This is a genomic window from Inquilinus sp. YAF38, assembly GCF_052113205.1.
In the GTDB taxonomy this organism is placed as follows: Bacteria; Pseudomonadota; Alphaproteobacteria; order DSM-16000; family Inquilinaceae; genus Inquilinus.
Map to the genome: position 1 here is coordinate 55,912 of NZ_JBFRCU010000005.1, position 54,988 is coordinate 110,899.

At 70.1% G+C, this 54,988-nt stretch carries 53 protein-coding genes (2 of these 53 running past the window's edge); 25 read left to right on the plus strand and 28 right to left on the minus strand.

The window, feature by feature from the left end; genetic code table 11:
• Positions 1–1,108 carry the 5' portion of a serine hydrolase gene (locus AB4Z01_RS03475; protein ID WP_441690620.1) on the minus strand. Its footprint begins 434 nt before the window's first position, so only the first 1,108 of its 1,542 coding nucleotides appear in the window; the start codon lies at positions 1,106–1,108; its stop codon lies off the left edge, out of view.
• Between the two features lie 204 nt (positions 1,109–1,312).
• Between AB4Z01_RS03475 and AB4Z01_RS03480 the strand changes: the two genes are divergently transcribed.
• Positions 1,313–2,242 carry a S1/P1 nuclease gene (locus AB4Z01_RS03480; RefSeq protein WP_441690621.1) on the plus strand — a complete coding sequence of 310 codons (930 nt, stop codon included), beginning with the start codon at positions 1,313–1,315 and terminating at the stop codon, positions 2,240–2,242.
• A gap of 16 nt (positions 2,243–2,258) precedes the next feature.
• On the opposite strand, the gene AB4Z01_RS03485 is transcribed toward AB4Z01_RS03480, so the two are convergent.
• Positions 2,259–2,858 carry an NAD(P)H-dependent oxidoreductase gene (locus AB4Z01_RS03485; RefSeq protein ID WP_441690622.1) on the minus strand — a complete coding sequence of 200 codons (600 nt, stop codon included), beginning with the start codon at positions 2,856–2,858 and terminating at the stop codon, positions 2,259–2,261.
• 153 nt (positions 2,859–3,011) lie between these two features.
• On the opposite strand from AB4Z01_RS03485, the gene AB4Z01_RS03490 reads away from it, so the two are divergent.
• Positions 3,012–3,548, plus strand: coding sequence for a TetR/AcrR family transcriptional regulator (locus AB4Z01_RS03490; RefSeq protein WP_441690624.1), 537 nt, complete (start codon positions 3,012–3,014; stop codon positions 3,546–3,548).
• A 486-nt stretch (positions 3,549–4,034) separates the two neighbouring features.
• Here AB4Z01_RS03490 and AB4Z01_RS03495 read toward each other — a convergent pair whose 3' ends face one another.
• Positions 4,035–4,922 carry a LysR family transcriptional regulator gene (locus AB4Z01_RS03495; RefSeq protein ID WP_441690626.1) on the minus strand — a complete coding sequence of 296 codons (888 nt, stop codon included), beginning with the start codon at positions 4,920–4,922 and terminating at the stop codon, positions 4,035–4,037.
• Between the two features lie 109 nt (positions 4,923–5,031).
• On the opposite strand from AB4Z01_RS03495, the gene AB4Z01_RS03500 reads away from it, so the two are divergent.
• Complete coding sequence (locus AB4Z01_RS03500; protein WP_441690627.1) at positions 5,032–6,195, plus strand: mandelate racemase/muconate lactonizing enzyme family protein; 1,164 nt, start codon at positions 5,032–5,034, stop codon at positions 6,193–6,195.
• Between the two features lie 278 nt (positions 6,196–6,473).
• Positions 6,474–7,091 (plus strand): hypothetical protein, encoded by a 618-nt coding sequence (locus AB4Z01_RS03505; protein ID WP_441690628.1) that lies wholly within the window; start codon positions 6,474–6,476, stop codon positions 7,089–7,091.
• Between the two features lie 350 nt (positions 7,092–7,441).
• Here the strand turns inward: AB4Z01_RS03505 and AB4Z01_RS03510 are convergent, their stop codons facing one another.
• The 12 genes from AB4Z01_RS03510 to AB4Z01_RS03565 all read right to left on the minus strand — a co-directional run bounded on the left by AB4Z01_RS03510 (position 7,442) and on the right by AB4Z01_RS03565 (position 21,908).
• A complete protein-coding gene (locus AB4Z01_RS03510; protein WP_441690629.1) occupies positions 7,442–9,247 on the minus strand; it encodes a gamma-glutamyltransferase family protein in 1,806 nt (601 codons plus the stop codon).
• 9 nt (positions 9,248–9,256) lie between these two features.
• Complete coding sequence (locus AB4Z01_RS03515) at positions 9,257–10,129, minus strand: ABC transporter permease (protein ID WP_441690631.1); 873 nt, start codon at positions 10,127–10,129, stop codon at positions 9,257–9,259.
• On the minus strand, positions 10,126–11,073 hold the full coding sequence (locus AB4Z01_RS03520) for an ABC transporter permease (RefSeq protein ID WP_441690632.1): 948 nt from the start codon (positions 11,071–11,073) through the stop codon (positions 10,126–10,128). Before AB4Z01_RS03520 ends, AB4Z01_RS03515 begins: the two co-directional genes overlap by 4 nt.
• 22 nt (positions 11,074–11,095) lie before the next feature.
• On the minus strand, positions 11,096–12,598 hold the full coding sequence (locus AB4Z01_RS03525; RefSeq protein WP_441690633.1) for an ABC transporter substrate-binding protein: 1,503 nt from the start codon (positions 12,596–12,598) through the stop codon (positions 11,096–11,098).
• A gap of 24 nt (positions 12,599–12,622) precedes the next feature.
• Positions 12,623–13,696 (minus strand): ABC transporter ATP-binding protein, encoded by a 1,074-nt coding sequence (locus tag AB4Z01_RS03530; protein WP_441690635.1) that lies wholly within the window; start codon positions 13,694–13,696, stop codon positions 12,623–12,625.
• Positions 13,693–14,733 (minus strand): ABC transporter ATP-binding protein, encoded by a 1,041-nt coding sequence (locus AB4Z01_RS03535; protein ID WP_441690636.1) that lies wholly within the window; start codon positions 14,731–14,733, stop codon positions 13,693–13,695. Before AB4Z01_RS03535 ends, AB4Z01_RS03530 begins: the two co-directional genes overlap by 4 nt.
• Positions 14,717–15,505: a FadR/GntR family transcriptional regulator gene (locus AB4Z01_RS03540; RefSeq protein ID WP_441690638.1), complete on the minus strand. Its 789-nt coding sequence runs from the start codon at positions 15,503–15,505 to the stop codon at positions 14,717–14,719. The genes AB4Z01_RS03535 and AB4Z01_RS03540 overlap by 17 nt, the downstream gene beginning before the upstream one ends.
• 347 nt (positions 15,506–15,852) lie before the next feature.
• A complete protein-coding gene (locus AB4Z01_RS03545) occupies positions 15,853–16,779 on the minus strand; it encodes an aldo/keto reductase (RefSeq protein WP_441690640.1) in 927 nt (308 codons plus the stop codon).
• A 12-nt stretch (positions 16,780–16,791) separates the two neighbouring features.
• Positions 16,792–18,732 carry a beta-galactosidase gene (locus AB4Z01_RS03550; protein WP_441690641.1) on the minus strand — a complete coding sequence of 647 codons (1,941 nt, stop codon included), beginning with the start codon at positions 18,730–18,732 and terminating at the stop codon, positions 16,792–16,794.
• A gap of 33 nt (positions 18,733–18,765) precedes the next feature.
• On the minus strand, positions 18,766–19,605 hold the full coding sequence (locus AB4Z01_RS03555) for a carbohydrate ABC transporter permease (RefSeq protein ID WP_441690642.1): 840 nt from the start codon (positions 19,603–19,605) through the stop codon (positions 18,766–18,768).
• A gap of 11 nt (positions 19,606–19,616) precedes the next feature.
• Positions 19,617–20,570 carry a carbohydrate ABC transporter permease gene (locus AB4Z01_RS03560; protein ID WP_441690644.1) on the minus strand — a complete coding sequence of 318 codons (954 nt, stop codon included), beginning with the start codon at positions 20,568–20,570 and terminating at the stop codon, positions 19,617–19,619.
• A gap of 27 nt (positions 20,571–20,597) precedes the next feature.
• Complete coding sequence (locus tag AB4Z01_RS03565) at positions 20,598–21,908, minus strand: ABC transporter substrate-binding protein (protein ID WP_441690646.1); 1,311 nt, start codon at positions 21,906–21,908, stop codon at positions 20,598–20,600.
• A 168-nt stretch (positions 21,909–22,076) separates the two neighbouring features.
• On the opposite strand from AB4Z01_RS03565, the gene AB4Z01_RS03570 reads away from it, so the two are divergent.
• On the plus strand, positions 22,077–22,937 hold the full coding sequence (locus AB4Z01_RS03570) for a helix-turn-helix domain-containing protein (protein WP_441690648.1): 861 nt from the start codon (positions 22,077–22,079) through the stop codon (positions 22,935–22,937).
• Between the two features lie 42 nt (positions 22,938–22,979).
• Here AB4Z01_RS03570 and AB4Z01_RS03575 read toward each other — a convergent pair whose 3' ends face one another.
• Positions 22,980–23,744 carry an SDR family oxidoreductase gene (locus AB4Z01_RS03575; RefSeq protein ID WP_441690650.1) on the minus strand — a complete coding sequence of 255 codons (765 nt, stop codon included), beginning with the start codon at positions 23,742–23,744 and terminating at the stop codon, positions 22,980–22,982.
• 136 nt (positions 23,745–23,880) lie between these two features.
• On the opposite strand from AB4Z01_RS03575, the gene AB4Z01_RS03580 reads away from it, so the two are divergent.
• Positions 23,881–24,792 carry a LysR family transcriptional regulator gene (locus AB4Z01_RS03580; RefSeq protein WP_441690652.1) on the plus strand — a complete coding sequence of 304 codons (912 nt, stop codon included), beginning with the start codon at positions 23,881–23,883 and terminating at the stop codon, positions 24,790–24,792.
• Here AB4Z01_RS03580 and AB4Z01_RS03585 read toward each other — a convergent pair whose 3' ends face one another.
• Complete coding sequence (locus tag AB4Z01_RS03585) at positions 24,793–25,692, minus strand: phytanoyl-CoA dioxygenase family protein (RefSeq protein ID WP_441690654.1); 900 nt, start codon at positions 25,690–25,692, stop codon at positions 24,793–24,795.
• 189 nt (positions 25,693–25,881) lie between these two features.
• Between AB4Z01_RS03585 and AB4Z01_RS03590 the strand changes: the two genes are divergently transcribed.
• Complete coding sequence (locus AB4Z01_RS03590) at positions 25,882–26,775, plus strand: cation diffusion facilitator family transporter (RefSeq protein ID WP_441690655.1); 894 nt, start codon at positions 25,882–25,884, stop codon at positions 26,773–26,775.
• 9 nt (positions 26,776–26,784) lie between these two features.
• On the opposite strand, the gene AB4Z01_RS03595 is transcribed toward AB4Z01_RS03590, so the two are convergent.
• Positions 26,785–27,579 (minus strand): 2-keto-4-pentenoate hydratase, encoded by a 795-nt coding sequence (locus AB4Z01_RS03595; protein ID WP_441690656.1) that lies wholly within the window; start codon positions 27,577–27,579, stop codon positions 26,785–26,787.
• Between the two features lie 84 nt (positions 27,580–27,663).
• Between AB4Z01_RS03595 and AB4Z01_RS03600 the strand changes: the two genes are divergently transcribed.
• The 5 genes from AB4Z01_RS03600 to AB4Z01_RS03620 all read left to right on the plus strand — a co-directional run bounded on the left by AB4Z01_RS03600 (position 27,664) and on the right by AB4Z01_RS03620 (position 31,098).
• On the plus strand, positions 27,664–28,365 hold the full coding sequence (locus AB4Z01_RS03600) for a GntR family transcriptional regulator (RefSeq protein WP_441690657.1): 702 nt from the start codon (positions 27,664–27,666) through the stop codon (positions 28,363–28,365).
• Positions 28,366–28,391: 26 nt separating this feature from the next.
• Positions 28,392–29,240: a 5-dehydro-4-deoxy-D-glucuronate isomerase gene (kduI, locus tag AB4Z01_RS03605; RefSeq protein ID WP_441690659.1), complete on the plus strand. Its 849-nt coding sequence runs from the start codon at positions 28,392–28,394 to the stop codon at positions 29,238–29,240.
• Positions 29,237–29,992, plus strand: coding sequence for a 2-dehydro-3-deoxy-D-gluconate 5-dehydrogenase KduD (gene kduD / locus AB4Z01_RS03610; protein WP_441690661.1), 756 nt, complete (start codon positions 29,237–29,239; stop codon positions 29,990–29,992). The genes kduI and kduD overlap by 4 nt, the downstream gene beginning before the upstream one ends.
• Positions 29,993–30,174: 182 nt before the next feature.
• On the plus strand, positions 30,175–30,765 hold the full coding sequence (locus AB4Z01_RS03615; RefSeq protein ID WP_441690663.1) for a phage tail protein: 591 nt from the start codon (positions 30,175–30,177) through the stop codon (positions 30,763–30,765).
• A gap of 12 nt (positions 30,766–30,777) precedes the next feature.
• Positions 30,778–31,098 carry a DUF6916 family protein gene (locus tag AB4Z01_RS03620; protein WP_441690665.1) on the plus strand — a complete coding sequence of 107 codons (321 nt, stop codon included), beginning with the start codon at positions 30,778–30,780 and terminating at the stop codon, positions 31,096–31,098.
• Here AB4Z01_RS03620 and AB4Z01_RS03625 read toward each other — a convergent pair.
• A complete protein-coding gene (locus AB4Z01_RS03625) occupies positions 31,091–31,594 on the minus strand; it encodes a hypothetical protein (protein WP_441690667.1) in 504 nt (167 codons plus the stop codon). The two genes, AB4Z01_RS03620 and AB4Z01_RS03625, sit on opposite strands and share 8 nt — an antisense overlap.
• A complete protein-coding gene (locus AB4Z01_RS03630) occupies positions 31,591–32,397 on the minus strand; it encodes a 6-phosphogluconolactonase (protein ID WP_441690669.1) in 807 nt (268 codons plus the stop codon). The genes AB4Z01_RS03625 and AB4Z01_RS03630 overlap by 4 nt, the downstream gene beginning before the upstream one ends.
• 171 nt (positions 32,398–32,568) lie before the next feature.
• Between AB4Z01_RS03630 and AB4Z01_RS03635 the strand changes: the two genes are divergently transcribed.
• The gene (locus AB4Z01_RS03635) at positions 32,569–33,621 is read left to right on the plus strand and encodes an aldo/keto reductase (RefSeq protein ID WP_441690670.1); all 1,053 of its coding nucleotides are present in this window, start codon (positions 32,569–32,571) and stop codon (positions 33,619–33,621) included.
• Positions 33,622–33,642: 21 nt separating this feature from the next.
• Here the strand turns inward: AB4Z01_RS03635 and AB4Z01_RS03640 are convergent, their stop codons facing one another.
• Complete coding sequence (locus tag AB4Z01_RS03640) at positions 33,643–34,842, minus strand: MFS transporter (protein WP_441690672.1); 1,200 nt, start codon at positions 34,840–34,842, stop codon at positions 33,643–33,645.
• A 95-nt stretch (positions 34,843–34,937) separates the two neighbouring features.
• On the opposite strand from AB4Z01_RS03640, the gene AB4Z01_RS03645 reads away from it, so the two are divergent.
• Entirely contained in the window at positions 34,938–35,540 is a 603-nt protein-coding gene (locus AB4Z01_RS03645; protein ID WP_441690674.1) for a TetR/AcrR family transcriptional regulator, read from the plus strand.
• Between the two features lie 66 nt (positions 35,541–35,606).
• Positions 35,607–36,038, plus strand: coding sequence for a GFA family protein (locus AB4Z01_RS03650; protein ID WP_441690675.1), 432 nt, complete (start codon positions 35,607–35,609; stop codon positions 36,036–36,038).
• 3 nt (positions 36,039–36,041) lie between these two features.
• Here the strand turns inward: AB4Z01_RS03650 and AB4Z01_RS03655 are convergent, their stop codons facing one another.
• The gene (locus AB4Z01_RS03655; RefSeq protein ID WP_441690677.1) at positions 36,042–36,395 is read right to left on the minus strand and encodes a DUF1428 domain-containing protein; all 354 of its coding nucleotides are present in this window, start codon (positions 36,393–36,395) and stop codon (positions 36,042–36,044) included.
• Between the two features lie 352 nt (positions 36,396–36,747).
• Between AB4Z01_RS03655 and AB4Z01_RS03660 the strand changes: the two genes are divergently transcribed.
• Positions 36,748–38,010: a VTT domain-containing protein gene (locus tag AB4Z01_RS03660; RefSeq protein WP_441690679.1), complete on the plus strand. Its 1,263-nt coding sequence runs from the start codon at positions 36,748–36,750 to the stop codon at positions 38,008–38,010.
• Here the strand turns inward: AB4Z01_RS03660 and AB4Z01_RS03665 are convergent.
• Positions 37,979–38,617, minus strand: coding sequence for a TetR/AcrR family transcriptional regulator (locus AB4Z01_RS03665; protein WP_441690681.1), 639 nt, complete (start codon positions 38,615–38,617; stop codon positions 37,979–37,981). The genes AB4Z01_RS03660 and AB4Z01_RS03665 overlap by 32 nt on opposite strands.
• Before the next feature lie 101 nt (positions 38,618–38,718).
• Here AB4Z01_RS03665 and AB4Z01_RS03670 point away from each other — a divergent pair, with 101 nt between their 5' ends.
• Positions 38,719–40,251, plus strand: a complete 1,533-nt coding sequence (locus AB4Z01_RS03670) for an MFS transporter (RefSeq protein WP_441690683.1) — start codon at positions 38,719–38,721, stop codon at positions 40,249–40,251.
• Between the two features lie 164 nt (positions 40,252–40,415).
• On the opposite strand, the gene AB4Z01_RS03675 is transcribed toward AB4Z01_RS03670, so the two are convergent.
• Positions 40,416–40,970, minus strand: coding sequence for a hypothetical protein (locus tag AB4Z01_RS03675; RefSeq protein WP_429231344.1), 555 nt, complete (start codon positions 40,968–40,970; stop codon positions 40,416–40,418).
• 303 nt (positions 40,971–41,273) lie between these two features.
• Here AB4Z01_RS03675 and AB4Z01_RS03680 point away from each other — a divergent pair, with 303 nt between their 5' ends.
• The 5 genes from AB4Z01_RS03680 to AB4Z01_RS03700 are packed head-to-tail and all read left to right on the plus strand — an operon-like array spanning position 41,274 to position 44,933.
• Positions 41,274–41,990, plus strand: coding sequence for a GntR family transcriptional regulator (locus tag AB4Z01_RS03680; protein WP_441690685.1), 717 nt, complete (start codon positions 41,274–41,276; stop codon positions 41,988–41,990).
• Between the two features lie 44 nt (positions 41,991–42,034).
• On the plus strand, positions 42,035–42,718 hold the full coding sequence (locus AB4Z01_RS03685; protein ID WP_441690687.1) for an amino acid ABC transporter permease: 684 nt from the start codon (positions 42,035–42,037) through the stop codon (positions 42,716–42,718).
• A 10-nt stretch (positions 42,719–42,728) separates the two neighbouring features.
• The gene (locus tag AB4Z01_RS03690) at positions 42,729–43,391 is read left to right on the plus strand and encodes an amino acid ABC transporter permease (protein ID WP_441690689.1); all 663 of its coding nucleotides are present in this window, start codon (positions 42,729–42,731) and stop codon (positions 43,389–43,391) included.
• Positions 43,366–44,094, plus strand: coding sequence for an amino acid ABC transporter ATP-binding protein (locus tag AB4Z01_RS03695; protein WP_441690691.1), 729 nt, complete (start codon positions 43,366–43,368; stop codon positions 44,092–44,094). The genes AB4Z01_RS03690 and AB4Z01_RS03695 overlap by 26 nt, the downstream gene beginning before the upstream one ends.
• A gap of 47 nt (positions 44,095–44,141) precedes the next feature.
• Entirely contained in the window at positions 44,142–44,933 is a 792-nt protein-coding gene (locus tag AB4Z01_RS03700) for a transporter substrate-binding domain-containing protein (protein ID WP_441690693.1), read from the plus strand.
• A 25-nt stretch (positions 44,934–44,958) separates the two neighbouring features.
• Here AB4Z01_RS03700 and AB4Z01_RS03705 read toward each other — a convergent pair whose 3' ends face one another.
• Complete coding sequence (locus AB4Z01_RS03705) at positions 44,959–45,840, minus strand: YihY/virulence factor BrkB family protein (protein ID WP_441690695.1); 882 nt, start codon at positions 45,838–45,840, stop codon at positions 44,959–44,961.
• A gap of 132 nt (positions 45,841–45,972) precedes the next feature.
• Between AB4Z01_RS03705 and AB4Z01_RS03710 the strand changes: the two genes are divergently transcribed.
• Positions 45,973–48,300 carry a molybdopterin guanine dinucleotide-containing S/N-oxide reductase gene (locus tag AB4Z01_RS03710; protein WP_441690697.1) on the plus strand — a complete coding sequence of 776 codons (2,328 nt, stop codon included), beginning with the start codon at positions 45,973–45,975 and terminating at the stop codon, positions 48,298–48,300.
• Between the two features lie 187 nt (positions 48,301–48,487).
• Positions 48,488–49,873 (plus strand): M20 family metallopeptidase, encoded by a 1,386-nt coding sequence (locus tag AB4Z01_RS03715; protein WP_441690699.1) that lies wholly within the window; start codon positions 48,488–48,490, stop codon positions 49,871–49,873.
• Between the two features lies 1 nt (position 49,874).
• Here AB4Z01_RS03715 and AB4Z01_RS03720 read toward each other — a convergent pair whose 3' ends face one another.
• From AB4Z01_RS03720 to gnd, 3 genes are read right to left on the minus strand one after another with little or no spacing between them, the layout of a single operon-like run.
• The gene (locus AB4Z01_RS03720; RefSeq protein ID WP_441690701.1) at positions 49,875–50,741 is read right to left on the minus strand and encodes an HAD family hydrolase; all 867 of its coding nucleotides are present in this window, start codon (positions 50,739–50,741) and stop codon (positions 49,875–49,877) included.
• Entirely contained in the window at positions 50,723–52,258 is a 1,536-nt protein-coding gene (gene zwf, locus AB4Z01_RS03725) for a glucose-6-phosphate dehydrogenase (protein WP_441690703.1), read from the minus strand. Before zwf ends, AB4Z01_RS03720 begins: the two co-directional genes overlap by 19 nt.
• A 3-nt stretch (positions 52,259–52,261) precedes the next feature.
• Positions 52,262–53,389: a phosphogluconate dehydrogenase (NAD(+)-dependent, decarboxylating) gene (gene gnd, locus AB4Z01_RS03730; RefSeq protein WP_441690705.1), complete on the minus strand. Its 1,128-nt coding sequence runs from the start codon at positions 53,387–53,389 to the stop codon at positions 52,262–52,264.
• Here gnd and AB4Z01_RS03735 point away from each other — a divergent pair.
• Positions 53,388–54,988, plus strand: the 5' portion of a protein-coding gene (locus tag AB4Z01_RS03735) for a glucan 1,4-alpha-glucosidase (RefSeq protein ID WP_441690707.1). It continues 850 nt past the right edge of the window; the window shows 1,601 of its 2,451 coding nt (coding positions 1–1,601); its start codon is at positions 53,388–53,390; the stop codon falls past the right edge of the window. The two genes, gnd and AB4Z01_RS03735, sit on opposite strands and share 2 nt — an antisense overlap.

The window sequence follows — 54,988 nt, forward strand, 5'->3', positions numbered from 1 at the left end:
CGGCGATCCCTTCCGGCAAGCCGGTCGGGAAGGCGTTGGTCAGCACCACGATGCCGATATCGTCGTCCGGAAACAGGCTGACCAGGGTTCGGGCGCCGACGCTGAAGGCGCCGGCATGGTCCCATTGCAGCCCGTGCCGGCCATATTGGACGTTCCAGCCGAGGCCGTAGAAGGCGGCGGCGCCGGTCACCGGATTGGCACCCCGCGCCATCAGCGGCTGATGCGTCTCGGCCAGCGCTTCCGGCTTGATCAGAACTTCGCCGGCGTAGCGGCCGCGGCCGAGTTGCAGCCGCAGCCATTGTGCCATGTCGCGCGCGGTCGAGCTGACGCCGCCGGCCGGCGCCTGCGGGTCCGGATCACGGGTCAGCTTCGCCGTCCAATCGCCACCGACCCGGATATGCAGCGCCGACCGGTTGGCCCGGGTCAGGAAATCGGCGTGGCGCGAGCTGGTCATGGTCATGCCCAGCGGGCCGTAGAGCAGCTGCTGCGCCGCATCTTCCCAGCTCATCCCGGCCGCTTTCGCCGCCGCCACCGCACCTTCGGTGAGGCCGAAATTGCTGTAGGAATAGGCCGATCGGAAGCTCGTGGCCGGCGCCACCTGGCGCAGCCGGTGCAGGATCTCGCCGCGGTCATAGCCCAGCGCCTCCAGCTCGTTGCCGGCAGCGCCGGGCAGGCCGCTGCGATGGGCGAACAGGTCGCGGATGGTCAATTGCTGGGTCGGATAGGCATCGGCCAGGGCGAAGCCCGGGTCGATCTCGGCGATCCGGCTGTCCCAGGTGACGACGCCTCTTCCGACCAGCGCCGCAACGACCGTGGCCGAGACCGGCTTCGAGCAGGAGGCCAGCTGGAACACGGTGTCGGCATCGACGGTGTCCGGTTTCCCCTCTTCGCGCAGGCCGAAGCCCTTCAGGAACACGACCCGGTCGCGATAGACCACGGCGATCGACAGGCCCGGCACGTCGCCATGGTCGACCGCCGCCTGGGCCATCTGCTCCAGCTTCGGCAGCGCCGCCTGCACCGCGTCCTCGGTCACGGCGGCAAGCGCGGCCGTGGCCGGCATCAGGGACAACGCGATCGCGATCGCGGCGGATAGGCGGCTGAGACGCACGGACGTAATCCCCCTTGGTCGCGACGGCGGCGCCATCGCACCTCATCATGCCTGCCGGACGCCGTGGGGAACAGCGTCGGCGACAGCCGTTTCCAGACCGGATGAGGGCTGCTTCGCCGGCAGCGATCCTCCGCCGCAGTGACGCCGCCCCCTGTTTTCCATCACCATGACGTGCCGGCGCGACCAAACTCCGGAGGTGCCCAGATGCGAACCCTCGTGGTCCACCTCAGATGCTGGAGGGCGGCCGGGCTTGGCGCGATGCTGATGCTGGCGCTGCTGATACCGCACCAGGCGTCGGCCTGGGTGCGCGAAGGCCACATGGCCACCGGCGCGCTGGCCTACGACATCCTGGAGCAGCGCGACCCGGAGGCGATCGCCGCCGTGCTCCGGTTGATGCAGGCGCATCCGGACCGGGCGCGCTTCGACTCCCAGCTCGGCGGCCTGACCGGCCGCGACGGCGAGCGCCGAATGTTCGAGTTGATGGCGATCTGGCCGGATGCCGTGCGGGGCACCGCCTATGCTTATCCGAGCTGGCATACCAGCCAGCGGATCGTGTCCTCGGCAGGCAGCGTGATCCCCTTCGCCTTCGGCGGCGCCCAGTTCGAGTTCGGGCGCAACCTCGCGGTCGCCCGCGACGCCGCGGCCTCGGATGCGGACCGGGCGGTCGCACTGTGCTGGGTGATGCATATCGTCGGCGACATGCACCAGCCGCTGCACACGGCGATGTGGATGTCGTGGCGCTTCCCGATCACCGATGCCGGCGGGCAATGGGCCTGGGTCCGCCCCTCGGCAGACGCGGCCCCCGAGCGCTTGCATTGGTTCTGGGATTCGGCGGGCCATCCGGCCGCGCTCGCCCTCGCGCCGCCGGAATCGCACGAGGCCAAGCTGGAGCAGGACCCGCCGGCCGACACGCTGTCGCCGGACCCGGAGACCGCCTTTGCCCATTGGGTGGCTCAGACCCGCGAGCTCGCCTATGAGGTCGCTTATGCGCGCGGGAGGCTGCGGGCGGGCAACTCGCCCGACTCCGCCCGCGTGCTCTCCAGCGACTATGTCGAACGGGTCCGGGCGGTCAGCCGGGTCCAGCTGACCGCCGCCGGCCGCCGGATCGGGGCGCTGCTGTCGGGCCTGCGCTGACGGATGGTGGGTGAGGTCAGGCGGCCTCGACCTGTTCGGTCGCCCGGAACAGTTTGCCGCCGATGGCGCGGGCGGCTTCCAGATGGGCGCCCGGATCCGGCGTGACCGGGGGCAGCAGCAGCTCGGAGGTGACCACGCGGGCGCCGCAGAAATCGAAGATGCCGTGGTCGATCTGCGTCTTCATGGCGGCGGAATAGCCGTGCCGGTCATAGGTCCGCTGGCCGGCACCGCCGAGGGCGACGAGATGGACCGGCAGGCGGCCCAGCTTCTTCTCCAGCTTGCCGCCGGGGATCTCGTCATAGGCCCAGCCATTGGCGAAGACCCGGTCGATCCAGCCTTTGAGCAGCCCCGGCATCGACCACCAATAGACCGGATAGACCAGCACCAGCGCGTCGGCGCGCTCGATCCGCGCCTGCTCGGCCAACACGTCGGCCGAGGGCGCCGCCTGCTTGAGATGGACGGCGTGGTCGGTCGCGCTGAAGCGCGGATCGAAGCCCTCCGCCATCAGGTCGGCGATCTCGACGGAATGGCCCGACACGCCCACGGCGAGACGGGCGGCGACGGTGTGGGTCAGCGATTTGGGATCGGGATGCGCGACGACGATGAGCGCGTGCATGCCGGCAACTCCTGGTGATTGCGGGAAAGACGAATGTCTTATATACTTCTGGTAAGTTACGTTTGGTATATAGCCGTGTCAAGCACCGGAACGAGAGAAATCGATCCCCGGCCGCGCCGCCGCCTGTCGCGGGAGGAGCGGCATCGCCAGCTCATGGACGTCGCCTGGCGCGTGGTGCGGGAGGAGGGGACGGACGCCCTGACGCTCGGCCGTCTGGCCGAGCAGGCCGGCATCACCAAGCCGGTGGTCTACGACCATTTCGGCACGCGCACCGGGCTGCTGATCGCGCTGTACCGGGAGTTCGACGACCGCCAGACGGCCCAGCTGCAGGCCGCGCTGCGGACCGGCGAGCCGACCCTGGCAGGGCGGGCGGCGGTGATCGCCTCCGCCTATCTCGACTGCGTGCTGGCCCAGGGCCGCGAGATCCCGGGCGTGGTCGCGGCGCTGACCAGCTCGCCGGAGCTGGAACGGGTCAAGCGCGACTGCGACGCGGCGTTCCGGGAAACCTGCCGCGCCGCGCTCGCCCCCTTCGCCATGGGCGGCGCCATCGCTCCCGCCGGCCTCTGGGCGATGCTGGGCGCCGCCGAGGCCCTGTCCACCGCCGCGGCGAATGGCGATCTCACCGCTGAAGAGGCGCAGGCGGAATTGGCCGAGACCATCGCCGCGATGGTGGCCCGCAACCGGGGCTGAGGGGATGTCGAGCGTCTCCGCGTTGTCTCTCCCGTTACCGAGGCTTTTTCAGAATAGCTGTGACCCACCCCTCATTTTTAGTCCCCCCTCCCACTAACCCCCTCCCGCGAGGGCTAGCGGATTCACATATCCTCCGCTCGGTAAGACTGACCGCAGGCATACGGACAGATTGCCTCTCCCGCTTGCGGGAGAGGTCGGGCTCGCGCAGCGAGACCGGGTGAGGGCAGCTCGGGCGACACCAGGACCGTTGTTTCAGGACCGGGCAGATCATGTGCTCGCTCCTGGCACAGCGGCACTTCGGCGAGGCTGCTATCCCCTCACCCGGACATCCTTCGGATGTCCGGCCTCTCCCGCAAGCGGGAGAGGCAATGGGCTCGTAAGCCCACCACGGCGTCGCCGATAGATGTGTGAATGCTGTAGCCCGCAAGGGGAGGGGGGACTCATGGTGCAATCGGGACAACCCGATCTCGCTTGAACCATCCGGGTCTAGGCGACAGCCTTCCAGAAGGCCTCGGCGGCCTCGCTCTGCCGCGGCACCGGGCGGAACAGCCGGATCTCGATCGGCACCTGATGCTCCGGGCCGCCGGCTTCGACCAGCAGGCCGGCGGCGACGTCCTCCTCCGCCAGGGTCTGCGGCAGCCAGGCCAGACCGTCGCCGTTCCGGGCCATGGATTGCAGCGTGGCGGCGAGGTGCGAGGTGAAGACCGGCTGCAGCGCCGGCCGTTCGCCCGCCGCCTCCCAGCTTCCCGCCAGAATCCGGCCCAGCCCCGACTGGTCGCTGTAGCCGAGATAGCGGGGCGCCGCCGCGCCGCCGAGGGCCCAGCGCGGCGCCCCGCCGGCGGCCGGCGCGCTGAACGGCACCAGCACGTCATGCCCGACCACGATGCTGCGGAACGGACGCCCGTCGAAGCGCGTCGCCAGGCTCGGATGGGCATGGCACAGCAGGAAGGTCACGTCGCCGCGGATCATCATCTGCTCGCAGGCCTGCAGGCTGTCCGAGACCAGGTTGAGGCTGCCCAGCCGTGCGGCCGCGTCGGTCCGGCGGATCCATTTCGGGAAGAAGGTGAAGGACAGGGCGTGGGTGGCCGCGATCGACAGCGGCGGCGCCCCTTTCCGCGCGGCCTCCAGCGTGTCGCGGCGCAGTTGGTGCAGCGCCCGCACCAGGATCTCGGCCTGGGCCTGGAAATGCTCGCCGGCCGGGGTCAGGGCGACCCGATGCGTGGTGCGCAGGAACAGGGGCGCGCCGACCCAGTCCTCCAGCGCGCGGATCCGGCGGCTGAAGGCCGGCTGGGTGACATGGCGCCGCGCCGCCCCGCGGGAGAAGCTCAGCGTCTCTGCCAGCGCCAAATAATCCTCCAACCAGTTAAGATCCATCGGTTATGCCGATCCCTTATAAGCAATCCTGACATTGGCATTGGCGGTGCCGGCCGTCGGGCCTTAATCCTCGAACACGAACAGGCCCTGGTCAGAAGGAAAATACAGCATGCGCATCGTCGATGTCGTCGAGGTCACCAAGCCGATCGCCTCCCCGATCCGCAATGCCTATATCGACTTCTCCAAGATGACCACCAGCCTGGTGGCCGTGGTCACCGACGTGGTGCGCGACGGCCGCCGGGTCGTCGGCTACGGCTTCAACTCGAACGGGCGCTACGGCCAGGGCGGGCTGATCCGCGAGCGCTTCCGCGACCGGATCCTGGCGGCGGAGCCGGCCAGCCTGCTCGACGACGAAGGAAGCAATCTCGACCCGCACCGGATCTGGGCGGCGATGATGGCGAATGAGAAGCCCGGCGGGCACGGCGAACGCTCGGTCGCTGTCGGCACCATCGACATGGCGGTGTGGGACGCCGTCGCCAAGATCGCCGGCCAGCCGCTGTTCCGCCTGCTGGCGCAGCGCAAGGGGCGTGAGGCCGACCCGCGCGTCTTCGTCTACGCCGCCGGCGGCTACTATTACCCCGGCAAGGACAATTCGGCGCTGCGGGCAGAGATGCGCAGCTATCTCGACCGCGGCTACACCGTGGTCAAGATGAAGATCGGCGGCGCCCCGATCGCCGAGGATCGCGGCCGCATCGAGGCGGTGCTGGCGGAGATCGGCAGCCAGGCGCGACTGGCGGTCGACGCCAATGGCCGCTTCGACCTCGAGACCGCGATCGCCTACGCCCGGATGCTGCGGGACTATCCGCTGTTCTGGTACGAGGAGGCCGGCGACCCGCTGGACTACGCGCTGCAGGCGGCGCTGTCCGAGTTCTATCCCGGACCGATGGCCACCGGCGAGAACCTGTTCTCGCACCAGGACGCGAGAAACCTGCTGCGTTATGGCGGTATGCGGCCGGACCGCGACTGGCTGCAGTTCGACTGCGCCCTGTCCTACGGGCTGGTGGAGTATCTCCGCACCCTCGACGTGCTGGCGCAGCTCGGCTGGTCGCCGTCGCGCTGCATCCCGCATGGCGGCCACCAGATGTCGCTGAACATTGCCGCCGGCCTCGGCCTTGGCGGCAATGAGAGCTACCCGGACCTGTTCCAGCCCTATGGCGGCTTCCCGGATGGGGTGCGGGTCGAGGCCGGCCACATCGTGATGCCGGAGCTTCCCGGCATCGGCTTCGAGGGCAAGTCCGACCTGATCAAGGTGATGCGGGAGCTGGCGGAGTAGGGGCCTCGCTCACGAAACTGTCAGAATTCCAAACACCGTCATTGCGACCCCGGCCTTGAGCCGGGGGAAGCAATCCATGGCGCAGCTCGTGCGGGACGATGGATTGCTTCGTCGGCTTCGCCTCCTCGCAATGACGGTCAGGGATGGGCGTTGTGAGGAGGTCCCATTTGCGGCAGATGCAACCCATTGTTTTTCCACGGAAAATACGATCTCAGTAGTATTATCGGCTGCATCTGTTCATGCTACGTTCCATGGAAATGAGGCCTCAGGATTGCGGATTGGATGACGGGCCGGTCGATCCGGACCTGGCCTGGACGCRCTGGGCATTGGGCTCCCTGGGCGAGCTGGTCGAGATCGGCCTCCGCTCGGCCCGGATGACCGCGACCGAGCAGATGGCGACGCCGATCACGCGGACCAAGCCSGAYTTCGCGCTGGCGCAGGTGCGCCTGGCCCGCTCGGTACGGCTGTCGATCGCGATGAGCCAGCGGGTCCGCGAAAGCTAYCAGGATCGCAAGAACGGCAAGACGGAGCCCACGCCGGCKGAAGAGGCCGTGGCATCCGAAGCTGCGGCAGCCGAGGCCGCRCCGGCAGCCAGTTCACAGAACGGCGAGCCCCGGAGGGAGCCGCGCGAATCCCTGACCGAGAGCGAGCGCCTGGAGCCCGAGCTCGAACCCGCCGAGGAGGCGGAGGAGCGCCGCGACCTGGACACCGCCCTGCTGCCGCGGGACTGGGACGGCGCCGCCGCCGAGGCTCCCGACCGCCTGCCCCCCGATCACGTGCCCGACGCCCCTAGTGGAGCCGCGGCCGCGCAGCCCGAATCCGACTGGCCTCATCCATTGGACGCGTCCGACACCAGCCGGCCCATGCCGAAACTCTGGGAACCGGACAGCAGCTGAGGGTCGGCGTGGCGCGACCGCGTAGGTTGGGTTCGCCTTCGAACCCAACATCTCGCCGCCGCGCCTCTGTTGGGTTCGCTTACCGCGAACCCAACCTACGAAACCGCTTTGCCTTTCCACTCTCCCCCTCCCCTTGCGGGAGGGGACAGGGGGAGGGGTCTGCGCGCGTCCGCGCGCCGCCGCCGCATGCCTGCCCAAGAAAATCGTCATCCCTGCGAAAGCGGGGATCTCGTCACGCCAGATCGGCAAGAGATTCCCGCTTTCGCGGGAATGACGACAAAGGGATGAGTCGCTGTCCTGAAAAGGCCCCGCCAGGCGGGAGAAGCAATGCGCTCCGACGTCGCCTGCCCCTACCGCCCCGCCGCATAAGCCTGCATCAGCCGGGGCGTGGCGGCGGCGTGCAGCAGGCCGTCGGGGTCGCGGGATGCGGCGACCAGGCGGCCGACGGTCCAGGCCGGCGCCTCCTCCAGATCATGGCCGCGGCGGCGCAACTCGGCCAGCGTCTCGGGGCCGAAGCTCTCCTCGGCCAGCAGGTGGCCCGGCTTGCGCTCGCGCGGATAGAACGAGCTCGGGAAATGCGCCGTGTGGAACATCGGCTGCTCGATCGCCTCCTGCAGGTTCAGCCCGTGATGGACATGGCGCAGGAACAGCTGCAGCTGCCACTGCTCCTGCTGGTCGCCGCCGGGCGACCCGAACACCATGTACGGCTTGCCGTCGCGCAGCGCGAGCGAGGGCGTCAGGGTGGTGCGCGGCCGCTTGTAGGGCTCCAGGCTGGCCGGCAGGCCGGGCTCCAGCCAGAACATCTGGGCGCGCGAGTTCAGCATGAAGCCGAGCTCCGGGATCACCGGCGAGGATTGCAGCCAGCCGCCCGACGGCATCGCCGCCACCATGTTGCCCCAGCGGTCGACCGCGTCGATATGGACTGTGTCGCCGCGCCGGGCCGACAGCATGTCGGCCATGGTCGGCTCGTTCGCCGCCAGCTCTTCCAGGCTGGTGCCGCTGACCTTGGACAGCCGCTCCAGCGCCGCCATCACCCGGTCGACCTGGGCCTCGTAGCCCGGCACCCGGCCCGGCCGCAACTCGCGCGAGGCGGTGGCGCCGATCAAGCCGCGGCGGGCGTCGCTGTAGACGTCGGACAGCAGCGCCTCGACCGGCACGTCGACGAAGTCGGGGTCGCCGTAATAGGCCTCGCGGTCGGCGAAGGCGAGCTTCATCGCCTCGGTCACCGTGTGCACGAAATCGGCGCTGGCCGGGCCCATCGACGCCAGGTCGATGTCCTTCAGCAGGGCCAGCGTCTGCAGGAACACCGGGCCCTGGCCCCAGGGCCGGATCTTGGCCAGGGTGTGGCCGTGATAATCATAGGTCAGCGGCGCCTCGTAGAGCGGCGCCCAGCCTGCCATGTCGTTGCCGGCGATGACGCCGCGGTGGCGCCGGCCGCTCTCGTCCATCACCTCGGTGTTGCGGGAGAACCGGTCGATCGCCTCGGCCACGAAGCCGCGATAGAAGGCGGCGAACGCCGCATCAGCCTGGCGCTGGCGGTCGCCGCCCGCGGCCTCGGCCTCGCGGATGATCCGCTTCCAGGTCTCCGCCAGGGCCGGGTTGCGGAACAGCTGCTTCGCCTTCGGCGCCGACCCACCGGGCAGGAACACGGCGGCGGAGCTCGGCCATTCGGTCTCGAAGAAGTCCTTCAGCCCGGCGATGGTGTCGGCGACGCGCGGCAGCATCGGATGGCCGCCCTCGAGATAGTGGATCGCCGGCTCCAGCACGTCGCGCACGGTCAGGTTGCCGTAGTCGCGCAGCAGCACCATCCAGGCGCCGAAGGAGCCGGGGACGACGGTGGCCAGGAGGCCGTTGCCGGGGATCAGCTCCAGCCCCTCGCCCTTGTAATGGGCGATGGTGGCGCCGGCCGGGGCGGTGCCCTGGCCGCACAGCACTTCGGTCCGGCCGGTCTCCGCCGAATGGAACACCACCGGCACGTCGCCGCCGGGGCCGACCAGGTGCGGCTCCACCACCTGCAGCACGAAGGCGGTGGCGACGCAGGCGTCGAAGGCGTTGCCGCCGCGCTCCAGCATGGCCATGCCGGCGGCGCTGCCGAGCCAGTGGGTCGAGGTGACCATGCCGAAGGTGCCGAGCAGCTCGGGACGGGTGGTGAACATGGGTGTCTCTCAGCTTTCGCGGGGGTCCAGGGCGTCGCGCAGACCGTCGCCCAGCAGGTTGAAGCCCAGCACGACCAGGAAGATCGCGCCGCCCGGGAAGATCGACATCCAGGGCGCCTGGGACATGAAGTTCTTGGCGGTGTTCAGCATCGAGCCCCAGGACGGGCTCGGCGGCTGCTGGCCGAGCCCGAGGAAGGACAGGCTGGCCTCGGCGATGATGGCGGTGGCGATGGTCAGGGTCGCCTGCACGATCAAGGGCGGCATCACGTTCGGCAGGATGTAGCGGATGATGATCCAGCGATGGGGCAGGCCGATCGAATGGGCGCCCTCGACATAATCCTCGGTCTTCACGCTCAGCACCTGGCCGCGGGTCAGGCGGATGAAGATCGGCATCGCCGACAGGCCGATCGCGATCATGGCGTTGGACAGGCTGGGGCCGAGGAAGGCGGCCAGCGCGATCGCCAGGATCAGGAAGGGGATGGCCAACATCGCCTCGGTGGCGCGCGAGATGGCACCGTCGACCAGCCCGCCGTAATAGCCGGCGATCAGCCCGAAGGGCACGCCGACGGCCAGCGCGATGGCGACCGAGATCACCCCGGCCATCAGCGAGGCGCGGGCGCCGTAGGCGAGGCGGGTGTAGATGTCGCGGCCGAGGTCGTCGGTGCCCAGCCAATGCGCGGCCGACGGCGCCTTGCGGATGGCGGTGAAGCTGGTCTGCAGCGGGTCCTGCGGCGTCACCAGCGGCGCCAGCACCGCGAGCAGCACGAAGGCCAGCACCAGCACGGCACCGACCACCGCGCTCTTGTTGCGCAGGAATTTCTGCAGGCCGCGGCTGCGCCGCTTCCGGGCGGGGGCGTCGGTGCCGAGAGCCGTCACGGTCATGACGGGTACCTCAGCCGCGGGTTGATCAGGATGTACAGCACGTCGGCCAGCAGGTTCATGGCGATGAAGCCGATCGCGGTGCACAGCACCACGCCCTGGACCACGGCGTAGTCGCGGTTGAACACGGCATCGACGATCAGCTTGCCGAAGCCCGGGATGGTGAACACCTGCTCGGTCAGCACCGCGCCGGCCAGCAGCTCGCCGAACAGCAGCGTCACCAGGGTGACGATCGGCACCAGCGCATTGCGGAAGGCGTGCTTCAGCACCACGGCAGGGCCCAGCAGCCCCTTGGCCCGGGCGGTGCGGATGTAGTCCGACCGCAGCACGCCGAGCATGGCCGACCGGGTATGCCGCATCAGCGTCGCGGCCAGCGCGTTGCCGAGCACGAAGGACGGCATCAGCATGGTCTTGAGGCTGAGCCACAGGTCCTGCGACGGCGAGACGTAGCCGGAGGCGGGCAGCAGCCGCCATTCCACCGACACCAGCAGGATCAGCATGATGCCGAGCCAGAAATTCGGGATCGACAGGCCGGACAGGGCGAAGATGTTGGCGCCGTAGTCGACGGCCGTGCCCTTGTTCACCGCCGCCAGGATGCCGGCCGGGATGCCGATCAGCAGGGCGAAGACCATGGCCATGGCGGCCAGCTGGATCGTCACCGGCAGCTTCTGGGCGATCAGCTCGGTCACCGGCGCGTCGGTGCGCAGCGAGATGCCGAAATCGCCCTGCACCACCTGGCCGATCCAGGCGAAATACTGCACCGGGATCGGGTCGTTCAGCCGGTACTTGTCGCGCAGATATTCCAGGACCGCGGGGTCGCGCTCCTCCCCCGCCATGGCCAGCACCGGGTCGCCCGGCAGCAGCTTCTGCAGGGCGAAGACCAGCATCGACACCAGGATGATGGTCGGCAGCGCCACCATCAGCCGGCGCAGGATGATCCGGATCATGGATGCGATATCCCGAGCATCCTCAGCCCTCGATGCTCATGCCCCGGAGGCGGATCATGCCGTCGGGATAGGCGGTGAAGCCCTTCACCTTCTGCGACAGCACGAACGGCCAGGGCTGGTAGTAGGTGTAGATGATCGGCAGCTCGTCCTCGAGGATGGCCTGGGCCTGGTCGTACAGCGCCTTGCGCTTGGCCTGGTCCGGCGTCTGCCGGGCGGCGTCGAGCAGCTTGTCGACCTCCGCGTTGCAGTACTTACCGTCGTTCAGGTTGCCCTTGCAGGTGACGAAGGCGTGGATGTTGCCGTCCGGGTCGACGCGGCCGGACCAGCCGACCTGCTCGGCCTCGAAATTGCCCGACGCCGCCTCCTTCATCATCGCCGCGAACTCGGTGGCACGCAGGGTGATGTCGAAGCCGGCCTCGGACGCCATCGCCTGGATCAGCTCGGCGATCTGCTGCGCCGTGGTGCCGGTGCCGAACACCAACTCGAAGGCCACCCGCTCATGCCCGGCCTCCTTCAACAGCTGCTTGGCCTTCTCCAGGTTGCGGGCCCGCACCGGGAACTTGTCGCTGAAATAGGGGCTGGCCTGGGGGAAGGGCTGCTGCGCCGGCGGGTAGATCCCGGCCCCGACCACCTGGTTGATCGCGTCGCGGTCGATCGCCAGCTCCAGCGCCTGGCGCACCCGCTTGTCCTGGCCCAGCGGGTTCTTCGCGCGGTCGCCATTGCCGGTGTTGATGGTGATGCCCTGGTAGCCGATGCCGGTGACCGGGACGAATTGCAGCTCGGCATCCGCCTTCACCGCCTCGACGTCGGACGGGGCCAGCCGCTCCAGCATGTCGAGGTCGCCGGCTTTCAGATTGGCCAGGCGCACCGTGGTGTCGGGGATCGGCTGGAACACCACCTTGTCGATCTTGTAGTTCGCGGCGTCCCAGTAGCCGGCGTATTTCTGCAGCACGATGCGGTCGTTCTGCACCCGCTCGACGAAGCTGTAGGGGCCGGAGCAGACCGGCTTCTGGCCGAAGCCGTCGCCGGCGAAGGCCTTCGGCGCCAGCATCATGCCGGCACGGTCGGACAGCTGGGCCAGCAGGGTGGCGTCGGGGCGCGACAGCTTGATCGCCACCGTCTTCGGATCGACCGCGACGACATCGGCGACCGAGGCCAATTCGCTCTTGCGCAGGCTGTCGGGCAGGGTGCGGGCGCGGTCGAGATTGGCCTTTACCGCGGTGGCGTCGATCGGCTCGCCATCCTGGAAGGTGATGCCGTCCCGCAAAGTGAAGGTCAGGGTCAGGTTGTCGTCGCTCCAGGCCCAGCTGGTCGCCAGCTTCGGCACGAAGCCGAGCTCGGGGTTGATGTCGATCAGCTTGTCGCAGAGCGAGGCGAAGACGATGCGGCCGACGAAGGTGCGGGCCCGGTGCGGGTCCAGCACGTCGGGATCCTCATTGAGGCCGACCCGGAGCGTGGTCTGGCCATAGGCCGTGCCGCTGAGCAGCAGGCCGGCGAGCGTGAGGAGAATGGGGCGTGCGCGCATGGAATGAGCCTCCTGTTCGGTTTCTTATGGACGGGCCGCGGCCTGGCGGGCGCGGTAGAGAGCGAGCCGCGTCGCCAGGTTGGGCGGCGTCGGCGGCGCGGCCAGGGCACCGGCCCCGGCATCCTGGATCTCGCGCCAGAAATGGCAGGCAACGCTGCGCCCCGGCCCGGCCTCCTCGACCTGCGGCCGGACCTCGGAGCAGATCGGCTTGGCGTGCGGGCAGCGGGTGTGGAAGCGGCAGCCGGGCGGCGGCGCGGTCGGGCTGGGCACGTCGCCCTGCAGCAGCGTCTTCGCCTGGCGCCCGGCCGGGCTGGGCACCGGGATCGCCTTCATCAGCGCCTGGGTGTAGGGGTGCAGCGGCGCGTCGAACAGCGCGTCGACCGGCGCCTCCTCGACGATCTCGCCGAGATACATCACCGCCACCCGGTCGCTCATGTGGCGGATCACGGCCAGGTCGTGGGCGACGATCACCAGGGTCAGGCCGAAGCGCTCCTTCAGCTCTTCCAGCAGGTTGATCACCTGCGCCTGGATCGAGACGTCCAGCGCCGAGACCGGCTCATCGCCGACGATCAGCACCGGCTGGCCGGCCAGCGCCCGGGCGATGCCGATGCGCTGGCGCTGGCCGCCGGAGAACTCATGCGGGTAGCGGCCGGCATGCTCCGGCAGCAGGCCGACGATGCGCAGCAGCTCCGCCACCTTGTCGCGCCGCTCCGCGCCGCCGCCCAGGCCGTGCAGCCAGATCGGCTCGCCGACGATGTCGCCGACCGTCATCCGCGGGTTCAGCGAGGCGTAGGGGTCCTGGAAGATGATCTGCAGCTCGCGCCGCAGCGCCCGCATCTCCCTCGGCGGCAGCGCCGTCAGGTCGCGGCCGCGATACATCACCTGGCCGGCGGTCGGCTCGATCAGCCGCAGCAGCAGCCGGCCGAGGGTCGACTTGCCGCAGCCGGATTCACCGACCACGGCGAAGGTCTCGCCCGGCCGGATCGCCAGCGACACGCCGTCGACCGCATGCACCACCGGCGAGCCGCCGAACAGGCTGCGGCCGCCGCCGAAGCGCTTGACCAGGCCTCTGCCTTCGAGAAGGGCTGCCACGGTCATGCGGCGCCTCCGGCATGCTGCTCCAGCGGCGCGAACCAGCAGGCGGCGTGGTGGTCGGGTCCGACCAGCTTCGCCGGCGGCGTCTCGGCGGTGCAGCGCGGCGCGGCGAAGGGGCAGCGCGGGGCGAAGCGGCAGCCCGGCGGCATGCGGTCGGCCGGCGGCACGGTGCCCGGGATGGTGGCCAGTCGCCCCTCGCGCCGGCCGAGCGACGGCACYGACCCCATCAGCCCGATGGTGTAGGGGTGCTGCGGATCCTCGAAGATGGCGTCGACCGGGCCGGATTCGACGATGCGTCCGGCATACATCACCGCGACATGGTCGGCGACCTCCGCCACCACGCCGAGGTCGTGGGTGATCAGGATCATGGCGGTGCCGGTCTCGTCCTGCAGCCGTCGGACCAGGGCCAGGATCTGGGCCTGGATGGTGACGTCCAGCGCCGTGGTCGGCTCGTCGGCGATCAGCAGCTGCGGGTCGTTGGCCAGGGCCATGGCGATCATGGCGCGCTGGCGCATGCCGCCCGACAGCTGGTGCGGATAGGCGTCCAGCCGTTTCTCCGGCGCCGGGATGCGCACCAGGCGCAGCATGTCCAGCGCCCGGCCGCGGGCCTCGGCCTTGCCCACCGCCTTGTGCCGGCGGACGCCCTCGGCGATCTGGTCGCCGATGGTGAAGGCCGGGTTCAGGCTGGTCATCGGCTCCTGGAAGATCATCGCCATGCGGCTGCCGCGCAAATCGGCGCGCTGCCGGTCGGTCAGCCGGAACAGGTCCTGCCCCTCGAACCGTGCGCTGCCCGAGGTGATGGTTGCGACCGGCGGCAGCAGCCCCATCAGCCCCAGCGCGGTGATGCTCTTGCCGCAGCCGGATTCGCCAACGATGCACAAAGTCTCGCCGCGGGCGACGGAGAAGGAGACGCCCTCGACCAGGTTGCGGCCGGGCGACAGGGACAGGGCGAAATCCTGCACCTCCAGCACGGTCTCCCGCGCGGGCTCCGTGGCGGCGGCCGGGGCGCGGGCGACGCGGACGTCAGAGACCGAGGCCATCGGCCGCCTCCGCGCTCTCGCTGTGGTGAACGGGCCGGTCCTGCACCGCGTCCTGCGGCGCCGGCTCGCCATGCATCGCCGCCTCGAGATTGGCCTGCAGCGCCAGCAGGTGGCGGCGCATCGCCGCCTCGGCCCCGGCGCCGTCATGCCGGGCGATCGCGGCGACGATGTCGCCATGCTGGCTGGTATAAGCGCGCAGCCGGATGCGGTTGCGCGCCGCCTCGCGCAGCCGGCGCCAGGACGGCGACTGGCGGATCCGGTCGATGCAGTCGAACAGCGCCAGCAGCAGGCCGTTGCCGGCGGTCTCGGCGATGTGGCGGTGGAAGGCGCTATCCCACAGCTCGTGGCCGTCGCTGTCCATGCTGGCCGCGGTCTTGCGCTCGATCCGGCGCAGCGCGGCGACGCTCTCGGGCGACGCCTTCACCGCCGCCAGCCGGGCCAGTGCCGGCTCGATCTGCAGCCGGGCCTCCATCACCTCCAGCGGGCTGGTGCGGTCGGCCAGGGATTCGATCAGATGCGGCTGCACCGGCGGCCGCTGGCCGGCGAAGGTGCCCTTGCCCTGGTGACGCCAGATCCGCCCTTCGGCCTCCAGCACCTCCAGCGCCCGGCGCACGGCGCGGCGGCCGACGCCGATGCGGGCGGCCAGGTCGCGCTCGGTCGGCAGCTGCCATTCGGCGCGGTCGCCCTCGGCGTCCAGCAGCGCGCGCAGCCGCTCCAGCGCCGCGCTGGAGTTGGACACGCCGCGCGTTTCGGATGAAACCACTTCAGCCATTGGTCTCCCAAAGGCCGCGTCCGCCATTCCGGCTCCGAGCCATCTGCCAGTCCCTGATGTGCTTGAGGACGCCCGGCCAGCCGACCCTGAGGACCGATCCTGACGCGCAACGCCGCTTCGTCTTGCCGAACAGCCAAGCGCAAAGGGAACCAATTTGCAAATGGTTTCCTGGATGGACGCGTCGATGTGTGGACGGGCTCGCGGCGCGGGAACCCAAATCACGGATCGCTTGCCCACAAAATGTCATGCCCGGGCTTGACCCGGGCATCCAGAAGCTGTCGACGATCTCTGGATTGCCGGGTCAAGCCCGGCAATGACAGTGTTGGGGGCCGGGCCCCATGAGCGCCCTACAGTTGGTCCCGCTTCAGGTCCAGCCAGTCGCGCTCGCTCTCGGTCAGGTCGGCGGACAGGCCCTCGATGTTGCGGCGGCTCTCGTCCAGGGTGCGCGGGCCGGAGAGGGCGAAGGTGGCGAAGGGCTGCGACAGCACCCAGGCCATGGCGATCTGTACCGGGCTGGTGCCCTTGGTCCCGGCCAAGGCGATGGCGCGGCGGCGGCGCTCGAAATTGTCGTCGGCGTGCCAGCAACGCGCGATCTCGGCCTCTTCCGCCGCCTTGGACGGGTCGCCGCGCCCGGTGAAGAAGCCGCGGGCGGTCGAGGACCAGGCAAACAGCGCCGTGCCGCTCTCCTCCAGATAACCCAGCCATTCCGGGTCTCGGGCCGAGACGCAGCCGGCCCAGACCGGCTCGATCATCCGGGCCAGGGCCAGGTTGTTGCTCAACACCGTGAAGCCGGTCTTGCCGGCGCGCTTCGCGTAGTCGTTGGCCGCCCGGAACCGCTCCAGGCTCCAGTTCGAGCCGCCGAACACGCCGATCCGGCCCTCGCGGTGCAGCGCGTCGAGCACGTCGACGAACTCGCCGACCGGCACCTGCGGGTTGTCGCGGTGCAGGAAGTAGATGTCGACCCGGTCGGTGCGCAGCGCCTCCAGGCTCTGCTCCAGCTGGCTGCGCGCCGCCTCCGGCGTGCAGTTCGGGGTGTGGGCGCCCTTGCCGATCAGGACGATTTTGTCGCGCACGCCGCTCTTCGCCAGGTATTCGCCGAACAGCGCCTCGCAGCCGCCGCGCATGTAGATCCGGGCGGTGTCGAAGCAGTTGCCGCCGCGCTCGATATAGTCGTCGAACAGCGGGGTCGCCTGGGCCAGGTCGTCCTGGTTGTCGACGCCCATCACCATCCGGGCCACCGGCTTGGCGACGCCGGGGATCGTGCCGTAGATCATCTCTCGCTTCCCTTATTCCGCCCGCCAGCAGGCCACGCCCTGCGGCGGCACCACCGGCCCGCCCAGCAGGTAACGGCCGGCATCCTTCACCGGTGCCATCCAGTCGATCTCGCCATAATTGAAGACGAAGGTCAGGCCGCCGCGGCGGCGCAGCCGCACCGCCTCCGGCAGCTCGATCAGGTCCAGTCCGGCGCGGCCCAGCAGATCGGCGATGACGCCGCGCAGCAGCGCCGGGTCCGGCCAGCCGGCCAGGTAGGAGCGTCTGCCATCGCCGACCAGGGCCGGGGCGCCGTCGGCGAAGCTGGCCTGCACCGGCAGGCCGGTCTCCAGCCATTCGCGCCAGCGCCGGATGGATCCCTTCAAGCCGGCCCCTTCGACCGGCTCCACCAGGTTCGGGCGCAGCGAGGCGACCTGGGTCACCTTCAGCGGCAGCAGCTCCTGCAGCAGGCCGGGCGGCAACCCGTCCGGGATGGCGAAGTCGCGGGTCTTCGACCCGGTGCGCGGGCCGAACAGGATGACCGCATCGGTGGCGGCGAAGGCCTGCCGCGCCGCCTCAGACACCTGCGCCAGGCTGGGCACCACCACCGCCTTGTAGCCGGCCAGCGACGCGCCGGGGCGGACCATGTCGACATCCAGGCCGAAGCGGCGGATCGCCTCGTACCAGCGGAACACCAGGTCGGTGTAGCGGAAGTCGCGGCCCTGCGGCTGGATCCGGGTGATCCAGGAGGTCTCGTAATCGAACACCAGCGCCACCGGGGCTTGGCCGGAGGCAGGCAGGGCGCCCAGCCGCGCCAGCTCCTGCCCGACCTGCGTCGCCTCCTGGCCGCCCGGCGAGAGCTTGCGGTCCGGACGGTTCAGCCCGGCATGCATCTGCTCCTGCGCGAACGGGCATTGCCGCCAGCGGAAGTAGCTGACGACCTCGGCGCCATGGGCCAGCGCCTCCCAGCTCCACAGCCGGACCATGCCGGGCTTCGGCACCGGGTTCCAGGCGGCCCAGTTCACCGGCCCGGGCTGCTGCTCCATCACCCACCAGCGGCCGCGGCCGACGGCGCGGTACAGGTCGTGGTTGAACGGCGCCAGGTCGGGGTGCGAGGTGCGGGCCCAGCGCGCCCGCTCGTCATCGTCGCAGGCGATCTTCTCCAGCGTGCCCAGCGGGTAGCTGTCCCAGGACGCGATGTCGAGGTCCTCGCCCAGCGGCCAGTGGTCGAACTCCTGGAAGAAGCCCATGAAGTTGTGGGTGACGAAGCGGCCCGGCGAATGCTGGCGGATGATCTCGACCTGCATCCGGTTGTAGGACGCGACCTGGTCCGAGGCGAAGCGCCAATAGTCCAGCCGCGCCGCCGGGTTGGTCTCGGTCACCGCGCCGACCGGGGCGATGATCTCGTCGAAGCTGCCGGCCTCCATCGACCAGAACACGTTGCCCCAGGCCTGGTTCAGCGCGTCCGGCGTCTGGTAGCGGTGGCGCAGCCAGGTGCGGAAGGCGGTGACGTCCTCCGGCCCGTAGGACAGCACGGTGTCGTGGCAGCCGAACTCGTTGTCGGTCTGCCAGCCGGCGACCGCATCATGGCTGCCGTAGCGCCGCGCCACTTCGTCGGTGATGCGGGCGCTCTCCTTGATCCAGGTGCGGCTGGAGAAGCTGGTGTGCCGGCGCGAGCCGAAGCCGCGGACGTTGCCGTTCTCGTCGACCGGCAGGATGTCCGGGTGGCGGTCGACCAGCCATTTCGGCGGCGTCGCCGTCGGCGTGCACATCACCACCTTCAGCCCGGCGGCGCCCAGCGTGTCGATGGCGCGGTCGAGCCAGGCCCAGTCGAAGCGCCCCGGCTCGGGCTCGATCCGCGACCAGGCGAATTCGGCGATGCGGACGAAGCTGATGCCGACCTCGCGCATCCGGCGGGCGTCATCCTCCCACCACTCTTCGGGCCAATGTTCCGGGTAATAGCAGACGCCGAGCATTCGGAAGCCTCGTCAGGAGCGAAGGGTGGGGAGCTACTTCACTGCGCCGGCGGTGATGCCGGCCACGAAGTAGCGCTGCAGGAAGATGAAGACGACCAGCATGGGCAGGGTCAGCAGCGTGGCCCCGACCATCAGGGCGCCCCAGGGCACGACGTTGAGGCCGATCAGGCTGCCCAGCGCCACCGGCGCGGTGCGGGCGCCCGGCTGGGTCGCCACCAGCAGCGGCCACAGATAGTTGTTCCAGGAGGCGAGGAACAGGATGATCGCCAGCGCCGCCATGCTGGGCCGCACCAGCGGCAGGGCGATGGAGAAGAAGATCCGGCCCTCGCGCGCGCCGTCGATACGGGCGGCGTCCAACAGCTCCTGCGGCAGCGATAGGAAGGTCTGGCGCATGAACAGCACGCCGATCGAGTTGAACAGCGGCGGCACGATCACCGCGATCCAGGTGTTCGACAGGCCCAGATCGCGGGCCACCAGCACGTATTGCGGGATGATCACCACGGCATAGGGCACGGTCAGGGTCGCCACCAGCAGGCTGAAGGTCGCCTGCTTGCCGACGAACTGGAAGCGGGCGAAGGCATAGCCGGCCATGCTGGTCAGCAGCAGCGACAGCACCGCCGACACGGTGGCGATGCCGATCGAGTTCAGCATCGCCCGGCCGAAGCTGGCCGTGTCGTCGAGGAAAGCCCAGTTCTCCAGCAGGTTGCCGCCCGGGGTCAGCGGCAGCTCCGGCGAGAAAATGGCGTAGTCCGGCAGGGTGGCGAACACCGCCATCAGGTACAAGGGCGCCAGCCACAGCAGCGCCACGGGCGCCATGCCGCCGGTCAGGGCCCAGGTGCCCCAGCGCCGGCGCGATCCGATGGTGCGGAGCATCGCCATCCTCCTCAGGACTTCCGGCCGCGGGTGAGCATGAGGTTGAGCGCCGCCATCACCGCCGCCATGGCCGCGATGGTGTAGGCGATCGCCGCGGCGTAGCCGAAGTTCAGGCTGACGAAGCCCTGCTTGTAGAGATAGGTGCCGAGCGTCTCGGTGGCGCCGCCGGGGCCGCCGCGGTCGGTGATCAGCCAGGGCTCGGTGAACAGCTGCATGGTGCCGATGATCGACAGCACCAGGCAGAACACCACGATCGGCTTCAGCAGCGGCAGGGTGATGCGGAAGAAGCGGTCGACCGGCGAGGCGCCGTCGATCGCTGCCGCCTCGTACAGGTCGCGCGGGATCGACTGCAGCCCCGCCAGCAGGATGATGGCGTTGTAGCCGGTCCAGCGCCAGGTCACCGCCGCCATGATCGTCGCCATCGCCGCATTCGGATCGTGCAGCCAGTCGATCGGGGCCAGGCCAAGTGCCGTCATGCCGTGGTTGACGGCGCCGAACTGGCCGTTGAACAGCAGCCGGAACACCACCGAATAGGCGACGTCGCTGACCACCACCGGGGCGAAGAAGGCGAAGCGGTAGATCGGCCGCAGCTTCAAGAGCGGCGAGTTCAAGGCCAGGGCCAGCAGCGTGGCCAGGACCAGCATCACCGGCACCTGGATCACCAGGATGATCAACGTGTTCTTCAGCGCCTCCTGGAAGGCGCGGTCGACCAGCAGGCGCCGCCAGTTGATGGCGATGTTCCAGGCCCAGGGATTGACCCGCGTGTTCTGCAGCGACAGCAGCGCCGAATCGATGATCGGCCAGCACCAGAACACGGCGAAGACGAGGAGGTAGGGCAGCAGGAACCAGTATGGCGCCAGCGCGTGGCGCCGGCGCCGCCACCCGCCGCCGGCCTCCGACAGGGCGGCGGCCGGGGCCGCGCGTGTCTGTGGGGCCCGGAGGCCGGCTCGGGTGGCGGTTCCCATCACGCGGCCTCCGTCACTCGGCCCCCATCACTCAGCGACCGGCAGGCCGGTGGCGGCCGAGATCTGCTCGGCGGCCTCGTCCAGGGTCTCCTTGGCGGATTTCGAGCCGCCCTTCAGATAGGCCAGCAGGATGCCGTCGGCGATGTTGTCGGCCTCGGCGAAATACTGGGTGCCGCGCGCCGGCTTGATCTGCGACAGGGTGTTCAGCACCACCTCCCAGATCTTCTGGCCGCCCCAGTAGGGCTGCGCCTGCTGGACATAGGGATCGTTGACCGCCTCCGGCAGCGTCGGCACCAGGCCGGACGCCTTGAGCTGGGTGATCTGGCTGTCCGGCCGGCCGAGTGCGAAGTTGATGAAGGCCAGCGCCGCCTGCGGGTTCTTCGAGGAGGCCGGGATGGCCAGCGATGAGCCGCCGATATTGGCGGCGCGGTTGCCGCCGGCGGTGAAGGCCGGCAGCTGGAAGACGCCCCATTTGCCGCTCAGCTCCGGCGCATTGCCGCGGACCGAGCCCTCGTACCAGGCGCCGTAGACCGAGCTGGCCAGCCGGTTGGCCTTGATCGCCTGCAGGCTGCCGTCCCAGTCGCCCTCCATGAACAGCCCGGCATCGGAGATCTTCTTCACCGTCTCCAGCGCCTGGACGCAGCCGGGCTGGCTGACCGTGATGTGCTCGCCGGTCTCGTCGAAATAGGCGCAGCCGGCCTGGTTGGCCAGGATGCGGAACCAGGTCGTGCTGGTGCCGCCGCTGTTGAAGGACAGGAACTTGACGTCGGCCCCGGCCTTGGCCTGCACCGCCTTGCCGGCGGCGATGAAATCGTCCCAGGTCGCGATCTTGGCCGGGTCGACGCCGGCGGCCTCATACATGTCGCGGCGGTAGAACACCACGGCCGGGCCGGAATCCCAGGGCATGGCGTAGATCTTGTCGCCGACAGTCAGCTCCGCCAGCTTGAATTTCGGGAATTTGGCGAGGAGGTCGGCCTCCTTCGGATCGAGCGACTTCAGGTCGGCGAAGCAGTCCGGGAAGCGGGCCCAGAACACCTCGGATTCATGGTTCTCGACCGAATAGACGTCCGGCATGTTGATGCCGCCGGCGGAACAGCCGGCCAGGCCGCGGTCATAGACCGGCTGGTTGCCGAGGTCCTCGACCGTCACCTTGACGTCCGGATAGGCCTTGTTGAAGTCGGGCACCACGGACTTCAGCGCCGTGGCCGCCACGTTCCAGCTCCAGACCGTGATCTCGCCCTTCACGTCCGACTGCGCCATCGCCGGCGCCGTCAGGGCCAAGACGGCCGCGCCGGCCAGGCCGGACATCATGCCGGCGATCCTGCCGAGTCTGCTCATAGAGTCCTCCCTCATATCGTGTCTGGTCCGGCCAAAGGGTCCAGCCTGCCACAGGCAGGACCGTCTTCGCGGAGCTTATCGTCGCCTTGCGCCTGGAGTATGAATCCGATGGTTTCCGCATGTCGTCCCGATCAGGGACGAATTCTTCCGGGATCCTAAGGTCCGACGATGAGCCGAGCCCAGACTGCGCGCATACCGAGGCTGCCGGGCCTGTCCGAGCACATCGTCAGCGCCGACACCAGGCGCGAGGTGCTGGTGATGCGGCGGGCGCACCAGCACAGCCAGATCGAGCTGAACCTGATGCTGGAAGGAGCGGCGACCTATCTGTTCAACGGCCGGCGGGTGACGATCGGGGCCGGCGATTTCGTGTTCTTCTGGGGCGCCATCCCGCATCAGACCATCGAGGCGTCGAGCCCGGCCAGCTTCGTCTGCCTGTACCTGCCGATCGAGATGTTCCTCAGCGCCGCGCTAGGGCCGCGGCTGAAGAGCGCGGTGCTGGGCGGGAGCATGATCGGCGACCGGGCGCCGCTGCCCTTCGACGCGGCCCAGTTCGAGCACTGGCATGCCGAGCTGAACCGTGGTGACGACCGGATCACCGCCCTGGTGCGGCAGGAGATCGAGCAGCGGCTGCGGCGCAGCGACCTGTGCGGCTGGGACGTGCTGAGCGACACCGGCGACGGCGCCGCCGCCGCCGAGGGGCGGCACGCCAAGGTCTGGGCCATGGCCGGCTTCGTCGCCGCCCATGCCAGCGAGCCGATCTCGGTCGGCGATGTGGCCGCGTCGGTCTGCCTGCACCCGAACTACGCCATGGCGATCTTCCGCGAGGCGCTGGGCATGAGCATCGGCGGCTATCTCACCCGTCAGCGCCTCTATGTGGCGCAGGCGCTGCTGCTGTCGACCGACACCGACATCGTCACGGTTGCCTTCGAGGCCGGCTTCGGCTCGGTGTCGCGCTTCTACGAGGCCTTCAGCCGCCACTTCGCCATGCCGCCGCGCCAGTTCCGCATCCTCTACCGCGGCGGCGGGTGAGGGGTGGGTGAGGGGCGGCGGCCCGCCCCTCGACGGATTGTCTCACCCGCGCGCGATCGAGATGCCGCCATCGACCAGCGAGGCGGTACCGGTGACGAAGGAGGCGTCGTCCGACGCCAGGTAGAGGACGGAGCGGGCGATCTCCTCCGGCGTGCCGGCGCGCTTGAGTGCGTGCAGGCTGCTCAGATGGTCCCGCGCCTCCGGCGTGGCGTTCGCGGTGCGATACATGTCGGTGTCGACCGCGCCCGGCAGCACCGCGTTGACGCGGATGCCCTGCGGGCCGAACTCGGCGGCCAGCGCCTGGGTCAGGCCGATCAGGCCGGACTTGCTGGCAGCGTAGGCGGCGACGCCGGGGAAGGAGAAGGTGTGGCCGACGAAGGTCGAGGTGAAAATCACCGACCCGCCGCCATGCTTCGCCATCTCGGCGATCTGGTGCTTCGCCCCCAGGAAAGCGCCGGTCAGGTTGATCGCGATGGTGTCGTTCCACCCGGCCTCGGAGACGCCGGTGCTGGCACCGGTCTCACCGAGCGTGCCGGCGTTGTTGAAGGCGATGTCCAGTCGGCCGAAACGCTCCGCCGCCAGCGCCACCAGCGCTTTGGCATAGTCTTCCGAGCGGACGTCGCCGGCTAGCGCCACGGCCTGCCCGCCCGCAGTCTCGATCTCGGCGACGAGGCTCGCCAGCTCGGCCTCTCGACGGGCGCCGAGCACCAGCTTCGCGCCTTCCCTGGCGAACAGGATGGCGGTGGCACGGCCGATGCCGGCGCTTGCGCCGGTGATGATCGCGACCTTGCTGTCGAGACGGTTCATGTCCGGAACTCCTGGAATAGGGCGGGACGCCGTTGGTCCTGCCGTCGCCTCAAGATATGCCTATCAGGAAACCTGTAGAGAAGGCACGGGATATGATAGGCTCGTTCAGCTTTTATGAATGATCGAGCGGCGGCGAATGGACCGGTTGCGCGCGTTCGAGATGTTCGTCGCGGTGGCGGGGAAGGGCAGCTTCGCGCGGGCGGCCGAGGCGCTCGACACCTCGCCGGCCAACGTCACCCGCTATGTCAACGAGCTCGAGGCGCATCTCGCCGCCCGCCTGATCAACCGCAGCTCGCGGCGACTGTCACTGACCGAGGCGGGCCAGGCGCTGCATGAGCGGGCGCGCGCCATCCTCGACGAGGTGGCGGAGACCGAGGCGATCGCCTCCTCCGCCGCGCTCAGCCCGCGCGGGCGGCTGCGCATCAACGCGCCGCTCAGCTTCGGCATCCTGCATCTGGCGCCGCTGTGGCCGCGGTTCCTGGCGCGCCATCCGGAAATCGAGCTGGATGTCGACCTGGTCGATCGAATCGTCGATCTGGTGGGCGAGGGCTACGACCTCGCGGTCCGGATCTCGGGGGGCGGATCCCAGGCGCTGGTTGCCCGCAGGCTGGCCGCCTCGCGCAACATCGTCTGTGCCGCGCCGGACTACATCGCCCGTCGCGGTGCGCCCCAGACGCCGGCCGACCTCCTGAACCACGACTGCATCGGCTACAGCGGTGCCGCGACCGCCGATGAATGGCACCTGGCCGATGAGTCGAACCAGCCACACGCCGTGAAGGTGCCTTGCGTCATGCACAGCAATAACGGCGATACGGTGCGTGCCGCGGCGCTGGCCGGGCTCGGCATCATCTGGCAGCCGACCTTCCTGATCGGCGGCGACCTGCGGCAGGGCCGGCTGGTGCCGTTGCTGCCCGGCTACCGGATGGCCGATATCGACGTGCTGGCAGTGTATCCGAGCCGCCGCCATCTCAGTGCCAAGGTGCGGGTGATGATCGACTTCCTGGCCGAGGCCTTCCGCGGCACCCCGCCCTGGGATCGCGGCTCGTGACTAAAGCCCGTCGCCCAGGCCCCAATGTGCGCCCCAGCGCGGGTCGGCCTCGTCGCGGACGTCCTGGAAGCGGATGTCGGCCGACAGGCGCATGATCCCGTCCGGATCGTCGTTGCGGGTCGCGGCGTGGATCATGGTGGGGCTGTGCAGCACCACGTCGCCGGCGGCGTAGTCCGCGGCCAGCCAGCGGGTGCCGAAGCGCTCCGCCATCGCCGGCAGGTCCTTCGAGATCCAGCCGGTTTCGGTCATGTTGCGGTTGTAGGCGCTGATCCGCTCCTCCGGCGACAGCCCGGCGTTCTTGCGGCTGAACTCCGCCTCCATCTCGCGGCCCAGGCGGTGCGAGCCTTCGAGATACAGCAGCCCGCCCATCCGCATCGGCACGTCGCCGATCGGGATCCAGGCGGTGACCAGCCGGTCGGTGCCGGCGCGCAGATAGATCAGGTCGTAATGCGCGCCGGTCGCGGCCGGGTCGCCGGGCCGGGTGAAGCGCAGGATCTTGCGCCGGTGCAGGGTGGAATTGCCGCCGATCAGCCGGTCGATGAAGCGCCACAGCTCCGGCATCAGGCAGAACGATTCGAAGGCGGAGGACCGCACCAGCTCCATCAGCCGGCCGCGCGAGGCCGCGTCGGCCGGGCGCTCGGAAGCCCGGCCCTCGACCGGGTCGAAGCCCTCGGCCAGCAGGCCGAGCTCGGCGAATTGCGCGAAGACGTGGCGGCGGAACTCCAGCACCGCCGCGCGCGGCAGCAGCGACCGCAGCCAGAGATAGCCCTCGGAGTCGTAGCGCGAGCGCAGGGCCGCAAGATCCTCCGCCGGATCGCTCGGCGCCAGCCAGCCCAGCCGCGCCGGGCTGCAGTCCAGCGCATAGCCGTTCGACGACAGAGCCGACGGCAGAACGCCCATCCCATCCTCCCACGACGAATGCGCCTTGCGGCGCTTGGCGCCTATGATGCACTCCATGGCTTTGAGTGTCGTCACGTCGCCGCAGCTTTTCCTCCGGAATTCTCAGGTCGAGGCTTAGAGAGATATGTCCTGGTCCGAGATGAAGCCGCCGGTTCTCCGCCTTTGCCCTGGAACAGGAAGCGGCCGCTGATGGACCGCGCCTCCCAGGCCGCACTGGCCAGCATCTTCGTCGGGGCGCTGGTGCTCGGGCTCAAGTTTCTGGCCTATTGGTTCACCGGGTCGGTCGCGCTCTATTCCGACGCGCTCGAAAGCATCATCAACGTGGTCGCGGCCGGCGCCGCCTTCATCGCGCTGCGGGTCTCGTCACAGCCGGCGGACGCCAACCATCCCTACGGGCACACCAAGGCCGAGTACTTCTCGGCCGTGTTCGAGGGGCTGCTGGTGGTCCTGGCCGCGCTGTCGATCCTGCGTGAGGCGTATGCCGGCCTGCTCGACCCCCAGCCGCTCGATGCGCCGGCGCTGGGCCTGGCGATCAGCGCGGTGGCGTCGGCCATCAACGGCGGTTGGGGCTGGGCCCTGCTGCGCTGGGGCCGGAGCCTCCGCGCTCCGGCGCTGGTGGCGGACGGCCGGCATGTGCTGACCGATGTCTACACCTCCGGCGGGGTGCTGATCGGCGTCGGCCTGGTGGCCCTGACCGGCTGGCAGATCCTCGATCCGATCCTCGCCGCGATCGTGGCGCTGAACATTCTGTGGTCCGGCTACGTGATGGTCCGGGATTCGGTCGGCGGCCTGATGGACGAAGCGGTGCCGCCTGAGACCCTGACGCGCATCCGCGAGGCGATCGCGCGCACCGGCGGCGGCGCGCTGGAGGCGCATGACGTGCGCACCCGGCATGCCGGGCGGATGACCTTCATCGACTTCCACCTGGTCGTTCCCGGCACGATGAGCGTCTCCGAAGCGCACGACATCTGCGACCGGATCGAGGCGACGCTGAAACAGGACATCGGCGCCGACACGATCATCAGCATCCATGTCGAGCCGGAGGAGAAGGCCAAGCACGCCGGCGTGGCCATCGCCCGATGACGCGGAGGCTCAGCCGCGAGCGGCGGTGATCAGCACGTCGACAGCGCCGACGCCGTCGAACTCGGCTTCGGCCCGGTCGCCCGGCTTCACCACATGGACGCCGGTGGTCATGCCGGTCAGCACCCAGCTTCCGGCCGGCAGCGAGCGGCCGCGATGGCCGAGATGCTCGGCCAGGAAGGCGAGGGAGGCGATCGGCCCGCCGCCGGCGACGCGGGCGGCGCTGCCCTCGCCGACCACGGTGCCGTCGACCCGCATCCGCACGGTCCAGTCGGACGGCGCCCGGCTGTCCCAATCGGCGATCTCGAGGCCGAGCACGAGCCCGGCATTGTTGCCGAAATCGCTGGCCACGGCGCCCGGGCCGAGGTCGTTCAGCGTCGCCAGCGGGCTGCCGGCGATCTCCATCCCGGCATGGACCGCGGCCACGAAGGGCTGCATCTCCTCAAGGGTACGCGGCCGCGCTTCGGCCGGGATGTCGCGGCCGATCCGCAGCACGAACTCGGCCTCGACCGCGCCGAAGCCGCCGGCGATCACCGGCGTCTCCACCCGGCGCTCGCGGGCGTCGCGGAAGTTGCGGGCGAACACCGGTCCGGCCAGGCGCGGCGCGTCGTAGCGCGGCCGCCAGGTCTCGGCGATGCCGGCCACCTTCCAGCCGACCAGCGTATCGGTCCACAGGCCGATCGCCTCCTCCTGCACGGCATAGGCGGTGGGCAGGTCCAGCGGCAGCGTGCCGGGATAAGCGGGCAGGGCGCGGGCGGCGCGGCGCGCCTCGGTGAAGGCGATGGCCAGGTCGCGGCTCGAACTCATGGCAGGCTCCGTGGGCGTATCTGGATTCTTGTGTATGGTAGTATGGGCTGTTATGCAAGACGACAACGGCATACAGGACCCGATGTGAAGATCGACCCCGCCCACGGCTTYGAATCCGCCGCGCACCGGCTGGAGCGCGAGCTGCGCCGCGCCATCGTGGCGCTGGAGCTGGCGCCGGGCGCCCGCCTGTCGGAGCAGGAGATCGCGCAGCGCTACGGCGTGTCGCGCCAGCCGGTGCGCGAGGCGCTGATCGCGCTGGCGAAGACCCGGCTGGTCGAGGTGCAGCCCCAGCGCGGCACGGTGGTGGTCAAGCTGTCGGTGCGGCGGATGACCGAGGCGCGCTTCGTCCGCGAATCGGTCGAGGTGGCGCTGGTGCGGCGCGCCTGCGAGGGCTTCGACCGGTCGAGCCGCGAGCGGATCGACGACCTGCTCGACGCCCAGGCCAAGGCCGCGTCGCGCGGCAACCACAACGATTTCCAGCGCTATGACGAGCTGTTCCACATCGCCATCGCCGAGGGCGCCGGCTGCGGCCTTGCCTGGATGGCGGTGGAGGATCTCAAGGCGCATATGGACCGGATCTGCACCCTGACGCTGCCGGGCGCCGAGGCGATGCTGCCGCTGGTCGACCAGCATCGCACCATCATGGCGGCAATCGACGCCCGCGACCCCGACGCGGCGGAGCGGGCGATGCGCCATCACCTGACCGAGATCCTGCGCGCGCTGCCGCGGATCGAGGCCGAGCACCCCGAATTGTTCSACGAGCCCACCCCGGGCCGAACCCGCTAGACGCGATTCCGATAGACGAGGACAGCATGAGCGACGCCCCGACCACCCGCCAGGCGGTGCATTACGAGCAGGCCGAGATGCTCGACGGCGAGGATCTGCGCCGGCATTTCCTGATCGAGCAGCTGATGGCGCCGGGCATGCTGAGCGCCACCTACACCCATTACGACCGCATGCTGGTGATGGGGGCGGTGCCGACCGACGCGCCGCTGGTGGTCGGCGAGGACTTGGCCAGACTGGTCGGCAGCGCCACCCTGCTGGAGCGGCGCGAGCTCGGCCTGATCAATCTCGGCGGCCCGGGCCGCGTCACCGCGGACAAGACCGTGTTCGAGGTCGAGTCGCAGGATGCGCTCTATCTCGGCAAGGGCATCGCCTCGGTCGCCTTCGCCAGCGTCGACCCGGCCAACCCGGCGAAGTTCTACATCAACTCGACCCCGGCCCATGCCGGGCTGCCGTCGCGGGTGATCGCCAGGAACCAGGCGATCGTGAAGGAGCTGGGCGCGCCCGAGACCAGCAACCGCCGCACCCTGCACCAGTACCTGCATCCGGAGGTGCTGCCGACCTGCCAGCTGCTGATGGGTCTGACCCGGCTGCACAGCGGCAGCGTCTGGAACACCATGCCGGCGCACACCCATGACCGGCGGATGGAGGCGTATTTCTACTTCGAGCTGCCGGCCGATGCGGTGGTGATGCATTTCATGGGCCGGCCCGCGGCCACCCGCCACCTCGTGGTCCGCAACGAGCAGGCGGTGCTGTCGCCGCCCTGGTCGATCCATTGCGGCGCCGGCACCGCGTCCTACGCCTTCATCTGGAGCATGGCGGGCGACAACCAGGCCTTCACCGACATGGACTTCGTCGCCATGGGGGACCTGCTGTGAGCCTGTTCGACCTGACCGGCCAGGTGGCGCTGGTCACCGGCGCGCGCACCGGTCTCGGCCGCGGCATCGCCCTGGCGCTGGCCGAGGCCGGGGCCGACATCGCCGGGCTCGGCTCGCGCCCGATGCCGGAGACGGCGGCGGCGATCGCCGGCACCGGCCGCCGCTTCCTCGAGGTGGTGCGGGATCTCGAGGATTCCTCCGGGCTCGACACGGTGGTGGCCGACATCGTCGCCCGACTCGGCCGGATCGACATCCTGGTCAACAATGCCGGCATCATCCGCCGCGCCGACCTGCTTGAGTTCAGCGAGGCGGACTGGGATGCGGTGATGTCGGTCAACCTGAAGAGCGCCTTCTTCCTCAGCCAGGCGGTGGCCCGCCACATGGTGGGACAGGACATCCGGGGCCGGATCATCCACATCGCCTCGGTGCTGTCCTTCCAGGGCGGCATCCGGGTGCCGTCCTACACCGCGGCCAAGCACGGCATCGCCGGGCTGACCCGGGCGCTGGCGAACGAACTGGCGCCGAAGGGCATCACCGTCAACGCCATCGCCCCCGGCTACATGGAGACCGACAACACCGAGGCGCTGCGCGCCGACCCGGTGCGCACCAGGCAGATCCTCGACCGCATCCCGGTCGGCCGCTGGGGCGTGCCGCAGGACCTGGCGACGGCGACGCTGTTCCTGGCCTCGCCGCACAGCGGCTACGTCACCGGGACGCTGCTGCCGGTCGATGGGGGGTGGCTGGCGCGGTGATTTTTTCAGTTGAATTTATATCGAATGCGTAACATAATGTGATATTCAATCGATTCAGATTGAAGCTATATTTCTATTCGTTTTATCATTGCTGATGCCGGTTCCGCTCCGTCCCGATCGATGGAGCGGAATCGGCATCACGCGTTTGGTCATTTTCGATCCATTTTTCAGGAGCATTTCAGATGGAATCCTATCTCGCCACGATCATGGGCTGGGCCCCGAACTTCGCACCGCGCGGCTGGGCCTTCTGTGGCGGCCAGATCCTGTCGATCGCGCAGAACACGGCTCTGTTCAGCCTGCTTGGCACCACCTATGGCGGCAACGGCCAGACCACCTTCGCCCTGCCCAACCTGTTCAGCCGATTGCCGATCGGCGCCGGCAACGGCCCGGGGCAACCCACTTACGAGCTCGGGGAGGTCGGCGGCACGCCGAACACCACGCTGACCATCAACAACATGCCGGCGCACGCCCATGACGGGTCGGCGCTGACTGCGGTCGAGAAGGTGGCTACCACCTCCGCCAACACCACCATGACCACGGCCGCCGCCAACACGATCCTGGGCGTGCCGAACTTCACCGATCCCAGCACCGGCGGCCCGGTCGAGGTCAACACCTTCGCCGCCGGCAGCGCCAACCCCTCGGTCAATCTGAATCTTCCGGTCAGCGGGCAGACCGGCCCGTCCGGTGGCAGCCAGCCCTTCTCGATCATGCCGCCCTATCTGGCGATCAACTGGGTCATCGCGCTGGAAGGCATCTTCCCGCCGCGCAGCTGAGGGAGCGCCGCGATGCTCGCCGAGCTCAGCTTCGACGACTTCAAGGACCACCGTGGCCAGACCTTCGTGGTCGAGGGGCCGGGCGGGCGGGTGGAGGCGACGCTGGTCGCCGTCCGCCTCTCGCCCTACGAGTCGCCGGGCCTGTTGCGGCGCCACCCCTTCGCGATCCTGTTCACGGCGCCGCCATCGCCCGATCTCGGCGCACAGGTCTACAACATCCGGCACCCGTCTAAGGGGCTGATGGAGGGCGTCCTCATCAGCCCGGTGGTGCCGGCGGCGATGGACGCGCCGAAGGCGCAAGAGCTCCGCTTCTACGAGGCGGTGTTCAACTGAGCAGGGCGCGGTCGATCGCGGCCAGGATCCGGTCCCGCAACGCATCGAGCCCTCGGGCCAGATCGCGATGCTCCCGGACCAGCGCCGCGATCGACCGCCTTTCTTCCGAGATCAGGCCGGAGCCAGACCTGACCGCATCGGCCAGCCGGGTCTCGGCCGCATAGCGGCGGTGGTCCAGCGTGCCCAGCGCCGTGTCCAGTCGCATCCATTCCGCCAGCAACTCGGCCGCCGCATCCGCGCCGCGCGCGTGCAGCGTCTCGATCGCCCGCCGCAGCGGCAGCCGGGCGCCGGTGTGGCTGCAGGCCAGCTGGGTGTCGCGCCGCCCGGCCGGGCACAGCGCCGGGCGGGCATAGCCATCGGGCTCGACCGCATGGGCCAGCGGCTGCCCGACTGTGTCGCGCGGCACCGCCTCATGCGCCATGCCGCAGACAACGGCATGCGAGGCCGCGATCCGGTCGCGCAGCCGGCCGAGCTCGTCGGTGGTATCGGCGATCACGATGCTTCCTGCGCAGCAGCGGCGTCGAGATGGATCTCCGGGTGCCGGCAGCGATGCAGGATGGTGGCCGGCCAGTCGGGCTCGAAGTCGCGGCTCTCCAGCAGCCGCCGCACCGCCTGACGCTTGTGCACGCCATGCAGGATCATCAGCGCCGCCCGCGACAGCCCGGCGATGGTGCCGAGGCCGATGGACACGCCCCGGCGCGGCACCTCGGCGATGGCGGCGAAGCCCGGGAAGGTCGCCATGTTGTCGCGCCGCGTCTCCTCCGCCAGGGCGACGATGGCGGTGCCGCCCTCGGCCGGGCTGCCCGGCGGGTTGAAGGCGACATGGCCGTCGCTGGCGCCGCTGGCCAGCAGGAACAGGTCGATGCCGCCGGCGTCGCGGATCCGCCGGTCATAGGCCTCGGGCTCGGCCGCGGCCGGGCACCACACGCTCGTCGCCGGCACCTGCCGCCGCGCCGGCAGCTTCGCGTTCAGCACGGCCCGGATCTCCTGCTCGGCGAAGCGGCGGCAGCTGTAATGCGCCCGCGGATCGCACAGCATAGGCCCGTGCGGCCCCTCGACCAGGTACTCGTCCATCATCACCAGCACCAGGCGCGACAGGTCGAACCGGGTCATCCCCGCCAGGGCGCCGAGCGCGGCATAGACCGGCGCGGCCGACCGCCCGGCCGGGCAGCCCAGCAGATAGGGCCGGCTCTCCTCCGCCGCGCGCTCGATCCCGCCCAGGATGCGCTGGGCGACGGCACGGCCCAGCGCGTCCGGCGTCGGATGGACGGTGACCGGGATGGCGATGGTGGATCGCATGGGCGGGTCCTGGCGGCCGACCGGAACCGAAGAGTGTGCCGAGCCCGGCCCCGCGGCGCAATCGCAGCCGTCCATTCAGCACTGCTGACGCTGAAAGCGATCTGATCTTTCCGTTGGCACGCTGAAATCCGCAGGTCTAGGACTGGCCGACCCGACACAGTGAGGCGCGTCATGGAATACCGTCTGCTCGGCCGCTCCGGCCTCAAGGTCTCCACCATCACCCTCGGCACCATGACCATGGGCGGGAAGGGCAATTTTGCCAAGGTCGGCAATGCCGGCGTCGACGAGGCGCGGCGGCAGGTCGATCTGTGCCTCGACGCCGGCGTCAACCTGATCGACACCGCCGATGTCTATTCGGCCGGCGGGTCGGAGGAGATCATCGGCGAGGTGCTTGGCGGCAAGCGCAAGGCGGGCGTGCTGATCGCCACCAAGGCGCGCTTTCCGATGGGCGACGGCCCGAACGACCGCGGCCTGTCGCGCCACCACCTGATCGAGGCCTGCGAGGCCAGCCTGAAGCGCCTGCGCACCGACGTCATCGACCTCTACCAGGTCCATCAATGGGACGGGCAGACCCCGCTGGAGGAGACGATCGACGCGCTCGACAGCCTCGTGCGCCAGGGCAAGGTCCGTTACATCGGCGCCTCGAACTATTCCGGCTGGCACCTGATGAAGGCGCTCGGGGTCAGCGACCGCACCCATCGCCAGCGCTTCGTCAGCCAGCAGATCCACTACACGCTGGAGGCGCGCGAGGCAGAGTACGAGCTGGTGCCGGTGTCGATCGACCAGGGGCTCGGCATCCTGGTCTGGAGCCCGCTGGCCGGCGGCCTGCTGTCCGGCAAGCACCGGCGCGGCGTGACGCCGGAGGGCACCCGCCAGCTCGCCGGCTGGGGCGAGCCGCCGATCCGCGACGAGGACCGGCTGTGGGCCATCGTCGACACGCTGGTCGGCATCGCCGAGGCGCGCGGCGTGTCCGGCGCCCAGGTGGCGCTGGCCTGGCTGCTGGGCCGGCCGGCGGTCACCTCGGTGATCATCGGCGGCCGCACCGAGGCGCAGCTGAAGGACAATCTCGGCGCCGCCGATCTGGTGCTGACGGCGGAGGAGCGGGCGAAGCTGGACAAGGTCAGTGCGCCGCCGGTGCTGTACCCCTATTGGCACCAGCTGCGCACCGCCAAGGACCGGCTCGGCCCCGCCGACCTGTCGCTGCTGGGGCCGCATCTGCCCTGAGGCGAGAGCCCGGCGGCGTCGTCAGGCCGCCGCCGGCACCGGCGCCCGCACCAGCAGCCGGTGCTGGCCCAAGAGAGCGATGGCCAGTGCCAGTGCACCCGAGGCCACCGACACCCAGAAGCCATTCTGGGCGCCGAAAGTGTCGATCACCCAGCCCGAGACCGAGGACCCGAAGGCCACGCCGATGCCGATGCCGGTCATCGCCCAGGTGATGCCCTCGGTCAGCTGCGACGGCGGCACCAGCCGCTCGATCAGCCCCATCGAGATGATGATGGTGGGGGACACGGCAGCACCGGCCAGGAACAGGACCACGGCCAGGGTCGGGATGCTGCCGACGACCAGCAGCGGCAGCGTTGTCAGCATCGCCAGGCCGATGGCCAGCACGAACTGCCCGGACAGCGGCATCCGCGGCTTGAGGGTGCCGAAGACCAGGCCGGCGATCAGCGACCCGGCGGCATAGGCGGCCAGGACCAGACTGGCCGCGGCCTTCTGGCCCTGAGCCTCGGCGAAGGCGATGGCGGTGACCTCGGCGGTGCCGAAGATCGCGCCGATCGCCACCAGGGTCAGCACGATGACGCGCAGCGACCCCAGGCGGATGACGGCGGCGCCCCGGCCGGCCTCGGCCGCGTGCACCGGCGGCTCGGTCGACCGCTGCGCCGCGAACAGCAGCGTGCCGGCGGCCAGCAGCAGGGTGGCCGCCAGCGGCCCCGCCTCCGGGAAGACGGCGACGCTGAGGCCGATCGCCAGGATCGGCCCGGTCATGTAGATCACCTCGTCGACCACGGATTCGAAGGCAAAGGCGGCATGCAGCTTCGGCGTGTCGCGGTACAACCGGGTCCAGCGCGCCCGCACCATCGCCGAAATGCTCGGCATCGCCCCGGCCAGCACGGCGGATAGGAACAGGGTCCAGTCCGGCGCGCCGGTGCGGGTGGCCACCATCAATCCGGCCAGCGCGGCGACGGTGACGGCGGTGGCGGGCAGCAGCACGCGGGCCTGGCCGTAGCGGTCGACCAGCCGCGAGACCTGCGGCGCGATCAAGGCATTGGCCAGGGCGAAGGTGGCGGACACGCCGCCGGCTAGCCAGTATTCGCCTCGGGTCTGCGACAGCATGGTGACGATGCCGAGCGTGACCATCGCCAGCGGCAGCCGGGCGATGAAGCCGGCGGCCGAGAAGGCCTTGGCGCCGGGGGCGCGGAAGATCGCGGCATAGGGATTGGTCATGGCGGCCTCCCTTGCATACGTGCCGTATGTCAATCAGATAATTGCCGATGCGCTATCTGTCAACTAGCATACGTAGCGTATGTGAGAGGAAAGGCATGGCCCACCGACCGCGCAGCGAGATGATCGCCGAGACCCGCGCCAAGCTGCTGGCGGCGGCCCGGCATGCCTTCGGCACCAAGGGCTATGCCGAGGCGTCGATGGACGACTTCACCGCCGAGGCCGGGCTGACCCGCGGCGCCCTTTATCACCATTTCGGCGACAAGAAGGGCCTGCTGCGGGCGGTGATCGCCGAGATCGACGCCGAGATGAACGTCCGGCTGCGCGAGGTCTCCGGCCGCGCCGGCACGCCCTGGCAGGCCTTCGCGGACGAATGCATCGCTTATCTCGAGATGGCGCTGGAGCCGGAGATCCGGCGCATCGTCCTGCGCGACGGGCCGTCGGTGCTCGGCGATCCCTCGACCTGGGGCAGCCAGTCCGAATGCATCGCCTTGATGGCCGGCAGCCTGCGCCGGCTGGCGGATGACGGCGTCATCGTTCCGGTCGATCCGGAGACCACGGCGCGGCTGCTCAACGGCGCGATGCTGCACGCCGCGCAATGGATCGCCAACGCCCCCGACCCGGAGGCCGCGGCGCGGCATTCGATCAAGGCTTTCGGCGCCCTGCTGTCCGGCCTGCTGCAAGACCGAGGCTCCCGCTAGGGCCTCGCGGAGACGAAGCCCCCGATCCGGTGTTGTCCCCGAAGCAACCAGCGGAGGAGGAGTCGGATGAGCGATTATCCCGTGCTGCGGCCGGAGCCGCGGATCGATGCCGACGGCACGCGCCTGCGCCAGGGCGGCTGCAGCTGCGGCGCCGTGCGCTTCACCCTGCGGGGAGAGCCGCTGAAGGTCGGCATCTGCCACTGCACCGAATGCCGCAAGGCCACCGGGGTGGTGGCGATGGACTATGCCGACTGGCCGCAAGAGGCCTTCGCCGTGACGGGCGAGTTCCGAACCTATCGCGGCCGCAGCTTCTGCCCGGTCTGCGGCTCGCGCCTGTTCCATCCATCCGAGGGCAAGGACACGGTCGAGATCCTGCTCGGCGCCCTGGATGACGCGCCGGGCGACCTGCGTCCGACCCGCGAGGGCTGGATCATCCGCCGCGAACCCTGGCTGGCGCCGGTCGCCGGCGCCGGCCAGTTCGACCGCGACCCGGCCTGACCGCTACAGCTCGACGAATACCTCGAACCCGCCATAGATCATGCGCTTGCCGTCGAAGGGCATGCCCGCCGGGGGCATCGTGAGGCGCGGGTCGGCCATCACCTTCTTCACAATCTCGTCGCGAGCGGCGCGGGACTCGTAGACGATCCAGGCGAAGATCACCACCTCGTCCTCCTTCGCCTGCACAGCGCGTGGGAAGGAGGTCAGTTCGCCGTAGGGCACGTCGTCGCCGGTGCATTCGACATAGGCCAGCGCGCCGTGCTCCTTCCACACCGTGCCGCCCAGCCGTGCCATCGCCTTGTACTCCTCCAGCCTGGCCTTCGGCACCGCCAGCACGAATCCGTCTGCATAGGACATCCCGCGTCTCCTCTGTTGGCTGCGATCGACCATAGGACGAGCGGGCCGACGCCAGGCCGACAGGGACGGGATATTTATCCGGCCCCAGGCCGCACATGGCGGAACCGGCCTTTTCCGCGTCTCGATACACGCCATCGTTTCCGGCCACGGATTGTCGTGCACGAACTGGAACTCCCGCGCCGGCTTCGGATCGCTCCATCAGCGACCGCCTTGTTTGCCGCGACGCAACGCCGCTGCCGCAACCTGCCGCCGAGGCTCATATAAGCGGAGCGCACCGCTATCGCGTTCCCCTGACCTTCTCGATGTCATTATGATAACAGGGGAGTCGGCCTTGGACCCGCTGGGAGACCTCATGCCCTGGATCGCCGCCTGCAGCGTCGCCGGACTGTTCGGCCTCATGCTGGTCGAGCGCCTGCTGCCGATCCTGCCCTCCTACGGCCTGCTGGTCGCGGTCGGGGTGGCAGTCGGCGAGGGCTACTGGTCGCTGCCGCTGGCCCTGGCGATGACCGTGATCGGCGGCATCGCCGGCTGCGCCCTGTTCTACGGGCTGGGCTGGGGCCTGGGCGAGGCGCGGGCCGGGGCGCTGCTGCGCCGCACCGCTGGCTTCTTCGGCATGGGGCCGGCGCGGGTCGACCGCTGCATCGCCTGGCTGCGCGACCGCGGGGCGATCTTCGCGCTGCTGGCGCAGCTGGTCCCGACCGTGCGGCTGGTGGTGCCCGGCGTCGCCGGGCTGCTGCGGGCCCGCCCCGTGATGTTCTTCACTGCGACCGCCCTCGGGATCGGGTTGTGGAACGGGCTGTTCATCGGCACCGGCTATGCCGCCGCGTCGCTGATCGAACCGAACCCGAACGCATCCTCGATCGCGCTGATGGTGCTGGTCGCGCTGGTGTCTCTGGAGCTGATGGGCACGATGATGTGGCGTAGCTTTTCCCGCCGGCGGCAGGTTGCCGTCTCCTCCGCCGGCGCCCCGCCGGTCCTGATGTCGGGCGCCGCGATGTCGCCGCGGCCGGCGACCGGTCCCTCGCGCCGGCAGGATGCGGCCGATGACTTCGCCTTCTTCCGCGCCTGGCTGAAGGCGCCGCTGCGGGTGGCCGCGGTGGTGCCCTCAGGGCGGGCCCTGGCCGCCGCGATGACCGCCGAGATCGGGCCGGAGACCGGGCCGGTGATCGAGCTCGGGCCCGGCACCGGCGTCTTCACCCGGGCGCTGCTCGGCCGCGGCGTGCCGGAATCGCGGCTGGCGCTGGTCGAGGCCGGGCCGGATTTCGCGGCGCTGCTGCGCCAGCGCTTCCCGGCGGCGCAGGTGCTGTGCATGGACGCCGCCCGGCTGGGCGCCGCCGATCCGTTCGACGGCGAGAAAGTCGGCGCCGTGGTCAGCGGCCTGCCGGTGCTGTCGATGCCGGCCAAGACGGTGATCGGCATCCTCGACGGCGCCTTCCGGCATCTGCGGCCGGACGGGGCCTTCTACCAGTTCACCTACGGGCCGCGCTGCCCGATCCCCCGCGCCATCCTGGACCGGCTCGGCCTGAAGGCGGTGAAGACCGGCCGGGCGGTGGCGAATGTCCCGCCGGCCTCGGTGTACCGCATCACCCGCCGCTGGCCCCGCCCGCCGGCTTAGGGGCGGCCGCCACCATCGCATCCCACGCCGCCATGGCGTGGTCGATGATGGCGTGCATCTCGCGGCGGCCGGTGCCGTCGCGGGCCTTGATCGACAGGCCGGCCAGAACGGTCGAATAGAAGCCGGCCACCGGTCCCAGATCGACGCCCGACGGAAGCTCGCCGGCGGCCGCGCCTTGTTCCAGCCGGCGCAGGATCATGCCGCAGGATTCCTGGTGCAGGTCCAGCAGATGGGCGCGCACGCCCTCATGCTCCTGCGCCGTGTTGATGGCGCCGAGGATGACGAAGCAGCCATTCGGCAGGCTAGGGTCGGTGAAGGCGTCGGCATTGTCGCGCAGCATCGCCTCGATCGCACCGCGCGCCGTCCGCTCGCAGTCCAGCGCCCGGCGCGTGGCCGAGCCGTCGGTGGCGCGGTACAGCGCGACGGCCTCACGGAACAGTGCCTCCTTGCTGCCGAAGGCGGCGTACAGGCTGGGCGCTGCGATGCCCATCGCTGCGGTCAGATCGGCCATCGACACGCCCTCATAGCCGTGCCGCCAGAACAGCTCCATCGCCCGCCGCAGGGCCACGTGCCGGTCGAAACCGCGGGGTCGGCCGCGCTCCGCCATCTCCGTTCCTTTCTTTAACGATCCATAAATAATTCGCTTGACCTCGGAATGCAACTGCGCCAGCTATTTATTTATCGATCATTAAAAATATGGGACGTCCCATGACTGCACGCGCCATCCCCGACGACACCGCCAACGGCGCCTGGGTGCTGGGCGCCGTCTGCCTGGCCGGGCTGATGATGCCGCTCAGCTTCACCGGCCCGGCGGTGGCGCTGCCGGCAATCGGGCGCGAGCTCGGTGGCAGCCCGGTGGCCCTGGCCTGGGTGGTGAACGCCTTCGTGATCAGCTTCGGCAGCTTCGTCATGGCCGCCGGCGCCCTGGCCGACCAACTCGGCCGCAAGCGCATGTTCGGCATCGGCGTCGCCGGCTTCGCCCTGCTGTCGCTGGTGCTGGGCTTCGCCCCGACGGTGGTGGCGCTGGACCTGCTGCGCGGCACCCAGGGCATCGCCGCTTCGATTGCCATGGCCGGCGGCGCCGCCTCGCTGGCGCAGGAGTTCGAAGGCTCGGCCCGCACCCGCGCCTTCAGCCTGCTCGGCACCAGCTTCGGCATCGGCCTGGCCTTCGGCCCGATCCTGGCCGGCGTGCTGGTCGAAACGCTGGGCTGGCGCGCCATCTTCCTGACCGGTACCGCGATCGGTGTTCTGGTGCTGGTGTTCGGCTTGCCGCGGATGCGGGAATCGCGCGACCCCGGCGCCACCGGCGTCGACTGGCCGGGGCTGTTCAGCTTCACCGCCGCCCTCGGCCTTCTGACCTTCGGCATCATGCAGGGGCCGCAGGACGGCTGGGGCAGCCCAACGGTGCTGGGCCTGCTGCTCGGCGCCGCGGCGATGCTGGCCGCGTTCGTCGCGGTCGAGACCCGGGTGCAGCGGCCGATGCTGGACCTGTCGCTGTTCCGCTACCCGCGCTTTGTCGGGGCGCAGTTCCTGCCGATCGCGACGGCGGTCTGCTTCGTCGTACCGCTGGTGCTGCTGCCGGTGCGTTTCATCGGCGCCGAGGGGATGAGCGAGATCGAGGCCGGTGGCCTGATGATTGCGCTGTCGGTGCCGATGGCGGTGGTGCCGTTCCTGGCCGGGATGCTGGCCCGCCGGATCCCGGCGGCGGTGCTGTCGGCGGTCGGGCTGGTGATCGCCGCGCTCGGCCTCGGCTGGCTCGCCGCCGTCCCGGTCGGTGCCGGGGTCGCGACCCTGGCCCTGCCGATGCTGGTGGTCGGCATCGGCACCGGCCTGCCCTGGGGTCTGATGGACGACCTGTCGGTCAGCGTCGTGCCGCGCGAGCGCGCCGGCATGGCCACCGGCATCTTCTCGACCATGCGGGTGGCGGGGGAAGCGGTGGCGATCGCTGCCGCCGGCGCCCTGGTGGTGGCGCTCGGCCAGTCCGGCCTGCGCGGGTCCGCCGGCAACGAGGCCGGGGTGGCCGACGCGGTCAACGCCCTGGCCGGCGGTGACATGGGCCGGGCCGAGGCGCTGCTGCCCGGCCTTGGCCGTGCGGCGCTGGCCCAGGCCTATGGCGCCGCCTTCCAGGCGATGCTGGGCGTGCTGGTCGCCGCCACCCTGGCAGCGGCTCTGGTCGCCTACGCCCTGCTGCGGCGGCGGGAGGTGGTGCTCAAGCCGGCCGAGGCTTGCGAGGTTCGATAGCGGACTTTTTGCGTTGCCTCTCCCGCTTGGCGGGAGAGGTCGGGCTCGCGCAGCGAGACCGGGTGAGGGCGGGCACGGCCTCGACAAAGAACCCTCACCCGGAGCCGCTTTGCGTCTCCGACCTCTCCCGCAAGCGGGAGAGGTAAAGCGGTCGATTCGGCGGCTTACGACGCGTCCGGGATCAGCTTGGCACGCAGCGACCGGCGCGCCTCGTGGTCCAGCCGCTGCAGCGCCTCGCGGATCTGCTGGGTGATGGCGCCGGCCTCGGCATCGGGATTGCGGAAATAAGCCTGCGCCTCGGCGATCATGATCGGCAGCGCGGCGGCGGCGGCCTTGGCGGCAGCGGCCGGCGAGGACGCCTTCGCCGCCATGCCGCGGATGCTGGTGGCCAGCTCGGCGGCCGAATTCTTCCAGCCGGCAGGGCCGGTGTCGGACAGATCGGTCGCCGCCTCTTCGACGATCTGGTCGATCAGCACACCGGAATCGCGCGCCCCGGACCAGGAGGCGGCAAGGCGCCCATCTCGGTCGCGCACCTCGGTCCAGCGGAAGGTCTGGCGTTCCTCGTCGGTCAGGATGCGTTCGACCCGCGCGAACATGCCGGTCACCGGCCGGGTCCAGCCCGCCGGCAGCGCCGCCAGCTGTTCCCGCACCCTGGCATCCACGCGTGCGCCGCAACTCTTCAGCATCTGCTTCAGCCGCTGGGGGGCCCGCTGCTTCATCGCCATCTCTCCTCGCTCTCCCTCTCTGCACGCCCCGCCGCATTGCTCCCATGGTTTCGGGACGCCACGACCTTCGGTGTTTTAATCAAATGGGCTTCGCCCAGCAGAATCAAGTCACAGCATGTCGCTGATGGCGAGTCATTCCTTCGGTCAAAACGGAGACCCGCGGAAACCTTGGAGCGGGCGGAACGCACTGCCATGTTTGCCCAACTGATATTTTAGTATACGTTGCATATCAGAAGCATGGGGAGGGCGCGGATGCGTGGTGCGGCGGCGGAGGACGGACCGGCAGGACGGCGGCGGATGCCGCGCTCGCCGCGGCTCGACGCGCTGTCGCAGGGGCAGCCGACCACCGCCTCGGCCCTGATTCGGCGGGCGCTGCGCGGCGACATCGTCGCCCTGCGCCTGAAGCCCGGCGCGCCGCTGATCGAGAAGGAGATCGCCGAGCGTTACGGCGTCAGCCGCACCCCGGTGCGCGAGGCCGTGCTGCGCCTGGCCGATGAGGGGCTGGTCGACATCTTCCCGCAGTCGGGCACCTTCGTGTCGCGCATCCCGGTGCACGCTTTGCCCGAGGCGATCATCATCCGCAAATCGCTGGAGGAGACGACGGCGCGGATGGCGGCCGAGCGGGCCAGGGCCAGCCAGGTCGCGGCCCTGCGCGCGGTGATGGAGCGGCTGCGCGAGATGGAGGCGGCGGGCGACCGCGAGGGCTTCCACCAGGCCGACGAGGCGTTCCATGCCGGCATCGCCGACGCCGCCGGCCATCCCGGCATCTGGTCGCTGGTGCAGCAGGTCAAGCTGCAGGTCGACCGGTACCGCCGCCTGACCCTGCCCGAGGAAGGGCGGCTGGCGCGCATCATCGCCGAGCACGGCACCGTCCTCGACGGCATCGAGGCGCATGACCCGGACCGCGCCGCGGCGGCGATGGGGGCGCATCTCGGGGCGCTGCTGGCCGATATCGGCGGCATAAAGAACCACAATCCGGACTATTTCGTCGACGCGCCGCCGCCCGGCTACTGAGCGGCGTCAGGACAAGCGAGAGCAGGGGAGGGGGCGTAGGCCCGATGCGGTACCAGTTCGATTTCGACAGCCTGCGCGACTACTGGCCGGCCTTCCTGCACGGCGCGCTGATGACGTTGCAGATGACGGCGGTGGCGACCGTGTTGGGCCTCGCCATCGGCGTGGTCCTGGCGATCGGCCGGCGTGGCCGGTCGCGTTGGATCGCCGGGCTGTGCGGCGCCTATGTCGAGATCGTCCGCAACACCCCGTACCTGATCCAGATCTTCTTCCTGTTCTTCGGCCTGTCCAGCATTGGCCTCAGGCTGCCGATCTTCGCCGCCGCGGTGCTGACCATGGTGATCAATGTCGGCGCCTATACGGCCGAGATCGTGCGCGCCGGCATGGACACGGTGCCGCCCGGCCAGGTCGAGGCGGCCCAGGCGCTGGGCCTGTCGACGCCGCAGATCTACTGGGACGTGATCCTGCGCCCGGCACTGGAGCGGGTGTATCCGGCGCTGACCAGCCAGTTCGTGCTGATGATGCTGTCCTCCTCCGTCACCTCGCAGATCTCGGCGGAGGAGCTGACGGCGATCGCCAACAACATCCAGTCCGACACCTTCCGGCCGTTCGAGACCTACATCGTCGTGGCGCTGCTGTACCTGGCCATGGCGCTGCTGCTGAAGCTCGGCTTCCACCTGTTCGGCCAGGCGATCTTCCCGCGCCGGCGCCGGCTCGGCACCCCGCTCTGAGGAGGCCGGCATGGGCGGCACCTTCACCGTCAATCACCTGGTCTATCTGCTGCAGGGCACGGCCTGGACCGTGGTGCTGTCGCTGCTGGCCTTCGCCCTCGGCAGCGTCGCCGGCTTCGGAATCATGCTGCTGCGGATTTCCCGCGGCCGGTTCCTGCGCCGCGCCGCCTTCGTCTACGTCCAGATCGTCCAGGGCACGCCGCTGCTGATCCTGCTGTTCCTGGTCTATTTCGGCCTCGGCATCATCGGCATCGAGGTGCCGCCGCTGCTCGCCGCCGGCGTGTCGCTGATGATCTATTGCAGCGCCTTCCTCGGCGAGATCTGGCGCGGCTGCGTCGAGGCGGTGCCGAAGACCCAGAGCGAGGCGGCCGAATGCCTGGCGCTGAACCGCTGGCAGGTGCTGACCGACGTCATCCTGCCCCAGGCGGCGCGCATCGCCACGGCGCCGACCGTGGGCTTCCTGGTGCAGGTGCTGAAGAGCACCTCGCTGGCCTCCGTGGTCGGCTTCATCGAGCTGACCCGCGCCGCCCAGGTCATCAACAACTCCCTGTTCCAGCCATTCCTCGTCTTCGGCATCGCCGGGCTGATCTACTTCGCCCTCTGCTACCCGCTGTCGCGCTGGAGCCGTTCCCTCGAAAGGAAGCTGAATGTCGGCCGTCGTCACGCTGCGTGATGTGCACAAGCGCTTCGGCGAGCTCGAGGTGCTCAAGGGCGTGTCCTTCGAGGTCGAGAAGGGCGAGGTCGTCGCCGTGATCGGCCGCAGCGGCTCGGGCAAGAGCACGGCGCTGCGCTGCGTCAACCGGCTGGAGACGATCCAGTCGGGCCACATCGAGGTCTGCGGCCACAAGGTCGACGCGGCCGACCTGAACCTGCGCGCGCTGCGCCAGGACGTCGGCATGGTGTTCCAGAGCTACAACCTGTTCCCGCATCTGACGGTGGAGCAGAACATTACCCTGGCGCCGCGGCGTGTGCGCCGGATGCACGGCGCCGAGGTCCGCGACCTGGCGCGGGGCGCGCTCGACCGCGTCGGCCTGGCCGACAAGATCGACGCCTATCCCGAGCAGCTGTCGGGCGGCCAGCAGCAGCGTGTGGCGATCGCCCGGTCGCTGGCGATGAACCCGAAGGTGATGCTGTTCGACGAGGTCACCTCGGCGCTCGACCCGCATCTGACGGGCGAGGTGCTGAGGGTGATGGAGGGTCTGGCCCGCGGCGGCATGACCATGCTGGTGGTGACGCATGAGATGGCGTTCGCCCGCCGCGTCGCCGACCGGATCGTCTTCATGCATCTGGGCAAGGTCTGGGAGACGGGAGCCGGCGAGATGCTGGCGGCCCCGCAGACGCAGGAGCTCCGCGACTTCCTGTCCAACGGGCTGTGACACGGAACGGCAGCCGGTCCTGCCGCAATCAAGGGTGGAGGAACGTTATGAGGGTGACAGGTTTGCTGAAGCTCGCCGCCACGGCGGCGGTGCTGTGGGTCGCGGCCGCGCCGGTGGCGCAGGCGGAATCGCTGGACGACATCCAGTCGACGAAGAAGGTGCGCATCGCCGTGGCCATGGGCGTGCCGCTGTTCGCCTTCGTCGACGACAAGCTGCAGCCCACCGGCTCGGACGTCGAGACCGCGAAGATGATCGCCAAGGATCTGGGCGCCGAGCTCGAGCTGGTACAGATCACCAACGCCGCCCGGGTGCCGACGATCCAGACCGGGAAGGCCGACCTGCTGGTCGCCGACCTGGCGATCACCGAGGAGCGGAAGAAGGCGGTCGACTTCACCATCCCCTACGCCACGCTGAACATCGAGGTCGCGGCCCCGGCGGGCGTCGCGGTCAAGGATTATGCCGACCTGGCCGGCAAGCGCATCGGCGTGACCCGGGCCACGGTCAACGACACGCTGGTGACCAGGAACGCCAAGGAGGCGGAGATCGTCCGCTTCGAGGACGATGCGACGCTGATCACGGCCGCGGTCTCGGGCCAGGTCGACATCGTCTCGACCCAGAGCGCGGTGGTGGCGGAGATGAACAAGGGCCGGTCGGACAAGCTGGAGACCAAGTTCGTGCAGCAGGAGCTGAACCTCGGCATCGCCCTGCCGAAGGGCGAGCCGAAGCTGAAGGCCTGGCTGGACGACTGGATCAAGGCGCATTTCGCCGATGGCAGCCTGAACGCCACCTTCAAGAAATTCCACGACCGCGACCTGCCGGCGGATTTGATCACCCGCTGATGGAAGACGGGGCGGGGCCGCTGCCTCAGCGGTCCCGCCGCGGCCGGCGGTCCCGCTCGCGCTCGATCTCGGAGTTCAGCTCGGCGCCGATCAGGAAGATCACCGTCGACAGCCAGATCCAGGTCAGGAAGCCGATCACGGCGCCCAGCGAGCCGTAGGTCGCGCCGTAATTGGCGAAGCGGGCGACGTACCAGGAGAACAGCATCGACCCGCCGAGCCAGATGGTGGCGGCGATGATGCCGCCCCAGTTCAGCCAGTGTTCGCGCCGGCCGCCGGGGCCGTAGCGGTAGACCAGGGTCAGCGCCGCGATCGTCGCCAGGTACAGCGCCGGCCAGCGCAGCAGCCAGACCAGCGTGCCGGCGGCCGAGCCGAGGCCGACGAGGTTCAGCACGATCGGCACCGCCACCACGACGGTCAGGGCCAGCGCGGCGAAGACGATGGCGCAGACAGTGAACAGCAGCGACACCATGTTGAGGCGCACGAAGCCGCGCCGCTCCTCCTCGTCATAGGCCACGTTCAGGGCGTCGAACATCGCCTTGACCCCGGCATTGGCGCTCCACACCGAGATGGCGAGGCCGGCGAAGAAGGCCAGGCCCAGGCTCTTCGGCGGCTGGCTGGCGATGCGCTGCATCTGCCCGGCGATCAGCTCCAGGCTGCCGGCCGGCAGGATCAGGGCGAGGTCCTCGATGTTCTGCTGCACGGTCGAGACGTCGGCGACCAGCCCGTACAGCGAGACGAACACGCCGATCGCCGGGAACAGCGCCAGCAGGGTGTAGTAGGCGACGCCGGCGGCCAGCGCGAACACCCGGTCCTCGCCGATCTCGCCCCACACCCGCCACAGCACGATGCCGCTGCGGCGCGCCCTGCGCTTCCACCGGCGTTCCGTCGTCCTGGTCTCCGCCGTCATGCCGATTCGGCGCCTCCGTTCCACCCCGCCGACCATAAGTGTTGGCGGCCATGACGGAAATCCGGTTGACGCCGCGATTTCGGCTGCGACCATCTGGACCCGCCGCGCCCGCGACCGACCAGGAGACCTGCCGTGCCCCGTCTGAGCCCGTCCTCCAGCCATTACGGCGCCGTCATGGCCGTCGTCGAAGGCGACAAGATGGTCGGCATCCAGCCCTATGCCAGCGACATCGACCCGTCGCCGATCATCAACTCGCTGCCCGGCATGGTGCATGGCAACCTGCGCATCCCGCAGCCGATGATCCGGGCCGGCTGGCTGGCCGACCGGCACCGCAGCGACGGCAGCCGCCGCGGCGCCGACGCCTTCGTGCCGGTGTCGTGGGAGACGGCGCTGGAGCTGGTGGCGGGCGAGCTCGAGCGGGTGCGGACCGAGCACGGCGCCGAATCCATCTATGGCGGCAGCTACGGCTGGGGCAGCGCCGGCCGGCTGCACAACGCGCCGACCCTGCTGCGCCGCATGCTGGGCTTCACCGGCGGCTACACTGCCTCGGTCAACAACTACAGCTTCGGCGCCGCCCTGCCGCTGATGCCGCATATCATCGGCGACTTCAACCGCGTGCTGGTCGAGACCACCGACTGGCGCAGCATCGCCAGCGACGGCCGCCTGGTGGTGGCCTTCGGCGGCATGCCGCCGCGCAACAGCCAGATCGCCTCTGGCGGCACCGGCAGGCACCAGCAGCGCGACTGGAACCGCCGCAGCCGCGAGGCCGGGGTGCAGTTCGTCTATATCGGCCCGGTGCGCGACGACATGGCGGAAGAGGCCGGGGCCGAATGGCTGGCGCCGCGGCCGAACACCGACACCGCGATCATGCTGGGCCTGGCCCACACGCTGGTGGCCGAAGGGCTGTACGACCGCGGCTTCGTCGACCGCTGCACCACCGGCTTCGACCGCTTCCTGCCCTACCTCATGGGCCAGTCCGACGGCACCGCGAAGGACGCCGACTGGGCGGCCGCGATCTCCGGCCTGTCCGCCGACACCATCCGCGGCCTGGCGCGGCGCATGGCGTCGCAGCGCACGCTGATCAGCCTCAGCTGGTCGCTGCAGCGCTCCGACCATGGCGAGCAGCCCTATTGGATGGGCACGGTGCTGGCGGCGATGCTGGGCCAGATCGGACTGCCCGGCGGCGGCATCGGCTACGGCTACGGCGCCGAGGCCAATGTCGGCTCGGCCAGCGACGGCCGCAGCCGCGCCCGCATCATCCCGGGGCCGAACCCGACCGGCCGCTACATTCCGGTCGCCCGCATCTCCGACCTGCTGCTGCGGCCGGGCGAGACCGACGACTACAACGGCCACAAGATCACCTATCCGGACACCAAGCTGGTCTACTGGGCCGGCGGCAACCCGTTCCACCACCACCAGGACCTCAACCGCCTGCTGCGCGCCTGGGCGAAGCCGGAGACGGTGATCGTGCAGGAGCCGTGGTGGACCCCGGTGGCCCGCCGCGCCGACATCGTGCTGCCGGCCACCACCACCTTCGAGCGCAACGACATCGGCGGCGCCGCCCGCGACCCCTACATCCTGGCCATGCCGCAGGCGATCCCGCCGGTCGGCCAGGCGCGCAGCGACTTCGACATCCTGACCGAGCTGTCGGACCGGGCCGGCGCCGCCCAGGCCTTCACCGAGGGCCGCGACGAGATGGGCTGGGTCCAGTCCTTCTACGAGACCGACCGCCGCACCGCCGCCGAGGCGGGGATCGAACTGCCCGGCTTCCAGGAGTTCTGGGAGATCGGCCATGTCGAGCTGCCGCTGTCGGACAAGCCGAAGATCCTGCTGCAGGCCTTCCGCGCCGACCCGGTGGCCAACAAGCTGCCGACGCCGAGCGGCCGGATCGAGATCTTCTCCGACCGCATCGCCGGCTTCGGCTATGACGACTGCCCCGGCCACCCGACCTGGTTCGAGCCGGCGGAGTGGCTCGGCTCGCCGGAGACCGAGCGCTTCCCGCTGCACCTGATCTCGAACCAGCCGAAGACCCGGCTGCACAGCCAGCTCGACGCCGGCGTGACCAGCCGCAGCGAGAAGGTGGCGGACCGCGAGCCGGTGTGGATCCACCCGGCCGACGCCGCCGCCCGCGGCATCCAGGACGGCGACGTGGTGCGGCTGTTCAACGACCGCGGCGCCTGCCTGGCCGGGGCGCTGGTGACCGACCGGGTGATGCCGGGCGTGATCCAGCTTGCCACCGGCGCCTGGTACGACCCGGAGGTGCCGGGCCAGGTCGGGGCGATGTGCAAGCACGGCAACCCGAACGTCCTGACCCGCGACCAGGGCACCTCGCGGCTGGGGCAGGGGCCCAGCGCCCACACCTGCCTGGTCGAGATCGCCAGGCTCGAAGGCCCGGCCCCCCGCGTCACCGCCTTCGACCCGCCGGTGATCCTCGACCCACGGGCCGAGGCGGCGGAGTAGGGGCCTCCAGAGCCTGGTTTCGTGTTGCCTCTCCCGCCTGGCGGGAGAGGTCGGGCTCGCGCAGCGAGACCGGGTGAGGGCTGGCCCGGGCCTCGACAAAACTCCCCTCACCCGGAGCCGCTTCGCGTCTCCGACCTCTCCCGCAAGCGGGAGAGGCAACAGAATGGTTYGGACAGCGGAGGCAGGCATGACACGGGACGCGGCGATCGCCGGGGCGGCGCGCTATTTCGACGAGGGCGGCTTCAAGGCCGATCTCGACCGCCGCATCGGCATCCGCACCGAGAGCCAGGCGGCCGACCGCGGGCCGCTGCTGGACTACCTGCAGCGCGAGATCGGGCCCAGCCTGGCCCGGCTCGGCTTCGAGCTGCATCTCGTCCCCAACCCGGCGGCGCCCGACGCGCCGGCGCTGATCGCCCGGCGGCAGGAGGGCGACGGCCTGCCCGGCGTGCTGTGCTACGGCCATGGCGACGTGGTGTTGGGCGAGCCGGCGCGCTGGCGGGCCGGGCTGGACCCGTGGCGGATCACGGTCGAGGGCGACCGCTGGTACGGCCGCGGCACCGCCGACAACAAGGGCCAGCATTCGATCAACATCGCCGCTATCGAGCAGGTGCTGCAGGCGCGCGGCGGCCAGCTGGGCTTCAACATGGCCTTCCTGGTCGAGACCAGCGAGGAGATCGGCTCGCCCGGCCTGGACGAGATCTGCGCCGCGAACCGCGACCTGCTGGCCGCCGATGTGCTGATCGCCTCGGACGGTCCGCGGCTCGACGCCGCCCGGCCGATGATCGCGCTCGGCACCCGCGGCGTGATCAATTTCGACCTGCGCCTGACCCTGCGTGAGGGCAGCCACCATTCCGGCAATTGGGGCGGGCTGCTGCCCAACCCCGCCACCATCCTGGCCAATGCCGTCGCCGCGCTGGTCGACGCCCGCGGTGCCATCCGCGTGCCCGGGCTGCGGCCGCCGCCGGTGCCGGACTCGGTGCGCCGGGCCCTGGCCGATGTCGCCATCGCTCGCGACGCCGAGGGCGCATCTTTGGCCGAGGGCTGGGGCGAGCCGGGGCTTACCCCGGCCGAGCGGGTGTTCGGCTGGAACGCGCTGGAGGTGCTGGCCTTCACCGCCGGCAGGCCGGACGCGCCGCAGAACGCGATCCCGCCCTCGGCCCGGGTTCATTGCCAGCTGCGCTTCGTCGTCGGCACCGATGTCTCGGACCTGCCCGGCACGGTCGGTGCGCATCTCGAATCACAAGGCTTCCACGGCATCGAGGTCAGCGAATCCGGCACGCCGATGCTGGCGACGCGGCTCGACCCCGACGACCCCTGGGCACGCTGGGCCGCCGCCTCGATCGCCGCCACCACCGGCGCCGCGCCGATGGTGCTCCCGAATGTCGGCGGGTCGCTGTCGAACGAGGTCTTCGCCGGCACGCTGGGTCTGGCGACGGTCTGGGTGCCGCACTCCTATGGCGGCTGCCGCCAGCACGGGCCCGACGAGCACCTGCTGGCCCCGCTCGCCCGCGAAGGCCTGCAGATGATGACCGGACTGTTCTGGGACATGGGTGAGGCCGGCGCTCCCCGGTAGCCTATGCCTTCGGCGACCTCGGCAGCAGGAACCGGTCCACCGCTTGCGCGAAGCCCTCGGCGTCGTTGCCGGCGGTGACGAGATGCGCCAGCGCCTTGACCTCGTCGATGGCGTTGCCCATGGCGATCGACAGGCCGGCGGCCCTGAACATCGGCACGTCGTTGGCGGCGTCGCCGATCACCGCCACTGCGGCCGGGTCCACCCCCGCCGCCGCGGCGATGCGGCCGACCGCGTGGCCCTTGTCGGCCTCGGGGTGGTTGATGTCGAGGTAGTAGCGCTGCGACCGGGCGGCGATGGCGCTGCCGCCGAGCACGCCGCGCAGCTCGGCCTCGCAGCGCGCCAGCCCCTCGAAGTCACCGGAGGCGCCGACGATCTTGCCGGCGCGCGCCAGATAGGGGTCGAGATCGGCGACGATGGTCGGCTCGAACCCCACCGTGCGCCGCTCCAGCGGCACATACTCCCCGTCCGGATCGGTCGCGATCCACTGGTTATCGGCGAACACCCAGACATCGGCGCCGAAGCGGCGCAGCGTCTCCAGCGCGATCCGCGCCGCCGGCTCCGGCACCGTCAGCGCCGACACCACGCTCCCATCCGGCCGGAAGATGGTGCCGCCGTTGAAGCCGCCCAGCGGCAGGGCCAGGCCGAGCTGCCCGATCAGCCCCGACAGGCCGCGCGGTGGCCGGCTGGAGACGATCGAGAAGCCGATGCCGGCCTCGCCCAGCCGGCGCACCGCCGCCACCGATGCCGGCGTCACCACCTTGTCCGGGTCGGCCAGCGTGCCGTCGACATCGGAGATCAGCAGGGCGATGCGCCCGGCCAGGGCGGCGGGAGTGGGCGCGCCGCCCGGCGTCACGCCAGCGGCAGCCATGCGTACCCGTCCCGGGCCAGCAGCTCGTCGGCGCAGGCCGGGCCGTCGCTGCCGGCCGGGTACAGGTCCGGCGGATCCGTCAGCCCGGCCCAGAGGGTCTGGATCGGTTGCACCTCGAACCAGCCAGCCTCGATGTTGTCGGCGCGCTGGAACAGGGTCGGGTCGCCGGTCAGGCAGTCATAGATCAGCGTCTCGTAGCCGGTCTGCGGCTCGGCCTTGAAGTGCTCGGCGTAGCGGAAATCCATCTCGACCTGGCCCAGCCGCATCTCCCGCCCCGGCACCTTGGCGGCGAAGCGCAGCGAGATGCCCTCATCCGGCTGGATGCGGATCACCAGCAGGTTCGGCGTCGGCGTGCCGGCCGTGTCGCGGAACAGCACCGCCGGCGCCTTCTTGAACTGGATCGCGATCTCGGTCCGCCGCACCGCCAGCGACTTGCCGGTGCGCAGGTAGAACGGCACGCCGGACCAGCGCCAGTTGTCGATCGCCAGCTTCATCGCCACGAAGGTCTCGGTGCGGCTGTCCGGCGCCACGTCCGGCTCCTGCCGATAGGCGGCGCGGGGCTTGCCCAGCACCATGCCGGCATCGTACTGGCCGCGCACCACCACCTCGGCCGCCTCCTCGGGCGTCAGGTCGCGCACCGCCTCGACCACCTTGGCCTTCTCGGTGCGCACGGCATCGGCGTCGAAGGAGTTTGGCGCCTCCATCGCGGTCATGGCCAAGAGCTGGAACAGGTGGTTCGGCACCATGTCGCGCAGCGCCCCGGTGGCGTCGTAGAAGCGGCCGCGCCGTTCCACCCCCACCGTCTCGGCCGCGGTGATCTGCACGCACTCGATATGGTCCCGGTTCCAGATCGGCTCGAAGATGCCGTTGCCGAACCGGAAGGCCATGATGTTCTGGACCGTCTCCTTCCCGAGATAATGGTCGATCCGGTAGATCTGCTTCTCGGTGGCGACCGCCAGCAGCTTGGCGTTGAGGTCGCGGGCGGAGGCCAGGTCGGTGCCGAACGGCTTCTCCACCACCACGCGGCGGAAGCCGGTGTCGCTCTCCTCCAGCAGGCCGGCGGCCGACAGTGCGGAGGCGATCGGGGCGAAGAAGCGCGGCGCCACCGCCAGGTAGAACACGGCGTTGGACCGGCCGGTCGCCCGCTCCCGCTGGGCCAGATGCGCCGCCAGCCCCTCATAGGTCGACGGGTCGGCGAAGTCTCCGGTCAGGTAGTGGATATTGGCGGCCAGGCGGGCCCAGGCGGCCTCGTCGATGCCGTTCTGCGCGTCGGTGCCCAGCGTGTGCAGGGCCTCGCCCAGCGTCTTGCGGAAGCCCTCGTCATTGGTCTCGACCCGGTCGACGCCAAGGATCTCGAAGCCGGTATCCAGCAGGCCCTCGCGCTCCAGATGGTACAAGGCGGGGGTCAGCAGGCGCCCGGTGAGATCCCCCGAGGCGCCGAAGATGACGAAGCTGCAGGGGCGCGCGGCCGGGGTGCCAGCCGGCTTCGCGGGGGAGGGGGAGATCAGCGCGGCCATGGCTCAGCCGCCCGCCGGCCGCTCGATATGGCCGCCGAACTTGTTGCGCATCGCCGACAGCAGCTTCTCGCCGAAGGTGTGCTCCTGGCGCGACCGGAACCGGGCATACAGCGCGGTCGACAGCACGTCGACCGGCACCGCCTCCTCCAGCGCCGCCATGATGGTCCAGCGGCCCTCGCCGGAATCGGCGACCGAGCCGGTGTAGTTCGACAGCGACTCGTTCTCGGCCAAGGCGATGGCGCTGAGGTCGAGCAGCCAGGAGGAGACGACGCTGCCGCGGCGCCACACCTCGGCGATGTCGGCGACGTCCAGGCTGTAGCGCTCGGCCTCCGGCAGCTCGGTCGAATCCTTGTTCTTCAGGATGTCGAAGCCCTCGGCATAGGCCTGCATCAGCCCGTATTCGATGCCGTTATGCACCATCTTGACGAAGTGCCCGGCGCCGGCCGGCCCGGCATGGATGTAGCCCTTCTCGGCCCGCGGGTCGCGGCCGTCGCGGCCCGGCGTGCGCTCGATCGTGCCCAGGCCGGGCGCCAGCGCCGCAAAGATCGGGTCGAGCTGGTCGACCGCGGCCTTGGTGCCGCCGATCATCATGCAGTAGCCGCGCTCCAGCCCCCAGACGCCGCCGGAGGTGCCGACGTCGACATAGTGCAGGTCCTTCGGCTCCAGCGTCGCGGCGCGGCGGATGTCGTCCTTGTAGAAGCTGTTGCCGCCGTCGATGATGATGTCGCCGGGGCTCATCAAGCCGGCCAGCGCCGTCACCGTGTCCTCGGTCGGCGCCCCGGCGGGCAGCATCACCCAGACCGCGCGCGGCGCCGTCAGCCCGGCCACCAGGCCGGCCAGATCCGCCGCCGGCTTCGCCCCGTCCGCGGCCAGCGCCTTGATCGCTTCGGCGCTGCGGTCATAGACGACGCATTCATGGCCGGCGCGCATCAGCCGGCGCGCGATGTTGCCGCCCATGCGGCCGAGTCCGATCACCCCGAGCTGCATTCCGTCGATCCTCTCGTTTCCTTCCGGTGCGCTGATGGTAGCGTACCAGCGCGTGATGACGCCGATGGTGCGCCCGGACCGCGCCGGTTTCGAGTCTGAATGACGGGGGATGCGGCGATCGGGCGCCGCGGGAGGAGATGCCATGGATCGAGTCGATCGGCCGGATCGAGGCGAGCAGCCGCCTGGCGCGCCCGGCGGGCCGGCACGGTGGACCTCCAGCGCCAAATCGGGCGTCGGCACCGCCCTGTCCGGCACCAGCCGGGTCTGGTTCACCCTCAGCCACGGCATCCTGAACGAGATCTATTTCCCGCGAATCGACACCGCCTGTGTCCGCGACCTCGGGCTGATCGTCACCGGCCCCGGCGGGTACTTCGCGGAGGAGAAGCGCGATTCCCGGTCCGAGACCCGGATGATCGAGGCCGGGGTGCCGGCCTTCCGCATGATCAACACCGCGCTGGACGGGCGCTGGCGGATCGAGAAGTCGGTGCTGGCCAATCCGCGCGGCCCGGTGCTGCTGCAGGAGATCAGGTTCACGCTGCATGAGAGGGAGCCCGCCGACCACCGGCTGTTCGCCCTGCTGGCGCCGCATCTGGTCAATGCCGGCGCCGACAACACCGGCTGGGTCGACGACTACAAGGGCACGCCGATGCTGTTCGCCCGCGGCACCGACGGCGTGTCGCTGGCCCTGGCCGCCTCGGTGCCCTGGCGCGCCTGCTCGGTCGGCTATGTCGGCGCCTCGGACGGTTGGCAGCAGCTGTCCCAGCAGGGCGAGTTGAACCCGGCCTGGCGCCGGGCCGAGAACGGCAACATCGCCCTGGCCGGCGAGATCGACCTGGCGCAGGCCCCCGGTGGCCGCTTCCTGCTGGCGCTCGGCTTCGGCGAGCGGCCGGAGGAGGCGGCGCACCACGCTTTGGCCGGCCTCCAGAACGGCTTCGCCGACGCGCACGACCTCTATCTCGACGGCTGGCGCCGCTGGCAGGCCGGGCTGCTGCCGCTCGACGGCATCGCCGGCTCCGGAGCCACGGCCTATCGCACCAGCACCGCGGTTCTTGCCAGCCACCAGACCATCGAGTTTCCCGGGGCGGCCATCGCCTCGCTGTCGATCCCGTGGGGCTTCCATAAGGGCGACGAGGATCTCGGCGGCTACCACCTGGTCTGGCCGCGCGACCTGGTTGAGACTGCGGGCGGCTTCCTCGCCGCCGGCGCGGTGACCGAGGCCAAGGCCATCCTCGGCTACCTGCAGGCGATCCAGGAGGCGGACGGCCACTGGTCGCAGAATGTCTGGCTCGACGGCACCCCCTATTGGAACGGGGTGCAGATGGATGAATGCGCCTTCCCGATCCTGCTGGCCGACATGCTGCGGCGCGAGGGCGCCCTGGCCGGGGACGAGCTGGCCCGCTTCGTGCCGATGGTGCGCCGCGCTGCCGGCTTCATCCTGCGCAACGGCCCGGTCACCGGCCAGGACCGGTGGGAGGAGGATGCCGGCTATTCGCCCTTCACCCTGGCGGTGGAGATCGCGGCGCTGCTGGCGGCGGCCGACATCCTCGAACCGGCGAGTGCGGAGGAGGCGCGCTGGCTGCGCGAGACTGCCGACATCTGGAACGACGAGGTCGAGCGCTGGACCTTCGCCGAGGGCACGGCGATCTGCAGCCAGCTCGGCCTCAAGGGCTACTATGTCCGCATCGCCCCGGCCGATGCGGCGGATGCCGCGTCGCCGCTCGACGGCTACGTGCCGGTGAAGAA

What these genes read in the sequence shown, in the direction of transcription:
- AB4Z01_RS03485 (WP_441690622.1), bottom strand. Translation starts at nt 2,858, where the DNA reads ATGCACGCGCTCATCGTCGTCGCGCATCCCGATCCCAAATCGCTGACC.
- AB4Z01_RS03630 (WP_441690669.1), bottom strand. Translation starts at nt 32,397, where the DNA reads ATGCGATCCACCATCGCCATCCCGGTCACCGTCCATCCGACGCCGGAC.
- AB4Z01_RS03655 (WP_441690677.1), bottom strand. Translation starts at nt 36,395, where the DNA reads ATGTCCTATGCAGACGGATTCGTGCTGGCGGTGCCGAAGGCCAGGCTG.
- AB4Z01_RS03685 (WP_441690687.1), top strand. Translation starts at nt 42,035, where the DNA reads ATGCGGTACCAGTTCGATTTCGACAGCCTGCGCGACTACTGGCCGGCC.
- AB4Z01_RS03500 (WP_441690627.1), top strand. Translation starts at nt 5,032, where the DNA reads ATGCGCATCGTCGATGTCGTCGAGGTCACCAAGCCGATCGCCTCCCCG.
- AB4Z01_RS03650 (WP_441690675.1), top strand. Translation starts at nt 35,607, where the DNA reads ATGAGCGATTATCCCGTGCTGCGGCCGGAGCCGCGGATCGATGCCGAC.
- AB4Z01_RS03640 (WP_441690672.1), bottom strand. Translation starts at nt 34,842, where the DNA reads ATGACCAATCCCTATGCCGCGATCTTCCGCGCCCCCGGCGCCAAGGCC.
- AB4Z01_RS03525 (WP_441690633.1), bottom strand. Translation starts at nt 12,598, where the DNA reads ATGCGCGCACGCCCCATTCTCCTCACGCTCGCCGGCCTGCTGCTCAGC.
- AB4Z01_RS03565 (WP_441690646.1), bottom strand. Translation starts at nt 21,908, where the DNA reads ATGAGCAGACTCGGCAGGATCGCCGGCATGATGTCCGGCCTGGCCGGC.
- AB4Z01_RS03575 (WP_441690650.1), bottom strand. Translation starts at nt 23,744, where the DNA reads ATGAACCGTCTCGACAGCAAGGTCGCGATCATCACCGGCGCAAGCGCC.
- AB4Z01_RS03720 (WP_441690701.1), bottom strand. Translation starts at nt 50,741, where the DNA reads ATGGCTGCCGCTGGCGTGACGCCGGGCGGCGCGCCCACTCCCGCCGCC.
- AB4Z01_RS03705 (WP_441690695.1), bottom strand. Translation starts at nt 45,840, where the DNA reads ATGACGGCGGAGACCAGGACGACGGAACGCCGGTGGAAGCGCAGGGCG.
- AB4Z01_RS03615 (WP_441690663.1), top strand. Translation starts at nt 30,175, where the DNA reads ATGGAATCCTATCTCGCCACGATCATGGGCTGGGCCCCGAACTTCGCA.
- AB4Z01_RS03490 (WP_441690624.1), top strand. Translation starts at nt 3,012, where the DNA reads ATGGACGTCGCCTGGCGCGTGGTGCGGGAGGAGGGGACGGACGCCCTG.
- AB4Z01_RS03595 (WP_441690656.1), bottom strand. Translation starts at nt 27,579, where the DNA reads ATGAGTTCGAGCCGCGACCTGGCCATCGCCTTCACCGAGGCGCGCCGC.
- AB4Z01_RS03700 (WP_441690693.1), top strand. Translation starts at nt 44,142, where the DNA reads ATGAGGGTGACAGGTTTGCTGAAGCTCGCCGCCACGGCGGCGGTGCTG.
- kduI (WP_441690659.1), top strand. Translation starts at nt 28,392, where the DNA reads ATGAGCGACGCCCCGACCACCCGCCAGGCGGTGCATTACGAGCAGGCC.
- AB4Z01_RS03520 (WP_441690632.1), bottom strand. Translation starts at nt 11,073, where the DNA reads ATGATCCGGATCATCCTGCGCCGGCTGATGGTGGCGCTGCCGACCATC.
- AB4Z01_RS03510 (WP_441690629.1), bottom strand. Translation starts at nt 9,247, where the DNA reads ATGTTCACCACCCGTCCCGAGCTGCTCGGCACCTTCGGCATGGTCACC.
- AB4Z01_RS03680 (WP_441690685.1), top strand. Translation starts at nt 41,274, where the DNA reads ATGCCGCGCTCGCCGCGGCTCGACGCGCTGTCGCAGGGGCAGCCGACC.
- AB4Z01_RS03570 (WP_441690648.1), top strand. Translation starts at nt 22,077, where the DNA reads ATGAGCCGAGCCCAGACTGCGCGCATACCGAGGCTGCCGGGCCTGTCC.
- AB4Z01_RS03530 (WP_441690635.1), bottom strand. Translation starts at nt 13,696, where the DNA reads ATGACCGTGGCAGCCCTTCTCGAAGGCAGAGGCCTGGTCAAGCGCTTC.
- AB4Z01_RS03695 (WP_441690691.1), top strand. Translation starts at nt 43,366, where the DNA reads ATGTCGGCCGTCGTCACGCTGCGTGATGTGCACAAGCGCTTCGGCGAG.
- AB4Z01_RS03665 (WP_441690681.1), bottom strand. Translation starts at nt 38,617, where the DNA reads ATGGCGGAGCGCGGCCGACCCCGCGGTTTCGACCGGCACGTGGCCCTG.
- AB4Z01_RS03715 (WP_441690699.1), top strand. Translation starts at nt 48,488, where the DNA reads ATGACACGGGACGCGGCGATCGCCGGGGCGGCGCGCTATTTCGACGAG.
- AB4Z01_RS03645 (WP_441690674.1), top strand. Translation starts at nt 34,938, where the DNA reads ATGGCCCACCGACCGCGCAGCGAGATGATCGCCGAGACCCGCGCCAAG.
- AB4Z01_RS03585 (WP_441690654.1), bottom strand. Translation starts at nt 25,692, where the DNA reads ATGGGCGTTCTGCCGTCGGCTCTGTCGTCGAACGGCTATGCGCTGGAC.
- AB4Z01_RS03480 (WP_441690621.1), top strand. Translation starts at nt 1,313, where the DNA reads ATGCGAACCCTCGTGGTCCACCTCAGATGCTGGAGGGCGGCCGGGCTT.
- gnd (WP_441690705.1), bottom strand. Translation starts at nt 53,389, where the DNA reads ATGGCATCTCCTCCCGCGGCGCCCGATCGCCGCATCCCCCGTCATTCA.
- AB4Z01_RS03670 (WP_441690683.1), top strand. Translation starts at nt 38,719, where the DNA reads ATGACTGCACGCGCCATCCCCGACGACACCGCCAACGGCGCCTGGGTG.
- AB4Z01_RS03660 (WP_441690679.1), top strand. Translation starts at nt 36,748, where the DNA reads ATGCCCTGGATCGCCGCCTGCAGCGTCGCCGGACTGTTCGGCCTCATG.
- AB4Z01_RS03515 (WP_441690631.1), bottom strand. Translation starts at nt 10,129, where the DNA reads ATGACCGTGACGGCTCTCGGCACCGACGCCCCCGCCCGGAAGCGGCGC.
- AB4Z01_RS03675 (WP_429231344.1), bottom strand. Translation starts at nt 40,970, where the DNA reads ATGAAGCAGCGGGCCCCCCAGCGGCTGAAGCAGATGCTGAAGAGTTGC.
- AB4Z01_RS03690 (WP_441690689.1), top strand. Translation starts at nt 42,729, where the DNA reads ATGGGCGGCACCTTCACCGTCAATCACCTGGTCTATCTGCTGCAGGGC.
- AB4Z01_RS03555 (WP_441690642.1), bottom strand. Translation starts at nt 19,605, where the DNA reads ATGCTCCGCACCATCGGATCGCGCCGGCGCTGGGGCACCTGGGCCCTG.
- AB4Z01_RS03545 (WP_441690640.1), bottom strand. Translation starts at nt 16,779, where the DNA reads ATGATCTACGGCACGATCCCCGGCGTCGCCAAGCCGGTGGCCCGGATG.
- AB4Z01_RS03550 (WP_441690641.1), bottom strand. Translation starts at nt 18,732, where the DNA reads ATGCTCGGCGTCTGCTATTACCCGGAACATTGGCCCGAAGAGTGGTGG.
- zwf (WP_441690703.1), bottom strand. Translation starts at nt 52,258, where the DNA reads ATGGCCGCGCTGATCTCCCCCTCCCCCGCGAAGCCGGCTGGCACCCCG.
- AB4Z01_RS03495 (WP_441690626.1), bottom strand. Translation starts at nt 4,922, where the DNA reads ATGGATCTTAACTGGTTGGAGGATTATTTGGCGCTGGCAGAGACGCTG.
- AB4Z01_RS03635 (WP_441690670.1), top strand. Translation starts at nt 32,569, where the DNA reads ATGGAATACCGTCTGCTCGGCCGCTCCGGCCTCAAGGTCTCCACCATC.
- AB4Z01_RS03580 (WP_441690652.1), top strand. Translation starts at nt 23,881, where the DNA reads ATGGACCGGTTGCGCGCGTTCGAGATGTTCGTCGCGGTGGCGGGGAAG.
- AB4Z01_RS03540 (WP_441690638.1), bottom strand. Translation starts at nt 15,505, where the DNA reads ATGGCTGAAGTGGTTTCATCCGAAACGCGCGGCGTGTCCAACTCCAGC.
- AB4Z01_RS03620 (WP_441690665.1), top strand. Translation starts at nt 30,778, where the DNA reads ATGCTCGCCGAGCTCAGCTTCGACGACTTCAAGGACCACCGTGGCCAG.
- AB4Z01_RS03590 (WP_441690655.1), top strand. Translation starts at nt 25,882, where the DNA reads ATGGACCGCGCCTCCCAGGCCGCACTGGCCAGCATCTTCGTCGGGGCG.
- AB4Z01_RS03560 (WP_441690644.1), bottom strand. Translation starts at nt 20,570, where the DNA reads ATGGGAACCGCCACCCGAGCCGGCCTCCGGGCCCCACAGACACGCGCG.